The sequence below is a fragment of the Larkinella bovis genome (assembly GCF_042655385.1).
Classification (GTDB): Bacteria; Bacteroidota; Bacteroidia; order Cytophagales; family Spirosomataceae; genus Larkinella; species Larkinella bovis.
On the sequence record NZ_JBHSMA010000018.1, the window covers coordinates 1 to 57,671 of the forward strand.

The window sequence follows — 57,671 nt, forward strand, 5'->3', positions numbered from 1 at the left end:
TTTTAATCAATTACAACCCAATCTGCAGGCCGAACATCCAGGTGGTCGGTTTGGGGTAGTTGTGCCAGATCATCCCCTGCGAGAAGGCACTGTTGCCATCGCCCTGGTTGGTCGGCGTTACTTCCGGGTCGCCAATGATTTTGTCCTTGACCAGCAGGAAGAAGTTCTGCACCGTCGCATACGCCCGCAAGCGGTTCATTTTCAACTTGCTGGTCACAACGCTTGGGAACGTATAACCGAATAACAGATTCCGGCCCCGCAGAAACGAGCCGTCCTTGATCCAGTAGCTGTCCACGTTCAGGACGTAGCCCGCCCGGGTTTCACGGATTTCGGCAATCTGACTATTTTGATTCGTTGGCGTCCAGGCGTTCAGTACCGAGGTGTAGCTGTTGGCCAGCGCCTGCCGGTCTTCGCTGGTCGAAATATTCAGGTCCATCACGTCGTTGCCGTAGGAGAACTGCAATTCCAGGGTCAAATCGAAGTTTTTATACCGGACCGTGTTCGTGAAAGCCCCCCAGGCTTTCGGGCTGCCATTGCCAATGATGCTGCGGTCGGCGTCGGTGATGGCTTTGTCGCCGTTGACATCCAGGTATTTGATGTCCCCCGGCAGAATCGTCAAGCCGTTGCGGTAGCTCACAAACCGGGCGGCTTCTTCCCGCTCGGCTTCACTCCAGACTCCCAGCCGCGTCAGACCCCAGAACGAACCAACCGGTTCGCCGATGCGGATGATGTTGGTGGGGTTGGTAAAGTTAGGTCCCCCCACGTTGAAGATGTCCGAGGGCGTCGCCAGCGAAAGTACTTTATTTCGATTCAAAGAAACATTCAGGGTGCTGTTCCACTGAAAACCGCCCGCGTCGATGTTGACCGTGTTCAACCCAAATTCAAAGCCTTTGTTCTGCATCGAGCCCACGTTCCGGCGGATGGTACCATAACCGCTGGTGCGGGGTACGGGGGCATCCAGGAGCATGTCGGTGGTTTTGCGGTAGTAGTAATCGGCTTCCAGGTTAATGCGGCCTTTCAGTAAACCCAGTTCAACGCCAATGTCGGTCTGAGCGGTTTTTTCCCAGCGCAGATCCGGGTTGGCCAACCGGCTGATGCCTGTTCCTGCCACACGCGAATCACTGTAAATGGTGGCGTAGTTGGAGCTTAACAGCGACAGGGAACTGTAGGGCGGAATTTCGGAGTTACCCGTCATGCCGAAACTGGTGCGTAGCTTCAGGTTGGAAATGACCGAATTACCTTTCAGGAATTGCTCCTCCGACGCCCGCCAGGCCAAAGCTGCCGAGGGAAAGAAGGCAAATTTGTGGTTGTTCCCGAACTTGGAGGAACCATCGGCCCGGCCCGTCACCGTCAGCAAATATTTCTCCACAAAGCTGTAGTTGACCCGACCGAAGTAGGAGTTGAACGAGAACCGCGAAGCGCCTGAACTCACGCCCGGATTGGTCGCTCCGGCCCCCAGGTTATTGAAACCAAAGTAGTCGGTGGCGAAGTTGCTGACGCTGGCTCCGATGCTGAAGATGTTGGTTTCCTGCCAGGAAACCCCCAGCAGGGCATTGATCGAGTGCTTTTCGTTGAACTGCTTGTTGTAGGTCAAATAGTTCTCCAGCGACCAGAACGCTTCCTTGCGATTGGTCGTTGAGGCATTGCCGTTGCCCCCAATGTTCAGCGTCCGGGTCACCGAATAATTGGTTTCCTGGGTCTGGATGTTGGTTCCTAAAACCGTACGCATCTCCAGGCCCGGGGCGAAGGTGATGTTGGAATACAAGCTTCCCAGCGTCGTCTGCGTGTTCAGGATGTATCGGGTTCCCATCAGGCGATGGTAGGAACTCATCGTTCCTTCCGCGTATGGATAATCCCGGTTATTGGCGAACGTACCATCTTCGTAGCGCGTGGGCAGGAAGGGAAAATCCTCGACAATCTGACGCGCCACCGCGTCGTTGATGTCCACCAGATTCTCCGACTGATTGTTATAACTGAGCGTCCCGCCGATTTTCAGCCATTTCTTGACCTGATCATCGATGGTGAAGCGGCCCGAGTACCGTTTCATGTAGGAGGTCTTGAGCAACCCCTGGTCGTCGCGGTAGCCCAGGGAGATCGAGTACTGGGTGCGTTCGTTCCCCCCGCTGAAACCCAGCTGGTGGTTCTGCGACAACTTGTTCTGAGTGGTTTCCTTAAACCAGTCGGTATCGTACTTCGGGCTGCCATCCGGATTGAAAACGCGGGGGTCGGTCCGGCGGAGTTTGGGGTTCAGATACGCCCACTTGCCAGCCGACCAGCCAGCCGGATCGTACTTCTCCATGTTTTTCCAGGCCAGTTCTTCGACCGCCAGATACTGCCGGGCGTTCAGCACTTTCGGCGGATTCGGCCCGATGGCATTGATGCTGAAATCGACATTGTAGGTCACCTGGCCTTCACCGGATTTACCCCGTTTGGTGGTCACCAGAATGACGCCGTTGGCCCCGCGAGCCCCGTAAATAGCCGTCGAGGAGGCATCCTTGAGCACTTCCACCGAAACGATGTCGTTGGGGTTGATGTAGTCGATGGCCGAGGAGAACTGGTTCTGTCCTCCTTGCGGCAACATTACCCCGTCTACTACATACAGCGGGTTGTTCGAGGAGTTGATGGAGCTGAAACCCCGCACGCGGATGGTGCTTCGCCCTCCGGGGCGTCCCGAATTGGTGTTGACCTGCACACCGGGCATACGCCCCGAGAGGGCCTGTTGCAGCGAGGGAGCAGGGCGTTCCTTCAGTTCAGCTTCCTTGACGGTGCCGACGGCCCCGGTCAAATCGCTTTTTTTAGCGGTTCCGTAGCCGATGACCACGATTTCTTCCAGAACCTTATCGTCCGGTTTCAGCGAAACATTGACGGTTGTGGCCGCGCTGACACTTATTTCCTGCGACAGATACCCCACGAACGAAAAGACCAGGACGGCCCCACCGGCCGCTTCCGGCACCGAAAGTGAGTACGTACCCTCCGAACTCGTAACCGTCCCGCGTTGGGTGCCTTTGATGACCACGCTCACGCCCGGCAATCCTTCGCCACTTTCGCTCGTCACCCGCCCGCTGACCGTAAAATCAGCCCGTTCATCGGTTCCAATCACCGACGGAAGCACCGGAGCGCTTACACTGACCGGGTTACGTTGCGGCATCGGCCCGTCAACCGGTTCGGCTAACGAGGTGGTTGGCGGGGCGTTTTTAGCCGGATTTTTAATGATGTAATACGCCTGATTTCCCACCTTTTTGTAGACCAGATCGTGCGGTTTCAGCAGAGTTTCCAGTTGTTTTTCCAGCTTGCCGGCACGGAGTCGGGTAGAGGCCGGAACTGTCATCCCGCTCACGGTTGTCTCTTCGAACAAAATACTGACCTGGTGCTGACGGCTCAATTCTGTCAGGACGTCTTTCATGCGCTGGCCCGCCGTTGGTACAGCCCGGACCTCGGCCGGGGAGCGATCCTGTTGGTGGGCCAGGGCAAGAGGTTGCGCCCGGGTCAACTGATGACTCAGCACGACCAACGTAACCAATGCGGTTTTTTGTAAACATGGGATAACCATATTCCGTACGATTGTTAAGGATTAAGGGATTTAGGAAGTTGTAATTCAATATGTTGACTTTTCTTCATGACATTCAGCGTCAGAAGTTCAGACAAGATCTGAAGGAGGTCGTCGGCCTGCTCGGCCCGGTAATTTCCGGCAATGCGTCGCTGGGCCAGTTTGGTATCCGGCACCACAACTTTGACCCCGAACTGTTCCTGAATCTGGGTAGCGACCTCGGCCAGCGAGGTATTGTCGAAATAAAACCAGTGGTCTTTCCAGGCAACATACGGGCGGGCCTGGGCGGTGTGGGTCAGGCGGTATTGGCCGGAATTGGCAATGGTCACCACGTTGCCGGGCCGCATGTACAGTTGTTGGCCCTGCGGCAGATCCAGCTTCACCTTGCCTTTGCTGAGAAACACCCGTTTGCCCCGTTTCCGGGCGTAAACCACGAATTCCGTCCCCAGCACTTCGACCTGAAACCGGTCGGCCGTCCGGACGATAAAGCGCTGATCCGTCACCGTATGGGTCACTTTGAATTCGCCTTCGCCTTCGAGAAATACTTCGCGCGTATCGCTGCCAAACCCAAACCGGGGCACCCGCAGCACCGAATTCGCGTTCAGGGTTACTTCGGTTCCATCCGAAAGGTGGTAGGCTTTGGTTTGTCCAAAAGCCGTTCGGTACGTTGTATAGAGCAGTTGCGACCGCAACACGTACGCCATTGCCACACTCACCAGCAACACCGATGCTGCCACGCTCCAGCGAAGCCAGTGCACCGAAAAACCGGGTAAGATCACCGGTGCCGTTCGGGCGGGCCGTTCGGGCGTTTTTTTGTCCGTTAACACCCGCTGATACGTTTCCAGGGCCTGATCGACGTTGACGGCAAACTGCGGCCGCCCACTTTCCCATTCGTCCAGGTACTGGTAATACGTTTCCTGATTGGCGTCGTCGGCCAACCAGGCTTCGAGGGACTTTCGCTGGAAAGCCGTCGCTCTTCCCTCAAAAAAATCAAACAAAATTCTTTTTATCAGTACGGGTTCCATAGCCTATTCGATTCATACCCAGTCGGTATAGCGATCATTCCCAATCGTCAGAAAGCAGTAAAAAGCAGGCCCATTAACAGGCTAATAGACCAGAACCGCTTCAGCTCCTGCCGCAACTGACTCAGCGCCCGAATCATCAGTTTCTCGACGGCGCTCCGGCTGATCTGCATTTCCTGCGCAATCTCCGGGTACTTTTTCCCCTCCACCCGGCTCAGCAGAAAAGCGCGCTTGCACTGCGGAGGCAAGTCCTGAATGGACGCTTCGACTTTCTGGTGTAACTCGCTGAATTGCAGCACTTCGTCAGGCTTCATCGTGTTGGACACCTGCTGGGCTGCGTACGAATCCAGCGGATCGGACGGGTGCAGTTCCCACCGCAAATAATTATAGGCCCGGTTTCGAACGGTCTGGTAGAGATAAGCCCGGTACGAAGTGGTGATCCGCTCAAAAATCCGGTCCTGCCAGAAAGCCGTGTAGACTTCGGCCACGAGATCTTCGGCGACTTCCTTCGAATAGACAAACCGGGCTGCGTGGTTGACCAGGTTGGCGTAATACCGCCGAAACAGCAGTTCACAACCCCGCTGGGGCTCCTGAGCGAAGAGTTGCCGGAAAATCAGTTCATCGTCCGTCACTTTCCCTACAGCCTCCGACGAACGGTTTGTCGAAAACCAGGGCAGCCTCTCGTTGCTGTTTTCGCTATCGTTGAGCGGTATCTGTTGCATGCAAACCGGTCCTTAAGGGTGGTATTTAACAGAGACAAGTTTGTACTTTCTCACCTCACATTCGCAAAAAAAAATAATTTTCCGGCGGTATATCCGACCCGAGGCCAGTATATTCGTCCGCTCGATGGTCGTAAAACGTGCTTGTTGCACCACTTGCAAATACCCATGGAAGAAAACTGGCAGGAAAAAACGCTCGATATCCTGGAACACAAAAACTCGGAAGAGTCCGAATGGGCGGACAACCAGGAACAGCAGATTCATGCGCTCCGGCAAACACCCCTGTGCCAGTTCCGGACGGAAGACCTACGGCTGCTGATCGGCCGCGGCATTGCGCTGCCGTTCCTGATTCCGCTGGCCATCGAGCGGTTAAATAAAAACCCGTTTGCCGAAGGAGATTACTACCCCGGTGACCTTTTACAGAGTGTTCTGAATGTTGACCTGAGTTTTTGGTTGACAAATCGCCCACTTTGGCAGTATATTCACCAACTTATTATAAACAATTCGTTTGAACTGGAAGACCGGGGCATCAATACGGAACGGTTTCTCGAATTGTCGTAGTGGACTGGGGATTCCATTTCGTCTTTCACGACGACTGGGTACTGAAAATCACGAACTAAACAGGGACCCCGCCGGTCCGTCGGTCCTTCAAAAGCTAAACACCCGAAACCTTTTGCACTTATTAACCTTATGGCATCTCAATCTGTAAACCGACGTACGTTTTTAACCCAGGCTGCGGCCGCTACTGCCGTCGGACTGACTATTCCTACCATTAATTTCGGAGCGAAACCCAAAGCCGATGAGATGGTGATCGGCCACGGTTCGCACCGCTACCGGGTGGTACCGAACTGGGGAATTCTGGACGCCGGTAAAAATCCGGTGAACGATTGCCACGAAATGGTGGAAGATGCCAAAGGACGGCTGTTTCTGCTCACCAACGAAACCAAAAACAACGTCATCGTTTACGACAAATCCGGCAAACTGCTCGAAACCTGGGGCAATAGCTACCCCGGCGCCCACGGGCTGACCCTGTCGAACGAAGGGGGCGAACAATTTCTGTTCATCTGCGATAACAACCGGCACCAGGTGATCAAAACCGACCTGAAAGGCAAGGAGTTGATGGTCCTCGACTATCCCAAAGAAACCGGCAAATACGCTTATCCCACGCAGTTTACGCCCACCGAAACCGCAATCAACCCCGCCAACGGCGATATCTATGTGGCCGACGGGTACGGGTTGAATTACATCACGCAGTACGACAGCAAGGGGAAATACATCCGGCACTGGGGCGGAAAAGGGGAAGGCAACGATAAGTTCGACTGCTGCCACGGAATTCTGGTCGACACCCGCAACAAGGCCAACCCGACGCTGCTCATCACCGACCGGCGGCACAACTGCCTGAAGCGGTTTACGCTCGACGGCAAGTACCTGTCGACCATCGCGCTGCCCGGTTCGTACATCTGCCGCCCGGTTTTGCACGGCGACATGATTTACGGGGCGGTTTTCCGCAGCACGTCCGATTCGTACCCGAATTCGGGCTACATTCAGATTCTGGACAAAAACGACAAAGTGGTTTCGACACCGGGCGGTTCGGCTCCGGTTTACAAGGACGGCAAACTGGAAGCCCAGCGGAAAGACATGGCGTTTACGACCTTCCTGCATCCGCACGATGTCCACGTCGACAGCGATGAAAGCGTTTACGTGCCGCAGTGGGCCTCCCAAAAGACGTATCCGGTCAAGCTGCAACGCGTGAGTTAGGCTGTCCGACTTCAATAAAATAGACTTCACCGGGCCACTGTTCGTACCCGGCGAAGTATTGCCTGCGCATCCACTAGGGACTACCCGCGCCGACGTTTCTGCTTCATTGAACCCAGCGATTTTAATGACTTCTTTCATTCTTTTACAGGCCTCGACTCCTCCCCCCAACGAGTGGGCACTCTTTTTTGGACGGTTTCACCCGCTGATCGTTCACCTGCCGATCGGCTTTCTGCTGATTGCCGGTTTGCTCGAACTCGACCGGATTACCCGGCGACAACGGGTTAGTTCACACACGATTACGCTGATTCTGTTCTGGTCGGCGGTCAGCGCGACGATGGCCTGTCTTTTCGGCTACCTGCTCTCGCTGGGGGGCGGCTACGACGACAATACGCTGAGCAGTCACATGTGGGAAGGCATCGGCGTGGCGGTTTTTGCCTGGATTGCCTGGGCGGTCAAACACGAACGCATCGGTCCGAAAATCCGGCTCGGCCAGTTGTTTTACTTTCCGGCCCTGGGCATTGGGCTGCTGCTGCTGCTGGCGGCCGGGCACGACGGTGGTTCGCTCACCCACGGTTCCGACTTTCTGACCCAGTATACCCCCGAACCGTTTCGGTCGCTGGCGGGCATTCCGCCCCGCGAAGAAAGCGTGGAAGACATTCAACCCATTGCCGATGTCAATCAGGCGATGGTCTACCAGCAAATCGTGCACCCGATTCTGAAAACCCGGTGCGTCCAGTGTCATAACCCCGAAAAATCGAAAGGCGATTTGCGGCTGGATACGCCCGCGATGATTCAGAAAGGCAGTGAGGATGGTCCGATTATCGTGGCCGGAAAAGCCGATCAGAGCAAGATGATCAAGGTTTGTCTGTTGCCGGAAGAAGACGACCACCACATGCCGCCCAAAGGCAAGCCACAATTAACTGAAAATCAGCTTATGCTGCTGACGTGGTGGATCAATGAAGGGACTCCGTTCGATAAAAAAGTCGCCGAGCTCAAGGTTACGGACGCCGTAAAACCGGCCCTGGCTTCGCTCGGAACGGGCAGCGCCGGGGGCAGCCAACACGTCGCCAGTGGCCCCGCACCCGAATCGCCGGTCCTGACAATGAAACTGCCGGCGGCTGATCCGAAAGCGATTGAGGAGCTGCGGAAAGCCGGGCTATTGGTCTTGCCGCTATCGAAAGAACAGAACCAGCTGGAAGTCAGTGCCGTGAATGCCCGGACGTTCAACGATGCCAAAGCCACCGCCCTCCCAAAACTGAGTCAGCAGATTGTCTGGCTGAAACTCGGCGATACCGACGTAACCGACGCGACGCTGGCCCAGGTGGCCCAGTTGAAAAACCTCCAGAAACTACACCTGGAACAAACCAGCGTAACGGATGCGGGCCTGAAAAATCTGAAAAATCTGCCCTATCTCGAATACCTGAATCTGTACGGAACCGCCGTGACCGATGCGGGTATCAAAGAACTGGCGGGTCTGAAAAACCTGAAAACCGTCTACCTCTGGCAAACCAAAGTAACCGATGCCGGCGTGGCGGAACTGAAGAAGTCGTTACCGAATCTGGAAATCAACATGGGCCTGGGCGAAGGCTCGATTGCGCAATTCATAAAAGCCGATTCGGCCGCTACGGAATCCGAAAAAGCAAAGTAACGGACCGGGTTGTCAAAATAGTACACTTTTTAGCATCCAAATTGGTTTATTTCCAAAATAGTTTATATAATTTTGTAGATTGTTTGCATTTTTCTCTTAAACCCATTTCCTCGTATGTGTCATTTTAACGACATACGATTTCAACCGTTCCTGCTGCGTGCCGCTATCGGCCTGTTTTCGGTAGTGCTCTGGACTTCCTGTAGCAACAGCGTTGAAAAACCGGCTGAGCTGGTGGCGGTGGAAAGCAAATTGCCCGAAAAAGTCGATTACAATCTGCATGTAAAACCCATTCTGTCCGACCGCTGCTTTGCCTGTCATGGGCCGGACAAGGCCAAGCAGAAAGCCGGTTTGCGGCTGGATACGCCCGACGGTGCCTACGAAGCCTTGTCCAAAAGCGGCAAAACCGCTATCGTCCCCGGTAATCTGGCGAAAAGTGAGGCTTACCACCGGATTATTTCCAACGACCCGGAATACCGGATGCCGACCCCGGAATCCAACCTGGTGCTGACTACGGAAGAAAAAGCCCTGCTGGTCCGCTGGATCGAGCAGGGCGCGGAGTATAAACCGCACTGGTCGTTGATTGCGCCCCAGATGGCGGAGATTCCAACGGTTAAAAATACAGGCTGGCCTAAAAACGAGATTGACCATTTCGTTTTGAAAAAGCTCGAAGAAAAAGGACTGGCTCCCAATCCCGAAGCCGACAAAGCCACGTTGCTGCGCCGGGTGACGCTCGATCTGACGGGACTGCCGCCCACGGTGGCCGAAGTGGATGCCTTTCTGGCCGATAACTCGCCCAACGCCTACGAAAAAGTAGTAAACCGCCTGCTCAACAGCCCGCATTATGGCGAACGGCAGGCCGTTGAGTGGCTGGATGCCGCCCGCTACGCCGATACGCATGGTTACCAGGACGACGGTTTACGCACCATGTGGCCTTACCGCAATTGGGTGATCACGGCTTATAATAAAAACCTGCGGTTCGATAAATTCATCACCTGGCAACTGGCGGGTGATATGCTGCCCAACCCGACGCAAAACATGCTGCTGGCAACGGCCTTCAACCGGAACCACCAGCAAAGCCAGGAAGGCGGTATTGTGGACGAAGAATACCGGGTGGAATACGTCGCCGACCGGGTGAATACGTTTGGGAAAGCGATGTTGGGCATGACGGTTGAATGTGCCCGCTGTCATGATCACAAATACGACCCGATTAGTCAGAAGGATTATTACTCGTTATACGCCTTTTTCAATAACAACAACGAACGCGGCCAGATACCGTACAACGGCGAACCCGCCCCAACCCTTACCCTTACCTCGTCGGCAACGGAAGCCCAATTGAAATTTATCCGGGAGCAGTTAAAACCGTTACAACCGCGTCTGAACATCAATCGTCCGGAGTACCAGCAAGCTTTTGGACAATGGCTAACCCAGGCCGAGCGCAGTCCGAAATCATCCATCAACGAGGGGTTAGTGGCTCATTATACCTTCGATGAAGCCGATCGGCTGGACTTTAAAGCCTACGAACAGTCGGAAGAAAAGAAAATCAAAGACGCCGAACGGAAGAAAGAGAATGAGTTAAAGAAAAAAGAAGAAGAGCGCCGGAAAAAACTCGGACTGCCTGAACCCAAGAAAGTAATGGTTCCGAAAACCCGCGAAGAGCTCGAAAAAGATCCTCGCAACGCCTTCTGGAATCAGGTGAACGACACGCTCCCGGCGCGGCTGGCGGGCGATCCCGAAAGTATGCCGTACCAGATCAAAGGGCGCATTGGTATGGCGCGGTACCTGAAAGGCGACAGCAATATCGAACTGCCCCGCCCGGTCGGCTATTTTGAGCAAAATCAACCATTCACGGTTAGCGCCTGGTTCACTATTGCCAAACCGGATGTGGAAGGCATGTTGATGGGTAAGTCAAACGGCCCCTTCGACGGCAACCGGGGCTACGAAATTCTGCTGCAGAAAGACGGGCGGCTTAAAATGACCATCAGTCACGTCTGGCCCGACAACAGCCTGGATGTGGAAACCGTCGGAAAAGTCCGTTACCAACAATGGTTCCATCTGGCCATGACGTACGACGGATCAGGGCGGGCAGCCGGTATTAAGCTGTATCTGGATGGAAAACCGGCTCCGCTTCAAGTCGTTACCGACAACCTGCGCCACAGCATCGACCACGGTCAAAACGGCAAAAACTGGACGGGTTCGCCCTTCCTGATCGGCCGGGTTCACGATCACTACATCAAGGATTACGCCATCGACGAGTTACGGATTTACAACCGCAGCCTGACACCCCTGGAAATTCCCGCGCTGGCGAATCAATCGGACGCCCTGACCACGGCCTTGTACACCCCAGCCGCTAAACGCACGCCAGCCCAGCGGGCGGGCCTGTATACCTATTACGTCACCACCCACGATTCTGTTTATCGGAAGGCGTTTAAAGCAGCCCAGAAACTCCGGGAACAGGAACTGGCACTCTACAACAATTCCCATCAGGTGATGGTCATGAAGGAGCGGAAATATCCGCGAAAAACCTTCCTGCTGAAACGGGGCGCCTACGATGCGCCGGGCGAGGAGGTAAAACCCGAAACGCCCGCCCAACTGATGCCGTTCCCGGCTAACTATCCGAAAAACCGGCTGGGACTGGCCCAATGGCTGCTGCACCCCGATAACTCCTTATTTAGCCGGGTGATGGTCAACCGGTTCTGGCAACAGTATTTCGGCGAGGGGCTGGTCAAAAGCAGCGACGATTTTGGCAACCAGGGCAACCTGCCCTCCCACCCCGAACTGCTGGATTATCTGGCCGTTCGGTTCCGGGACGGTGCGGGCGCGTCGGGCATCTGGAATGCCAAAGCCCTGCACAAACTGATCGTTATGTCGGCTGTCTATCGCCAGTCGTCGCGGTCCGCCGATGTGAAAAAACTGGAAGCTGATCCGGACAATTCGCTGCTTTCTCGCGGTCCTAGTTACCGCATGTCGGCCGAGCAGGTCCGCGATATTGCCCTGGCCGCCAGCGGATTGTTAACCAAGAAAGTTGGCGGTCCGAGTGTTCACCCCTACCAGCCCGCTGGTATCTGGGAAGCACTGGCCACCCGAAACGCCATCAATTATGTGCAGAACCACGGTGACAGCCTGTACCGCCGGAGCCTGTACACGGTCTGGAAACGGTCGTCGCCCCCGCCAATGATGCTTAATTTCGATGCGTCCGAACGGCATACCTGCATCGTCAAACGACAGAAAACCAGTACACCCCTCCAGGCACTGGTGACGCTTAACGACCCGCAGTTTGTCGAAGCCGCCCGGGTGTTGGGGCAGAAAGCGTTGAAACAGGGTTTGCGTAATGATGAACTGATTGATTACGTGTTCAAAGCCGTGACCAGTCGCCCGGCGCGCCCGGCCGAAACGGGTTTGATGAAGCAATTGTACGCGGAAGAACTGACGGATTTTAAAAAGAACTCGAAGCGCGCTGCCGAACTGTTGAGTGTTGGTGAATATCCGGTTGATAAAGCGATTCCCGCCCCCGAATTGGCAGCCTGGACAGTCGTAACCAGCACGATCCTAAACGTTGACGAAGCGATTATCAAACGATAACCTCCGCTCAACTCGGCATTTCTCCGCTTAGCTCCGCGAAACAATATAAAACTATTTCGCAGAGTTGAGCAGAGAGAAAAGAGTTAAGCGGAGAGAAAACTGGAAAGTCATGAACAACCTGGAAGACGAAATACACGATCAGTTGAGCCGCCGGAATTTTCTGGGCCGGTCCAGCGTCGGGCTGGGGGCCATGGCACTCGCGTCGCTGCTCAATCCGGTCAAAGCCTTGGCGGGGAGCGAAGAAAACCGCGCGCCGGGCAAACCGCATTTTTCGCCCAAGGTGAAACGGGTGATTTACCTGTTCCAGAGCGGAGCCCCATCGCAACTGGATCTGTTCGATTACAAGCCGAAGCTGGAGACGATGTGGGGCCAGGATTTGCCCGAATCGGTCCGGAAAGGGCAGCGCCTGACGGGCATGACCGCCGGGCAGAGCCGGTTTCCACTGGCGGCTTCCAAATTTAAGTTTGCCCAACACGGCCAGAGCCGGATGTGGATCAGCGAACTGTTGCCGTACACGGCCCGGATTACGGACGACCTGTGCTTCATCCGGTCGATGCATACCGAAGCCATCAACCACGATCCGGCGGTGACCTTCTTCCAGACGGGTTCGCAACAGGCCGGTCGGCCCTCGTTCGGGTCCTGGGCCAGTTACGGCTTGGGCTCCGACAACCAGAATTTACCGGCCTTTGTGGTGCTGCTCTCAAAAGGCCGCGACGGCGATCAGCCACTGTACGCCAAGTTGTGGAGCAACGGTTTTCTGCCGTCGGTGCATCAGGGCGTCGTGTTCCGGTCCGGTCCCGACCCGGTTTACTACCTCAACAACCCGCCGGGCATCGACAAAACCAGCCGTCGGCGGATGCTGGATTATCTGGGCAAACTGCATCAGGAACAATTCAAACAGGTGCTCGATCCGGAAATTAACAACCGGATGGCGCAGTACGAAATGGCGTACCGAATGCAGACGTCGGTGCCCGAAACGCTCGACATTTCGAAAGAACCGGATTATATTTTCGACCTCTACGGCCCGGATTCGCGCAAACCGGGCACGTTTGCTGCCAATTGTTTGCTGGCCCGCAAACTCGTTGAAAAGGATGTCAAGTTTGTGCAGCTATACCATCAGGGCTGGGATCAGCACGGGAGTTTGCCCAGGGACATCCAAATTCAGACCAAGAGTGTCGATCAGGCATCGGCGGCTTTGATCATGGACCTGAAACAGCGTGGCCTGCTCGACGATACGCTGGTAATCTGGGGCGGGGAATTTGGCCGGACCAATTACTCGCAGGGCAAGCTATCGAAAGACAACTACGGTCGCGATCACCACCCGCGTTGCTTTACGGTCTGGATGGCGGGTGCCGGTGTCAAAAAAGGAATGATTTACGGCGAAACCGACGAGTTTGGCTATAACATTGCTAAAGATCCCGTCCATGTTCACGACTTCCAGGCCACAATTCTGCACCTGATGGGCGTCGATCACGAAAAGCTGGTTTTCAAACATCAGGGCCGTCGCTACCGGCTGACGGACGTGCACGGGAAAGTGGTCAAACCGTTGTTGGCATAAAGCTTTTACGTTGATCGGATTCAGTTAGCCCACGGTTTTCATCGTGGGCTTTTAGTTTGGATTCACCATTCCTGATTCGTCCTTCCTATCTTTGCACTACACTAACCTCGTAAATGAATGGCGGCTTTAGACGTTGTAAAGAACTACTACGATTGCTTTAATCAGAAAGATTGGGACGGAATGCTGGCGCTGGTGTCTGCCGACATCCGGCACGAACCCAACCAGGGCGAAGCGCGCATTGGCCTTGAAAAGTTCACGGCTTTTGTTCACCACATGGACGAATCGTACGACGAAAAACTGACGGACATGGTCTTTTTTACCGAACCCGCCGGTAACCGTGTTGCGGTCGAATTCGTTGTTAATGGGATTTATAAAAAAGCGGAAGACGGTTTGCCCCCGGCCACGCATCAGACGTATGTCGTCCCGGCGGCCGCTTTTCTGGAGGTCGCCAACGGTAAAATTACGCGCGTAACGACCTACTACAACCTGCCACTCTGGATTCAGGCCGTTTCCGCCTAAACCCGCGACTGATGCCATCACTTTCTTTCCTGACCAAAAGAGGGCGGGCGATCGAATCGGTATTTGACGGGCTCGCGGCTCTGCGCATAGCGGTTTTTCGTGACTATCCGTATCTCTACGAAGGGAGCATGGAGTACGAAAAAGCGTACCTTAAAACCTATGCGCAGTCGGAACGATCGTTTCTGTTTGCCGTTTACGACGGCCCGAAAATGGTTGGTGCAACGACCTGCATTCCGCTGGACGACGAAACCGCCGACATCCGTCAACCCTTCGAACAGGCGGGTTTTGATACCGATACGGTTTTCTATTTCGGGGAGAGCATTCTTCTGCCGCACTACCGGGGTATGGGTTTAGGGCACCGGTTTTTTGACGAACGGGAAGCGCATGCCCGCCGTTTTGGCACCTATAAAACCGCCTGTTTCTGTTCGGTAGAACGGGGCGAAAGCCATCCGGCCAAACCGTCGGACTACCGCCCGAATGACGCCTTCTGGATCAAGAGAGGGTATACAAAGGAACCGTCGCTGCGGAGTACAATGGAGTGGCCCGATGTGGGCGAATCAGCTTCGACGCCTAAGCCCATGGTGTACTGGATGCGAAAACTCTAGGTTGGGACCGCTAAACTTTCCCAAACCGGGTAACTTTTTTGGGCTTCTGCGGCTTTTATAGGGGAACTCCTCTGACAAACCATGAACTGGACAGATTTTTGGGACAACTTCGGCCAGCTTGGTACGGAAATTGACCGCTGGCTCCGGCATAACCGGAAAATTTCGGGCTGGCTGCTCCTGGCGATTGCTATTGGAGCCGGCTTATTGATCAACTTCATCGTGGCCCAAACTGTACGGTTTATTCTCCGCCGTCGCCATGTTGAAGTACTCGGTTTGTTGCGGCAGTACATTCGGAACGCCTTTTATTTCTTCGTTCCCTCCCTGTTTTTTCTGGTTATCACCAACATTCAGGAGCGCTCGTTTCAGCGGTTTCCGTACGCGTCCAGAACCGCCGAAATGGCCTTTGTCATTGCCACCACCTGGCTGATCGTTCAGTTATTGAAAGTGGTCGAGCGGCTCATTATTCGTCAGTACGACACGGCCAACGACATCAACCTGCACCTGCGGAAATTTGTGACCCAGATCCGGTTTGTGCGGCAGTTTGTCTCGATCATCATCATAGTCGTTGGTTTTTCCATTCTGTTGCTGTCGTTCAACGGCGGACGGAAAATCGGGCTGAGTTTTCTGACTTCGGCGGGAATTGCCTCGGTGGTAATTGGGTTTGCGGCCCAGCGCACCATTGCCAACCTGCTGGCCGGTATCCAGATCGCCTTTACGCAGCAAATCCGGGTCGATGATGCGGTGGTAGTCGAAAGTGAGTGGGGTCGGATTGAGGAAATCAACCTAACCAATGTGGTGGTGCGGCTCTGGGACCGTCGGCGGCTGATTCTACCCATTACGTATTTCATCGAAAAACCGTTCCAGAACTGGACCCGTTCCAACGCTTCGGTGCTGGGTACGGTGCTGCTGTACCTGGATTACAACGTACCCGTTGAACGGATTCGGGAGAAAGCCAAAGCCCTGGCCGAAGATAATCCGTTATGGGATCGGGAAGTATGCGCCGTGCAGGTGACCAATACGCAGCCGACCTGCATCGAAATCCGGGTGCTGACATCCGCCCGGAATGCGGGCGAGAGCTTTGATCTGCGGTGTTTTATGCGGGAAAATCTTATTGCGTTCATCCGCGATGAATACCCCGAAAGCCTGCCCAGAACCCGGTTTCAGTTTAGCGAAACCAACCCGTCAGCCTGAGTTCTTACAAACACTCAAGCAAGACAGACAGGTCTGGCCCGAAAATATTCACAAAAAAGAAAGCTTTAATTTTATTGGGTAAGAACCCAAAATATTTTTTAAAAGCGGCTGTGAAATGGGTGGCATGTTTATATCCTAACTGCCGCCCTACTTCCGCAATTTTCATATTCTCTTCCGCCAGCATTCGCTTTGCTTTTTCCATCCGGCAATTTTGCAGATACCCAAAAACCGTGATACCAAAAACCTGTTTAAAATATTTCTTTAAATTATATTCGTTGGTACCAACCTGTCTGGATAAATCTTTTAATGAGAAGGGTTTTTCCGGATTATTGGAGATAAGTTGTTGTACCTGCTGCATTTTTTCGACTTCCTCCTGCTTTAAATCCGGATAAAAAACCGCCGTTCGACTTTGTTCGTATTGATCCAACTGAATGGCGAGTAACTCAATTATTTTCGCTTCAATATATAGGCGTTTGCTGTAGCCACTGAGTCGGCAATGTAAAATATCATACAGTAAAAGACTGATTTTAGGCGTAATCGGGAGGTTTTGCTTACTGAGTCGGGACGGGATTTTCTGCGCTGCATTTTTCTGAAAGCCCGGAAAGACGGAGACAGAATCCGGAAAATAGCGAAAGAATAAAGCGGGTGATAAGTTAATCGAAAGTGATTCGATGTGCGTATCCGGCTTTAATTCTACCCACATAGGTTCATCCGGAAGTACTATCGTATTATATTCCTGATTTGAAAACTGGAATGTCTGGCAATTGCCTGATTCAAATTTATACGAACTATGGGCCCGAATCGAAAAAAGCATCTGAATATAGGGTTTTGCATTCTCAAACCGGGTTTTTATTCGTTTGCTTGATTCTACATTTCCATACCAGATATGAATGTCTTCTGAAATAAATTCATAACTCGTTCCCGTAGTTTCCTCGCGCTGACAGCAATCACGCTTTTCCACAATTATACCCTTGTATTCTCCTAAAAAAGCAATGTCGTAATACACGGTAGCCGGTTCTTTTATACCGAGCAGCCCGATGTTTTTAAATCCTCCTCTTTGCGTCATCGATTCTCCCTGATCCGTCTTTTCGCTTTTCATTCCGTTTTTACCTTTGCAGCCACAAAGTTAAATTAGATTGGGTCTAAATAAAATTAACCCTCTCTAATTCCAGATAAAAATTACGCCTGCTATGATTAAAGCACTCTCTACGTTCTTCCTTCTTATCTTTCTGGCCTTTAAAACGTTTGCACAACCTGCCAGTGAAGTGGGTCATCCGGTGAGCGGCAAGGTAATTGATGAAAAAACAGGCGTTCCGTTGCCGGGGACCACCATCACCATCAAGGGAACGTCTCAGGGGACAACCGCCGATCAAAAAGGTGATTTTTTGATCCGGGTCAAGCCGGGACACGTGCTTGTTTTCTCCTTCATCAGCTACGAAGCACAGGAAATAACCGTCACCGGGAACACACAAACGCTGACCATTGCCCTGAAAGAGGGCTTTAACCAACTGTCTGAAGTAGTTGTTACCGGCGCTTTGGGCATCAAACGGGCCGCCCGCGAATTCGGTGGTGGCGCGCAGGTGATCAGCAACGAAAACCTGAATCAAGGGAAAACCGTCAATCCGTTGTTCGGTCTGACCAGCAAGGTTGCGGGCCTCCGGATTAATATGTACGACAGCAAGGTCGATCCGCAGATTCAGATTACGATGCGGGGCAGCCGCTCACTCAACCGGGCAAAAAACGCCCCGATTTACGTGGTAGACGGTATTCCGATGCCGGAGATTACCCGCCTGAATCCCAATGATATCGAGAACATTACGGTTTTGAAGGGTGCCAACGCTGCGGCTTTGTATGGCTCGGAGGGGGTGAATGGCGCGATCATGATCACCACCAAAAGCGGCACCCGTGGCCGTGGCACCGTCAAGTTCAGCAATACCACCACTTTTTCGCAGGTATTCCTGTTACCACCGGCCCAGACGACATTCGGACAGGGTGTCAACGGGGTTTACGACCCCACACAGGCCGAATCCTGGGGCCCCGCGTTTGACGGAAGTATGAAGGATTTCGGACCGGTTCTGCCGGATGGGTCACGGCATCAGGTTCGGTATGCCGCCCCCGCGCGCGACAACCGGCTAGACCTGTTTCAAACCGGTGTAAATGTTCAGAATGATATTTCGTTTTCGGGCGGTGATGAAAAAAACACGTATTTCATCTCCGTTCAGGACGTGGCCATCAAGGGGATCATTCCGAAAGATAAGAGCCGCCGAACGGGGGCCCGCTTCAATGGAACCCGCAAATTTGGCAAACTCAATACCTCGTACAACGTCAATTACATTTATTTCAAGAAAAACACGACGCCCGACGGTCCCTGGATTACGGCTTATTCCTTGCCTGCTAATTTCGAATTCAAGTCGATGAAAAACTGGCAGGATCCCGCTTCATACGCCAATCCCAACTACTTTTTTACGGATTTACAGAAAAATCCGTATCACCAGATTGACAACACCCGCGACCTCAGTGAGCAACAGACCATCAACGGAAAAGTTGAACTTGATTATCAGGTAACCCCCTGGTTCAACGCGATGTACCGCATCGGAGTGTTCAGCACCTCCACGCAGACCCGCAGCACCACCGGCAAATTTGAAGCAGCCGGTCGCCGGAACGTCAACGGCAGCGTGACCGACGGCAGTAACAACTTCCAGCGGCTCAACGGCGACCTGATCCTCAACTTCAACAAGCAATTCGGTCTATTCAGCACCCGCCTGATTCTGGGGCAGAACGTCCGCTCCGACTATACAAAAACCGCTACTGTTTCGGCCAGCAATTTGCTGCTCCCCGACCTGTTCAACCCCGGCACCCGGATTGGCGAGTTAACGGGCAGTTCCAGCATCACGCAATACCGTTCCCTGGCAGGTTACGGAGAGTTTACCGGTGGTTACAACAACTACCTGTTCCTAACGCTAACGGGCCGCAACGAATGGGTTTCGGTTCTGAGCAAGGAAAACCGGTCGTATTTCTACCCCGGCGTCAGTGCCTCTTTCGTGTTCAACGAAGCTATTGAAGCCTTGAAATCCAGCCACTTTCTCTCATTTGGAAAAGTATTTGCTTCCTGGAACAAAACCGGCAACGTAACGCTGGAGCCGTATTCACTCAACAATCCGTATAGCCAGATCAGCGGTTTTCCGTTTGGCAACCTGGTTGGCTTCACCCCGGGTGCAAAGTATCCAAACCCCAACATTCAGCCGGAATTTGTTACCTCCTACGAAGCCGGAGTTCAGTTAAGTTTCCTGAATAACCGGCTGAATGTTGAAGGCAGTTACGTTTTCTCGGATTCCAAAGGGCAGATTTTTAACGCCACAACCTCGCGGGCAACGGGTTACAGCAGCGCCGTTGTGAACGCCGGTCGGCTCACCAACAACATAGTGGAGTTGAGCGTCAACGGTGATGTCGTCCGCAACCCGGGGCTGAAATGGAACCTCGGTTTCAATTTTACGCACATCAATAACCAGGTAAAGGAGTTGTACGAAGGTTTGCAATCGTTCAACATCTTCCGCCAGTCATACGCCAATCTCGGCCAGCAGTATCCGAGTCTGCAGGTGAGCGATTACCAGCGTGATCCGCAGGGCCGGGTAATCATCAATCCCACGACGGGCGAACCGCTAGTGGCTGCCAACCCCGTTCACCTAGGGACGATGGTGCCCCCTTACCAGATGGGTTTCAATACGACGTTGCAGTTCAAGGGGTTCAGCGTCGGGGCGCAGTTTGACTGGCGAATGGGGGGCTGGTTGTATTCCGAGATCGTGCCCCGGATGTACACCGCCGGAACGGACCCGCGTACGACCGAGTTTGACCGTCAGCCGTTTATCTTCCCGAACTCCGTGATTCAGAATGCCGACGGAACGTTTACGCCGAACACCACCGTGTTATCGAAAGGCGACAAAGCCTTCTGGACCAAGCAGGGGGAAGTGCAGATCAATACGGCGGCCAAATCTGATTATTTCAAACTGCGGGAATTGAATATTTCCTATACACTTCCGGCGGCACTGCTCAGCAAGCAGAAAGTCTTTCGCGAAGCCAGCGTCGGCCTTATCGGAACAAACCTGTTCATTATTCGCCACAAAGACAACCAGTACGGCGATCCGGAATACCTCTACAACAGCACGGACGGCTACCTGAGCTTCCGGCAGGTTCCGCCCTATCGGACATACGGTTTCAATGTGAATTTAACTTTTTGAAGATGGCCATGATGAAGATAGTTAAAACCACCCTGGTAGCTACGCTGGCGGTTTCGCTTAGTGCATGCAGCGAGTTTCTGGAAGTCAATAACAACCCCAATGCGCCGGTAAACGAAAACCTGGCGTTAAGTGCCAAACTCCCGGCGGCTTTGGTCAGCACTGTCAACCAGGAAACCGGCCAGTTGAACCAGATCGGGGCGTTCTGGGGAGGTTACTGGGGTACCACCAGCGAAGGGGTCAACCTGTTCATCGATCTGAAATCGTACAACGGACCCGCCATTCGCCACCAGCGCGACGGGATTCCGGTTTGGGAAACCGGGTACACCACGCTACTCTATTACCAGTTGATAAAAGAACAGGCGCAAACCGAAGGCGCGTTATTTTACGCCGGCATCGCCAAAATCATGCAGGGCTGGCATTTTATGCGCCTGGTCGACGTCTACAACAACCTGCCATTTGACGATGCCTTGCAGGGGACGCGTCACCCAACTCCGCGCTATGAGAGCGGCAAAACCGTGTACGAAAAATCGATCAACCTCATCAGTGCGGGTATCGATGACCTCAAAAAGGCCCCGGCAGGGGTTGGCCCCGGCACCGATGATATTCTGTTCAAAGGCAACAAAGGGTTATGGATCAAATTTGCCAATACGCTAAAACTCCGCGCCCTGCTTCGTCAGAGTGAAGCCAATAACCAACCCTATATCACGGCAGAAATCCAGAAAATCCAGTCGGAAGGCAGCGGCTTTCTGGGTGTGGGCGAAAACGCGTTCATCCAGCCGGGTTACCTGAATACGGCGACGAAACTGAATCCGTTCTGGGAAAGTAATTACCGGACGGTACAGGGAGCCAGCACCGGCAATCACCAGGATCTGCGTCCGACGGTTTTTGTGGTGCAACAATACAAACTCCGCAACGACCCGCGGCTGGAAACGCTTTACACCACCGTCGGTACCGACTATAAAGGCGTTCTGTTTGGAAACCCCAACGCCGAATCCCAATACAACCGGGCCAACACCTCGGCCTTCAAGGGGCCCCAGGAAAACGGGGGTCGTCCGGCCGCTTTGTTCAAAACCGCTACCCAGCCTTCGGTGCTGCTGGGTTCGTTCGAAAGTCTGTTTTTGCAGGCTGAAGCCGCCCAGCGCGGCTGGATTCCGGGTTCGGCCAAAACGTTTTACGAGCAGGGCATTCAGGAATCGTTCAAATACATGGAAGTGGCGGCCAGCGCCTTTCCGGCTTACAACGCCCGGCCTCTGGTGAACTTCGATCAGGCTGCCCATAAAATTGAAGCCATTATCACGCAGAAATGGCTGGCATTGAACAGTATCAGCAGCCTGGAAGCCTGGAATGATTACCGCCGACTGGGGATTCCCGCCATTCCGAACTCGCTGGATGCGCCTTCGCCTACGGCCCGCCCGCTGCGGTTGATGTACCCGGAATCGGAACGCCAAACCAACAATGACGAAGCGTCCCAACAAGGCAGCGACGACATCATCAAAGATAAAATCTGGTGGACTCCCTAATAACTTCCCCAAAAACAGGCCCTGAATGGGTCAGGGCCTGTTTTTGGGTTTCTTCCTTGTTCGTTATCGAGCAAGCCGCCTGAAAAGATTTGGTACCTTGCTGGAATTAAAAAGGGCGCCGTCGACGCCCTTTTTAATTCTACAATGATGATTTGTTAAACCGCGATGGTTTTACCCGGAACGGCAACGGGATAGAAGCCATTTTCCAGGGGCAGCAGCTTCGGTTTGGCATCCCAGGCCAGTTTTTCGGGGAACAGATCGATGTTCGAGTTCAGGGCTTCGTCCCATTTCACCATTTTACCCGAATACGTCGCCATCCGGCCCATGATGGCCGTCAGCGTACTTTTTGCACCGTTTTCGGCATCCTGGAATTTGTACTCGCCTTTGGCAATGGCCGCAAACAGTTCATCGTGTTCAATCTGATACGGATCGCCGTCGCCTTTACCGTTGTGCGTGTAAATCGAATTGCCTTTGTAGTCTTTCAGGATGCTTTGTCGTCCGAAGGAATCGACCCGGCCTTTCGTACCGACAAATTGCTCATCTACTTTGCTATAGGTTCCTTCGTAGTGGCGGCATTGGCTGTTGATCAGCGTTCCGTCTTCGTACACAAAATCCACGATGTGGTGGTCGAAAATTTCGCCGTATTCCTTCCCCGTCCGCACCTGACGACCGCCCGTGCCCTGCGCCGAAACCGGATAACCGCGTTTCACCCAGTTGGCCACGTCGATGTTGTGAATGTGCTGCTCATTGATGTGATCCCCGCAGAGCCAGTTGAAGTAATACCAGTTCCGCATCTGGTGCTCCATTTCGGTCTGGTTCGGTTGACGCGGTTTTACCCAAACGCCGCCGCTCACCCAATAGACCGATCCGCCGATGATATCGCCCAGCGCGCCGTCGTGGATGCGCTTGATCATTTCCCGGTAGTTGGGCTGATAATGACGTTGCAAACCAACGACAACATTGAGTTTTTTCTTTTTGGCTTCTTCCGCAGCCGCCAGCACCCGACGAACCCCCGGCGCATCGGTAGCCACCGGTTTTTCCATAAAGACGTGCTTGTTTTGCTTGACCGCTTCTTCAAACATCATCGGCCGGAAACCGGGAGGAGTCGCCAGAATCACGACATCCGCCAGAGGAATGGCTTTTTGATACGCATCGAAACCGACAAACTTGCGTTCTTCCGGCACATCGACCCGCTTGGCCAGCTCCGGATTTTGATGTAAGGTTTTATACGCGTCATCCAACCGATCCCGGAACGCATCGGCAATGGCCACAATTTTAACATTCTGTTTACTCTTCAGGGCCTGAAGAGCAGCACCTTTTCCCCGGCCACCGCAACCAATGAGCGCCACTTTGATGGTATCATCGGCCGAGCTATTGAAACCATAGGAAGATGCAAAAGAAGGCAGGGTCGTCAACAGGGCGCCACCCGTGAGCAAGCCGGATTGTTTCAGAAAGTTCCGGCGATTTGATTCGTTTGACATAAGGAAAAAGGTTTAGAAATATGATAAATAGCGTCTATTAACAGCAATTCAATGCGTAACTGATAATCAATACTCTTCTATCAAAGGCGGATTATAATAGGCCTTAATTTCTTCATCCGACGGTTTTTTGGCGGGCCGAACGACCCGGAAACCGACAAACGATGCACTCGTCAGCCACCACTCACTTTTAGGCGCCTGGGGGTCAAGCATTTTCCAGGAAGCAACGGAGGGAACGCGGGCCGCCGAGCGGAGCACCGCCGGGTCATCATCCCAGGAACCGCCCCGCACGGCATTTGGATATAACTCGGTCACTTTGGCGTAGGGTTCTTTCACTTCTCCCTTCGCCTTTTTGGCGTAATAATCCGGATAATACTGATCCAGTGTCCACTCCATCACGTTACCGTGCATGTCGTGCAGGCCCCACGGATTCGGTTTCTTCTGCCCAACCTGCTTGTACGAACCGTCGCTGTTGCCGTTGTACCAGGCATATTCGCCCAGTTTTTTGACATCGGCCCCGAATGAATACGGCGTTGTCGTCCCGGCGCGGCAGGCATATTCCCACTCCGCTTCGGTGGGCAGACGGTAGAAAATACCGGTTTTGGCGTACAACCAGGCACAGAAATGAATGGCCGAATACTGCGTCATATTGATGGCGGGATAACCGGCCCGGCCCATGCCGAACGACATATCCACGTAGGGCGGACTGGGGCGCGTGGCGGCATCGGTCTTGGCCAGATCGAAACCGGGCGTCCGGTTGGCCATCTCCTTTTCCATATTCTTGAAGGCGAACAGATCAAACAGATCCCAGGTTACTTCCATTTTCCCCATCCAGAATGGCTCGATGGTCACCTTATGCTGCGGACCTTCGTCGGTTTTGCGACCTTTTTCGTTGGCCGGGCTGCCCATCGTGAACGTTCCGCCCGGAATAGCCACCATGTCGTACACCAGCGTGCTACCGGGGATGGGCTGGGTATAAGATTTTTTCACATCGTCGGTCACCTGGGCCCGACCACTCGTTGAAAGCACACACGCAATACCAATCAGAGCAATAAATTTTCGCATGAATGGGGTTAATGGATTAAGCATGTAATCGATAAAGAAAATTTGCCCGGAAAGTTACCAATTTTCGTCCGAAAATTCTAGGCAATGGGGTCCGATGCCGGGGCCGGACCGGAATGTTTTCGTGACGAACGGGGCCGGAAGGCCTCGGCGATCCGGTTTGGGATGTGTATCTTTGCGGTACAATGAATTATTTATCAGCAGAAAATCTCGCTAAATCCTTCGGTGACAAGTGGCTGTTCCGGAACGTGACGTTCGGCATGAGCCGGGGGGATAAAGTAGCCATCGTCGGTGCCAACGGGACCGGCAAATCCACCCTTTTGTCGATTCTGTCCGGCCAAATGCCCCCCGACGAAGGCATCGTCAGCATCCGCAAAGACATCTCCGTCGGTTTTCTGGACCAGCAGCCGGAACTGGATAACAGCCTGTCGGTCATCGAAGTCGTGCTGACGGGCGACAACCCGGCGCTGACGGCCATCCGGCAGTACGAAAAAGCCCTGCTCTCCGACAACCCGGATGCCCTCGACCGCGCCATGCAGCAAATGGATACCTTGCAGGCCTGGGATTATGAAACGCAGATGAAGCAGATTCTGGGGCAATTGGGCATTCACGACGTGGCGCAGCCGGTTTCGACGCTCTCGGGCGGACAGCGGAAGCGGGTGGCCATGGCGCAGGTGCTGATCGAAAACCCGGATTTGCTGATCATGGACGAACCGACCAACCACCTCGACCTGGAAACCATCGAGTGGCTGGAGAATTACCTGTCGACCAACAACAGCACGCTCCTGCTCGTTTCCCACGACCGGTATTTTCTGGACCGGGTTTGCAACCAGATTGTCGAACTCGATCAGCAGACCCTGTTCAGTTACAAAGGCAATTACGCGTATTTTCTGGAGAAGAAAGCCGAGCGGCAGGCGGTTTTTGCCGCCGAAGTCGATAAAGCCAAAAACCTCTTCCGGCGTGAGCTGGACTGGATGCGCCGGCAACCCAAAGCACGGGGCACCAAGGCCCAATACCGCGTCGATGCCTTCGAAGAAGTGAAGGATAAAGCCCACCAGCGACTGAACAACGACCAACTGGAGCTGAACATCCGGACGCAGCGGCTGGGCAGCAAGATTATCGAACTCGAAAATGTGAGCAAACGGTTTGGCGACAACGTGCTGCTCGACCATTTCACGTACACCTTCCGGCGGAACGACCGCATCGGCGTGATCGGCAAAAACGGCATGGGCAAAACCACGCTGCTGAACATGATTACCGGCGAATTACGGCCCGATTCGGGAAAAGTTGTCACGGGCGGAACCGTCAAGATCGGGTACTACACCCAGTCGGATCTGGTTATTCCGGACAACCAGCGGGTGATCGACGTGGTGCAGGAAGTGGCCGAAGTCATCAAACTGGGAACGGGTGAAACCGTTACTATTTCGCAGTTTTTGCAGCATTTTCTGTTCGACCGGGCCAAGCAGTACGATTATGTGCACAAACTTTCGGGGGGCGAAAAACGGCGGTTGCAGTTGCTGCTCGTACTGGTGCAGAATCCAAACTTCCTGATTCTGGATGAACCCACGAACGACCTGGACATTACGACCCTGAACGTACTGGAAGAATTTCTGCTGAATTTTCCGGGTTGTATACTGCTGGTGTCGCACGACCGTTATTTCATGGACCGGCTGGTCGATCATACGTTCGTTTTCGAAGGAAACGGCAAAGTGGCCGATTTTCCGGGCAATTATACCGACTACCGGGAGCGCAAGGCCAGTCAGCCCGCCGACCGCAAACCGGCGGAAAAACCGAAGGCAATATCCCCTGCTTCTGTACCGGAAAGCAAACCCGTTTCGGGTACCGAAACCAAACGGAAGCTTTCCTTCAAGGAACAGCGGGAATATGAAGCCCTGGAAAAAGAAATTGAGGAACTTGAACAACGGAAAAGCCGTTTATTGGATCAGTTGAACAGTGGAGACGGCAACCACGAAGATCTTACGGCGTGGGCCCGCGAAATTGAACAGATCGACCAGCAGATTTCCGAAAAATCCGACCGCTGGCTGGAGCTGGCGGACTATATTTAATTGTGAAAGAGCGAAAGAGTGAAAGAGCGAAAAGCTCCGCAGGATATAGCCATTAGGCAGAGCTTTTCGCTCTTTCACTCTTTCGCTCTTCACTCTTTCGTACACCATGAACCAAATCGCCGACTTTTTCCAATACTTACTCAATTCCGAGGAAATCATTCGGACAGGCGGTTTGGTATTGATTACCCTGATTATTTTTGTCGAGAACGGGATTTTCTTCGGTTTTTTCCTGCCGGGCGACTACCTGCTGTTTCTGTCGGGCGTTTTTGCCGGCACCCGGATTCTGGACGTTCCGATCCTGTTGCTCATCGGCTGTATATTTGGGGCTGCCGTGGTGGGTTCACTGACCGGATATTTAACGGGTCGGTATTTTGGCGACCGACTGCAAAACCGCCCGGATTCGCTCTTTTTCAAACAGAAATACATCGAAACCACCCGCGAGTACTTTCTGAAGTACGGCAGCCGGACGCTGATTGTGGCCCGGTTTTTACCGGTTGTCCGCACGTTTGCCCCCCTGCTGTCCGGTTTGATCCGGATGAACTTTCAGTACTTTATGCTCTATAACGTCGTCGGTGGCGCAATTTGGGTCGTGTCGCTGGTGGGGGGCGGTTATTACTTCGGAGAAAAATTCCCGTGGATCGTCGATTACGTCCATTATATTATCATTTTCTTCCTGGCTGTCACAACTTTTACGGTTATTCGGGGCTACATCAACGCCCGGAACGACATGAAAAAAGAGAAGCAAAAAGAGACGGAGGAAATCGACGACTAACCGGGTTCGTTACTGAAGATTTGCTGCGGCCTTCGTCCGCGCCACACACGCTTCATCGGCACATTCGCCGTAAAAAACGAGCGAATGCGATTCAACCTGAAACTGCAAGGTATCGCCGACCGTCGTTTTGATCAGTTGCAAACGGGGGTCACAGAACTCAATTACCCGGTGGCAATTGACACAAATCAAGTGAGCGTGCTGCTGGCGGCCCAGAGCTTTCTCAAACCGGCTTTTCGTGTTATCCTCGTCCCCGAACTGGTTTTTACGGACCAACCCGCAATCGACCAATACGTCCAGCGTATTATAAACGGTGGCCCGGCTGACGGCAAACGCCCGATGATGCATCGCCTGGTATAAGTCTTCCGCATCAAAATGATCGTCGCGCGAATAAACTTCTTCCAGAATGGCAAACCGCTCCGACGACCGGCGCAGGCCTTTTTTCAGCAGGTATTCTTCGAGCCTTGTGCGGGCTTCGGTTGTCAATGACGTTGAATTCAGCATAATAGTAATGATGTGATTGCTTCTGACATCACACATCAAGTCACTTATGGGGGAAAGCGGCTGAAGAGTGGTGAATTAGTCGTATATATTTAGACTAATTTCAAACAAAAATACAAACAAAAACATTCCGTACAATAAGTTAAGGAGGATTTCCCGGAAATTGCAGTCAGACCAGGGCCATCTATCCGGAGAAAAAGTCCTTACCGAATGACGTCAACGATCGTTGACGTCATCCCCGCCGATACGGTTCTGGCAATCGGTTACTGGTACCAGCTGGCGTACAGAACGTAGTTGTTGGCCGTCCGCATGAATACTTCGCCCAGCTCGGGCGTTACGTTTTTCAGAAACCGGGCCGGATTTCCGGCATAGATGGTGCCCGGTGGGACCACGGTATTTTGCGTAACGATGGCTCCGGCGGCAATAATCGAACCAGTTCCGATCACCGCACCGTCCATCACAATGGCTCCCATCCCGATCAGCACTTTGTCTTCAATCGTGCAGCCGTGAACAATGGCGTTGTGCGCAATGGACACGTAACTGCCAATGGTGGTTTTGAATTTCTGGTACGTACAATGGATCACGGCACCGTCCTGCACATTGCAGAAATCGCCCATGGTTATCGAATTGACATCACCCCGCACCACGGCATTGAACCAGACGGTGCAGTGGTTTCCCATCATCACCTCCCCGACCACCGTTGCGTTATCAGCAAACCAGCATTCCTGCCCCATCTGCGGGGAAATGCCGCGTACGGACTTTATAAGCGCCATCTTGGTTAAGTTCTATTTTGTCAGTTAATTAACGGCAAACTTTTGGGCGAAATAGCGGTTTTTTCGAATAAAAAGCCACTTTTAAGCCATTGACTATAAAAAGTCACAGAAAAACAATCAATTCGTACCTTTGTGAGCCAGATTATTCTCTCTGCATGAACTGTAGCCGAACACCATTTCATCTGTTGATCCACTGTGAGTCTTCGTTTTTGCTGTTCCGGCAACGCTCTCTGCTGCCCTTTCTGGTGTTGCTCCTTACCGTTACCGCCAGCTTTGCGCAGCAGCCAACGCGGGCCGATCAGTTAAGCGATGAGCAGATCATTCAATTTTACCAACGCGCCCAGGCCAGCGGACTAACCGAGATGCAAATCGAACAGGCGGCTATGTCGCAGGGCTATACGTTGTCCGACATCGCCAAAATGCGGCAGCGCATGGCTAAAATCCGGCAGCAGGCAAACCGCCCCGGGCAATTTCCCGTCGATACCCTCATAAACCGGGCCCAGCAGGGCACGCTTTCGCAACGATCTTACCAATTCAATGACAGCCTGAGCCTGCTGCGACGCGATACCGTCCGGCGGCCGTCTATTTTCGGAGCCGCTTTGTTTAAAGGCACCACCTTAACTTTCGAACCGGATCTGCGAATCGCGACGCCCCGGAACTATGTTGTCGGTCCCGACGATGAGCTGGTGGTCGAAATTTACGGCAATTCGACGGAGAGCTTCCGGCTGCGCGTGAGTCCCGAAGGGTCGGTCCGGATGCTGAATCTGGCCCCCATTTTCGTCAGCGGCCTGACCATCGAACAAGCTGAGCAACGCATCGTCGGACGGCTGCGGCAGGCTTTCCAGGGCCTGAACCGGCCCGGCAGCGGCACCTACGCGTCCGTCACCCTGGGCAATATCCGCAGCATCCGTGTGACGCTGGTAGGCGAAGTGGTGATGCCCGGCACCTACACCATTTCGTCGCTGGCGACGGCGTTCAATGCGCTGTATCTGGCGGGCGGTCCGAATCCCGAAACCGGTTCATTCCGGGACATTCAGGTGATTCGCAACAACCGTGTGATCCGGATCATCGATCTGTACGACTATTTGCTGCGGGCCGATAAAAAAGACGACATCCGGCTGCTGGATCAGGACGTGATCCGGGTCAGTGATTACGGCGTTCGGGTCGAGGTGGTCGGGCAGGTCAAACGCCCCGCGATTTACGAGGTAAAAACCGGTGAAACCCTGAAAAACATCCTGAGTTTCGCGGGTGGTTTCACCGATCGGGCGTATACGTTTTCGCTCACTTTACGCCGAAACACGCCCCGTGAACTCCGTATTTCCACCCTTACGCAGGATCAGGTAGCCACGTTCGTGCCGCAATCGGGCGACCGGTACACCATCGGCGAAATCCTGAACCGGTACGAAAACCGGGTCCAGGTATCGGGCGCGGTGATGCGCCCGGGCGATTACGCGCTCGGTGACGAAATCACTTCCGTGCGCTCGCTGCTCAACCGGGCCGAAGGACTCCGCAACGACGCGTTTCTGAACCGGGCGGTTTTGTACCGGGAACGCGAGAATACGGACCTGGAAGCGATTCCGTTCGATGTAGGTCGACTGATGCGAAACGAGACGGAAGACATTCCGCTGGTTCGGCAGGATAGTGTGCACATTTACTCCGTTCGGGATCTGCGCGAACCGTATTACATCAGTATCGAGGGCGCGGTCAACAAACCGGATACGATTCCGTACGTGACCAACCTGTCCGTAGCGGACCTGATTGCGCGGGCGGGCGGTTTTCAGGAAGGCGCTACCCCCACCCGCATCGAAGTAGCCCGGCGGATTCGGGAAGACACGAGTAAAACGACCGGCCGCGAAACCGTGCGGATTTTCCAGTTTTCGATCGATCGCGAACTGCACCTGCAACCGGCCGATGCCCGGTTTTTGCTCAAACCATTCGATGTGGTCTACGTCCGGACATCACCCCGCTACGAGCTTCAGCAGAATGTGGCGGTTTTCGGGGAAGTCATGCACCCGGGCCACTACGCCATTGAATCGCGGTCGGAGCGGATTTCGGATGTGCTCCGGCGCGTCGGGGGCCTCAAACCCGAAGCCTTTCTGCCCGGGGCCCGGTTTTCCCGCCGGGGAACCGTCATTGCGACGGACTTAGGCGCTATCCTGGAGAACCCGGGCGTGTCGGGTAATCTGCTGCTGGAAGTCGGCGATTCGCTGATTATTCCGAAGCGACCCGAAACCGTCACCATTCAGGGAGCCGTTCTGAACCCGGCCACGGTCAGCTACACGCCCGGCTTCGAATTCAAGGATTACGTGACGCAGGCTGGCGGCTACACGGACAATGCCCGCTACAAACGATCGTATGTGGTGTATGCCAACGGATTGAAAGATCGCACCAAACGGTTTTTATTTTTCCGAAAATACCCCAAAGTAGAACCGGGATCGCAGGTTATTGTGCCGTTTGGCCCGTTGACCGACGACCGTCGGCTGACACCGGGTGAACGAATCGGGCTAATTTCCGTCATCGGCACAATGACCGTTACCCTAACCACCGTTATTATTAACCTGGTTCGATTATTTTAAGCACCTCCGCGCATTGTTTGTACGTCGCCCATGGCAGTAACCCCGCAAAAAACCTCCGCAGATTCCGAAATGGATGACGACCTCATTCAGATCCGGCCGGGTGACCTCTGGAAGTTCTTCCAGCGCAGCCGCAACGCCGTACTGCTATTTGCCATGCTGGGCGCTGTAATCGGTCTCTATTACGCTTTTTCGAAACCGGACGACTATAAAGCGGCCGTGACCGTTATGCCGGAAGTATCGGCGGGCAGTGCGGGCGGGGCCGGAGGAGGACTCGGGTCGCTGGCTGGGTTGGCCGGGATTAGCCTCGACAATGCGGCCGGAGATGTCATTCGGCCCGACCTCTACCCCAACGTGCTCGAAAGCATTCCGTTCGCGCTGGACATCCTGAAACAACAGGTGTATTCCCAAACGTACCGGACCACCATGCCGTTGCAGACGTACCTGCAACGACACGGCCGCGAAACCGCTCTCCAGCGCCTGACCGGTCAGACCGACAGCAACCCGCCCGATCCGGCAAAACCGGCGACGGTGAACCTGCCTGACCCGAAAAATTACAGCAAAGCGTTGCAGATCACGCCCGAACAGGAAGGGCTGGCCAACGCCCTGATCAACCGGATCCAGACCACGTATGAGCGCCGGACCGGAATCGTCACGATCGAAGTCACCCTGCCCGATCCGGTGGTGGCCGCCACCGTGGCGCGGCTGTCGCTCGAGTACCTGACCAATTACATCACCAGTTACCGGACGCAGAAAGTCCGGAATCAGGAGCGGTTTCTCAGCGAACAGGTCGAGCAGGCCCGGCGACGCTACCAGGCCAGTGAGTACGAACTGGAAAGCTACCGCGACCGCAACCGGAGTCTGTACAGCGGACTGGCCCGGATTGCGGAGCAGCGGCTTCAGGCCGAGTTTTTGCTGTCCCAGAATGTGTACAACGATTTATCCCGGCAACTGGAGCAGGCCAAAATCAAGGTGCAGGACGAAACGCCGGTCTTTAAAATGCTGGAACCACCCCGCATTCCGTTGCGGGCGAGTGGTCCGAAGCGAATGATGTTGATTTTCGCGGCCACAGCCGCCGGTATCCTCGCCGGGTTGGGCTGGACCCTGGTAAAAACCATACTGGCAACCCGACAGTAAGAGACAAAAACAGGTTGCGTAACCTGGATTTACGGTCGTCGTTGGTGACGAACAGGAGGTACCGTAAACCATAAACGAATGAATTAGCTTATGAAAAAAGCGCTGATTTGTGGAGTTTCCGGACAGGATGGTGCTTATCTGGCCCATTTGCTGCTTCAGAAAGGCTACGAGGTATACGGTGGCTCACGCGACGCCCAGATGTCTTCCTTCCAGAACCTGAACCGGCTGAACATTCGGTCGCTGGTGTCGCTGGTGTCGGTTAATATCAACGATTTTCGCAGCGTCCTGCAAACGTTGTTAAAGATTCGGCCCGATGAAGTGTATAACCTGGCCGGGCAGAGTTCGGTCGGTTTATCGTTCGAACAGCCCGTCGAAACCCTGGAGAGCATCAGCATCGGAACGCTGAATTTGCTGGAAGCAATCCGGTTCAGCGAATTACCCATCCGGTTATACAACGCCGGTTCGAGCGAATCGTTCGGCGACACGGGCAATCTGGCCGCCGACGAGAGCACGCCGTTCCGCCCACGGAGTCCGTACGGCGTTGCCAAGGCTGCGGCTTTCTGGCAGGTCGCCAATTACCGCGAAGCGTACCACCTGTTTGCCAGCACGGGTATTTTGTTCAACCACGAATCGCCCCTGCGGCCCGAGCGGTTTGTCACCCGGAAAATCGTCGCAGCCGCCTGCCGGATTGCACAAGGCAGCACGGAGAAACTGACCCTCGGCAACATCGATATCGCCCGCGACTGGGGCTGGGCACCCGATTACGTGGAAGCCATGTGGCTGATGCTCCAGCAACCGAAACCGGATGATTTCGTCATCGCCACCGGCCACACCCGCAAACTGAAGGATTTTATCCGGATTGTTTTCGAACAGGTGAAGCTGAACTGGGAAGAACACGTGCAGATCGACTCCTCGTTTTTCCGGCCGACCGACCTGGCCGAAGGCAACGCCAATCCGGCCAAAGCCTACTGGCAATTCGGCTGGAAAGCCAAACACAAGATGGAAGATGTCGCACGGCTGATGGTCGACGCCCAGCTCACCGGGACGATCCCCCTCACCGACTCCTGAATAATGACCAGAATTCATGCTTGAACTCACCACCCGAAAGCTAAGTACAACGACACGCAAAGCGTTTGCCAATGCCGGATGGGTTTTCTTCGACCGCATCTTCCGCATGGCAACCGCCCTGCTGGTCGGTGTCTGGTCGGCGCGGTATTTAGGGCCTTCGCAGTTTGGTTTGCTCAATTTTGCGGGGGTTTTCCCTACCGTGCTGGCTTCGGTAGCCGGTTTGGGACTGGCCAGTATTCTCATTACCGAACTCGTTCGCAACAAGGACTATACGGAACCCCAGTTGTTGGGAACGGCTTTTTTCCTCCGGCTCATTGCGGGCACCGTTTCTTTTCTGGGCATTGCCATTCTGGCGCACGTGCTGTACGACGACCAGCCGGTTTTACAGGCCATGATTCTGTTCACCAGTTCCGCGCTGGTGTGTCAGAGCGTCGATGTGATCGATCTGTATTTTCAGTCGCGGGTCAAATCCCGGCTGTCGGTGACAGCCAAGACCATCGCCTTCGTTTTGTCAACGGCGCTTCGGGTGTATTTTCTGGTCAATCAATACAGCTTGCTGGCGTTTTCCTCCGTTGTTTTTGTGGAAGCTACCCTGTCGGCCGGGATCCTGGTTCTGATTTATAACCGGGAAGAGGGCCAGCACATTCGGCACTGGCGTTTCAGCCGGACGCTGGCGCTCCGGCTGCTGCAACTGGCCTGGCCCATTATGATTTCCGACTTTTTCATTTTCCTCTACATGCGCTCCGACCAGTATTTGCTGAAAGAACTGGCCGACGACCTCGAACTGGGGAAATACACGGCCGCGCTGCGGCTTTCGGAAGTCTGGTATTTCATCGCAACGGCGATTTCCTCCTCTTTTTATCCGAACCTGGTCAAATTAAAAACCGAGAACGAAGAGGCTTTTCTACGGGCTTTCCAGAAACTGCTGAGTTTGCTGACCTTCATCAGCCTGGCAATCGGGCTTTTTATTTCCATCGCAGCTCCTTACCTCATCCAGCTTCTGTACGGCCAGCAGTACACCGGCGTCGATCGGATTCTGGTCATTCACATCTGGTCGGCGGTTTTCGTGTTCATCGGCGTGGGCAGCACCTACTGGTTCATTGTTCAGAACCAGCAACGGCTGCTGCTGCTCAAAACCGTAGCCGGAGCCGTGTTGAACATCGCGCTGAACCTGGTACTTGTTCCTGATTACGGGGCCGTTGGCTCCTCCGTAGCCACGTTGCTGGCCTACATGGTATCCGCTTACCTGATCAACTTTTTCATCCCAAAGGCCCGCCCTCTCTTTTTCATTCAATCGGTGGCCATTCGCAACATTTTTCAGTTCAATTTCTTCCGCAGCCTGCTGAAACAGGCTGAATAAATTTTACGCAGTATGGTATCCAACTTAAAAGCGCTCTTCGAAAGCTATCCTTTTCTCACGGCGATCCGGTACGGTCTTGCGACGTTTGCGCGTCGGTTTTTCGATCCGGCGGTCCGCCTAAGCTACTCTCAGGTGGGCGAAGACCGGCTTCTGATGGTGTTACTGGGCGAACCCAAGACCGGTTTTTACGTCGAAGTGGGCAGCAACGATCCCGTCAATTTTTCCAACACCTTTTCTTTTTACCGGATGGGCTGGCGAGGCATTACCATTGATGCCAACGAAGCGCTGGTGGAAAAACATAAAAAGCTCCGAAAACGGGATATTCCGGTGTATGCCGCTGTTTCGGACGTGGAGGAAGAGGTCGTTTTTACGGAATATTCCCTGCACGAGCTGAGCACCATTAACCCAATAATGAAGGAGAGACGGCTGGCAAACTCGGCGCAGGTGATCGGCGAAAAGAAACTCCGAACCGTGACGTTGACAACCATTTTGGATCAATACCTGTCTCCTGGTATAACCATTGATTTTCTTTCCATTGACGTGGAAGGACATGATTTCAACGTGCTTCGTTCCCTGGATCTTTCGCGCTACCGTCCGAGATTGATTGTGATCGAAATGCATAACTTTCAGATGAAATCGTATAGCAATGACGTTATATACCAGTACCTGACCAGCCACGGCTATGTTTTTATCGGATATGCCGTTTGGAACGGTTATTTTGCCGATCAGGACTACCTGACTTCCAAGTCACAATGAATCAACAAATTGGTGTACTGATGCAGTTTGACGTCCCTATTCTGTTTGTCCTTTTTAACCGACCTGACCTTGCCCGTCAGGTGCTTCACCAGATTCGCCAGGTACAACCCCGGGAACTCTTTGTTTCCATCGACGGACCACGTCCCAACCATCCGACCGATGCGGAACGAGTGGCTGAATGCCAGGCTTTATTAGACGAAATTGATTGGCCCTGTTCGGTGCATCGCCTGGTTCAGCACCAGAATCTGGGCTGTAAAAAAGCCGTCAGCACCGCCATCACCTGGTTTTTCCAGCAGGTCGAAATGGGGATTATTCTGGAAGACGACTGCCTGCCGGACCCCAGTTTCTTTACGTTCTGCCGCGAAAACCTCCACTACCACCGCCACAACGCCACCCTTATGCACATTGCCGGGGTTAATTTCCAGCGCGGTCAGTGGCACGGCGACGGTTCGTATTTTTATACCAAAATCTGCCACGTCTGGGGCTGGGCCAGCTGGCGCCGGGCCTGGGAGAAGTACGACGTAGCGATGAATTCGTACCCGGTTTTTCGTGAGCAAAACCGCATTGCCGACCTGTTTACCGATCCGAAAGTCCAGCAGTACTGGATTGAAGCCTTCGATAGCGTGCTGGCGGGCCATGTCAATAGCTGGGCGTATCCGTGGGTATACACGATCTGGATCAATAACGGCCTGTGCATTTGCCCCAACCGGAACCTGGTCACCAACATTGGGTTCGGGGGGGAAGCCACCCACACCCGCGACAACCGCGAATCCCTCGCCAACCTGCCGCTGCAACCGCTAGACGAAATCAACCATCCGGCCTTTATCATCGAAAATGTGCTGGCGACCGAATACTCCAGCAACCATTATTTTAAAAAACCGGGTTGGGTAACCATTAAAACGGAAAGTCTGAAAAGGCGGCTGGGTCTGAAAAATTAGTCGTACTTTTGGCTATTTCCCCGAGTGTCAGGCTCCTGAAATTTACGTATGACCTGCCATATTTGCGATACCCCATCGAACGAGTCTTTCCTGGTGAAAGTATTGTTCAAATATGATGTGACCTATTACCGGTGCCGCGAATGCGGTTTTATTCAGACCGAAACGCCCTACTGGCTGCCGGAAGCGTACGAATCCGCCATCACCTCGCTGGATCTCGGCCTGGTTTCCCGAAACTTGCTCTGGGCTCCCACGGTCGAAGCCATCATCCGGAAGTGGTTCCGGCCCGAAGGCCCTTTTCTGGACTATGGCGGAGGCTATGGCCTCTTTGTCCGGATCATGCGCGACCGGGGGTTTCCTTTCATCCGGCAGGATCAGTACTGCGAAAACCTCTTTGCGAAACACTTCGACATCACCGATCAGCCGGAAAACCAGACGTACGAGCTGGTGACGGCGTTTGAGGTATTCGAACACCTGCCCGATCCCGTCGGAACAATCGAACAGATGCTACAGGCCGGCAAAAGCATTCTCTTTTCGACCAAACTCCTGCCCGACCCGAATGTAACGCCCGAAACCTGGTGGTATTTCATTCCGGAAACCGGCCAGCACGTGTCGCTCTATAGCCTGGACTCGCTGCGTCGGCTGGCCCAACGATTCCGGCTGCAACTGTACAGCGACGGGCGGGATCTGCACCTGATGACCGCCAAAGACATTGACCCCACCTGGTTCCGCTGGTTCACCGATCCGCGAAAAGTCCGCCTGTTCAACCGGTTTCACGGTTACCCGACGCCTTCGTTATTGGATTCCGACTTTCAAAAAGTATATGATTCCCTGAAGAAGCAGCCCTTGACGGACGCTATTTGAAAGCCATATGTTTATTTCGTACCTTGATTGCCAAAATTAGCAATGGTAAAAATTACTTAGGCCATCTCTGTGTCTACTCAATCCGACATTCCGGTTTTATTCATTTTATTTAACCGGCCTGATCACGCCCGCCAGGTGCTTGACCAAATCCGCCAGGCACAGCCTTTGGAGCTTTATGTTGCCATTGACGGCCCCCGCCCCAACCACCCGACGGATGCCGAAAAAGTCGCGCAGTGTGTGGCGTTACTCGACGAAATTGACTGGCCCTGTCAGGTACACCGGTTGATTCAATCCTGTAACCTCGGCTGCAAAAAAGGCGTCAGCACCGCCATTACCTGGTTTTTCGAGCAGGTCGAAATGGGGATTATTCTGGAGGACGATTGCCTGCCCGATCCGACTTTCTTCACATTTTGCCGCGAAAACCTCTACTACCACCAGCACAACCCGAGCGTTATGCACATTGCCGGGGTCAATTTTCAGGGGGGGCAATGGCACGGCGACGGCTCCTATTTTTATTCGAAGATGTGCCATATCTGGGGCTGGGCCAGCTGGCGCCGGGCCTGGCAGAAATACGATGTCGAAATGGCTACTTACCCGACGTTCCGGGAGTTCAACCTGATCAACACGCTGTTTGCCGATCCGAAGGTGCAGGAATACTGGCAGGACGCGTTCGATGGTGTGTATACGGGGCACATCGATACCTGGGATTATCAGTGGTGCTACGCGATCTGGGTCAACTACGGCCTGTGCATCTGCCCCAACCAGAATCTGATTTCCAACATCGGTTTTGGCCAGGAAGCCACGCACACCAAAGAAGATACCGAATCGACCGCCAATCGGCCGTTGCAGCCACTGGTCGAGGTTATTCACCCCCGGTTTCTGATCGAGAACCGCGAGGCTACCGACTATACGTTGCGTAAGTTTTTCCGAAAACCGAATGGGATTCGGAAAAAAATGGAGAATATTACCAACAAATCGGGTTTAAAAACGGTGAAAACAACCTTCAAAAAGCACCTGCTTCCCTGAAGGCATTGGCTTGCATGAGGATTTTCTATGACCATCAAACGTTTTCTGAACAAAATTACGGCGGCATTTCCCGGTATTTTTGCGAATTAATCACCCGCATTCCCCCATCTGACAGTCAGCACTCTGCGCATTTATCGCTGCTTTTTTCCAATAATGTCCATTTACGGGAATACGGTTTGCCCGCGCGGCCATTTTTTCCGACCTGGCCGGTTCACCGGGTGCAACCCCGTTTGTACGCCATAAACCGGGCCTGGTCGATCTGGGAGATGCGAAAGCGGTCTTTCGATCTCTACCACGCGACGTATTACGACCCTTATTTTTTCCGCTACCTCCGCCGGCAACCCGTCGTGGTAACGGTCCACGACCTGATTCACGAGCGATTGTCCGAGCGGTTTTCCGATCTGGCTACCGACCAGCGCATGCTCCCCTGGAAGCGGGAAATCATCAGCCGCGCCAGTGCCATAATCGCCATTTCCGAACATACCCGGCAGGATTTGATCGATGTGTATCAGCTTCCACCGGATCGGATTCGGGTTATTTACCACGGGACTTCCCTAACCGCCGATCCCCTGCAACCGGAACCATCTCCCCATCCGCCGTACCTGCTGTTTGTGGGCAACCGGGGGCACTATAAAAATTTTTCAGCGTTCATTCGGGCGGCCGCACCGGTTCTCCGGTCGCACCAGCTTCGGGTCATTTGCGCGGGAGGGGGCGCATTCAAACCGGATGAATTGCTACTGCTGCGGGAATTAAACCTCCGTTCGCTGGTGGAACAACAACCGATCGACGATCTGAAACTCCGGCAGTTATACCGGCAGGCCGTGGCGTTTGTGTTTCCGTCGCTCTACGAAGGGTTTGGATTACCGGTTTTGGAAGCCTTTGCCGGTAACTGTCCGTGTCTGCTCAGCAACCGGAGTTCACTGCCCGAAGTGGCCGGTTCGGCAGCGCTCTACTTTGATCCCGAAAACCCGGATTCCATGCGGGAAGCCGTCGAAAAAATCGTGAACGATCCGGATTTTCGGCAGCAGCTCATTCAGCGGGGGCGGCAGCAATTGCAGGGCTTTTCCTGGGAAAAAACCGTGCAACAAACCTTGACGTTGTATCAGGATCTCTTGTAACGGCCATGAACACCCACCGACCGCTTGTCAGCATCATTACGGTTTGTTATAACGCGGCCCGTCAGATCGAAGCCTCCATCCGGAGCGTCGTCGAACAGGATCATACCCTTTTCGAGTACATCCTCATCGACGGCCAAAGCAGCGACGGGACCGTTGACATGATTCGCCAGTACGAATCACAAATTAAATATTGGATCAGCGAACCCGACAAGGGCATTTACGACGCCATGAACAAAGGCATCGATGCCGCCAACGGCCAGTGGCTGTTCTTTCTGGGCAGCGACGATTTCCTCAAACCCCACATTTTGACGGCTTTTGCCGCCATGGCCGACGAGCAGTATGACCTGATTTACGGGGATGTCGAGCTGAGCAACGGCCGGACGTTCCATTCCTTTGTGGGCACTAAAACGCTTTTTTACAACACGGTTCACCACCAGGGCGCGTTTTACAACCGGCGGGTTTTTACCCATTTCCGGTACGATACCGGGTTACGGATTATGTCGGATTACGAGCTGAATTTCCGGCTGTATGCGCACAAAAACCGCCTGCTCCGGTTTCCGCAGGTCGTGGCGCATTGCTCGGCCGAAGGCGTCAGTAGTTTATTCTGGCGCCCTCTGACCGAAATTCGGCAGATCCAGCGCAAATGCAGCCCCAATCGCTGGACGGCTTATACCCTGAACACCCTCATCAGCGTTTACTATTACGGTATTTACCTGAAACTCCTGCTCAAAAAACACGTTTTGGGCCGGCCGGTTCCATCCGATGTATAGCACCATGACAACGACCACTGCCTGGGTTGATGTGATCATTCTGAATTACAAAGGCTGGCCCGATACGATCGAATGCCTGGAAAGCGTGCTGGCGCTCGACTACCCGAACCGCCGGATGATCGTCGTCGATAACTGTTCCGGTGACGATTCCGTACCGAAAATCCGGGACTGGGCCCTGCAAAAAGCGGTTCCGCATGCGGTGCTGGATGAAAAGGAGATCGGGGCGCAAGTGCATCCTTCGGAACCGCTCGTCCTCATTCGGGCGGAGCGCAACGAGGGCTACAGCGCGGGCAATAACCTCGGCATCCGGTTTTCGCTGGTCCAGGCAAAAGCGGATTTTGTCTGGTTACTGAACAACGATACGACTGTCCGGGCGGATAGTCTGCGTTGGCTGGTCGAGCGGGCCGGACAACCGGGCGCGGAAAAAATCGGGATGCTGGGTTCCAAAATTTTATTTTACCACCAGCCCGGGATAGTCCAGTATCTGGGCGGTTCTACCTATCGGCCGTTTACCGGCAAAGCGTATCCGATTGGCCGGGGTCTGGCGGCTGCGGACCCGGCGACGCAGCAACTGCCCGCCGACCGGCCCCTGGATTTTGTGGCCGGAGCCGCTTTGTTTGCCAGCACCCGGTTTATTCGCGATGTGGGTGAACTGAACGAAGCTTATTTCCTGTATTTTGAAGAAATTGACTGGAGCACGCGGGGGCGTCGGCAGGGCTGGTCGGTTTCCTACGAACCCCGCTCCATTGTCTATCACAAGGAAGGGGCTACCATCGGGGCCTCGCCCGAAAGCCGCTCCTACCGTGCGAAATTTGCCGATTATTACTATCATCGCAATAAATTTCTGTTCACGCGCCACTACCTGGGCTGGCCAGCGTTTGGCAGTATCTACCTGTTAACCGTACTGAGCCTGTTCAAAAGTATCCTGAACACCCGCTGGGTGTACGCCCGGCTTTTTATCCGGGTATTAACGGGCCAAACGCCCCGCCGATACCCTTTCCCGGACTGATCGATGACGCTATCGGTAAAAAAAATACTCCTGATTGCCCTGCTGATCGGCCTGTTCGGAACCGTAACGAATCTGATTTTCATCAGCCCGCTGCCGTCCTTGCTGTCGATGGCGGTTTTACCGTTTCTGCTGCTTCGGTATCAAACCTTTGCGGTTCCGAAATACCTGTTCTGGCTTTATCTCTATTTTATCTATTCGTTCGCGGGCATTTTGCTGTACTACCCGGCCTCCTTCCTGCATTTCGGTTTTTACCGGTACGACGGCAACTTTATCATCTCCTACACCCCCCTGCTCCTGATTCCGTTTTTTTCGTATAACCTCAACGCCGACCGGCTTTTCAAGCGGTTTTTGATTTTTGCGACCATCGTCAACGGCATCGCCTTCGGTCTAAACCTGGTGATGACCAACTTTGCCGCCATCCTCGACTGGAATAACCCGGCTACGTTTTTCCACGGTTTTTTCAAAAGCACCAACGGCGCGGGCGGCTTCATCAGCATTGTGCTCTCGCTCAACATCATCTGTTACCTGAAAGAACGCAAGCGCCGGTGGCTCTACCTGATCGGTATTAATACGCTTTTTTTAGTTTCCACCACCTCACGCGGCTCCATGCTGGGCCTGATTGCCGGTTTTGCGTTCTTTTACTTCGATCGATCCAACCGGACTTACCTGATCAAATTAGCACTCCTGGCGATCATTCTGGTGCAGGCGGTGATTCTGTATTTTACGTACCCGATTTACCAGACCTATGTTCGGGATGCCGACCCCAGCCTGGGGGGCGCCAACACCTACATTTCCCCGCTCTACGGCGAAGTCACCACTAAATCGGCCAATCTGCTCATCCGGGTCATGGAAACCTGGCCACGGGCGGTCGACAACTTCAGCCATTCGCCCCTGATCGGAGCCGGTTTTGGAGCCGTCAATGACATTCCGTTCCGATACGGCGGGATTCCGTATGTCATCAGCCTGAACGGGCAGCCCCAAAAGGTGTTCAACGACGCCCACGCGCACCATTCCTACCTCCATCTGCTAGGCGAGCAGGGACTGATCGGCCTCGGTATTTTCCTCATGTTCTGGTACGCCGTCTATCGTTTTCTGCGGAAAGAACCCGCCGGCATCGTCCGGGATTTTCTGCTGGTATCGTTTTTCAACCTGTCCATCATGAGTTTTACGGAGCACAGAATAACTTCTCCTTCCAATGCGCTGCCTTTTGTGATAGCTTTGTGCCTGTATATTCTGAAACGCAATTACCTCCGAAAACAGAATCCGTCGGCTCCGGTTGTTCAGACCGCCTGAAGCATCGCCGGACTTATTTGCATGCGTAAGCCCATCGTCATCAACGCCCGTTTTCTCACCCAGCCCATTACCGGTACCCAGCGGGTTGGGATTGAACTCAGTAAACGACTCAAAAAACTGCTCCCGGAAGCATCGTTCGTCACGCCGTACGACATTCGTCATCAGGCCATTGCCGACGAGCTGGAAGCCGAGGTCGTCGGCCCGGCCCGGGGTTATCTGTGGGAACAGGTTTCGCTACCCGGGTACCTGCGCCAGTTAGGCGATCCGTTGCTGGTCAATCTATGCAATACGGCTCCACTCTGGTACCCGAATAAAATCGCGACGGTTCTGGATCTTTCGTTTCACGTCAATCCGGCGTGGTTCAGCAAAAAATTCTCGATGCTCTATAATTTCACGTCGCCCCGCGTTTCCCGAACGGCCCGTAAAGTTCTGACTATCAGCGAATATTCCCTCAACGACATTATCCGGTTTTACCACATTCCCCGGTCAAAGCTGGAAATCATTTACCCCAGCATTTCGGATCTTTTCCGGTATCCGCCCGCGCTGAAAGGCGAAAACCCGTACGGCAAGTACATTCTGGCGGTTTCGTCGCTCGATCCGCGCAAGAATTTCAAGGGGCTGATTCAGGCCTTTCAGGAAGCAGCATTGCCCGATACCAAACTGGTCATTGTCGGGGCGGCCCACAAGGTTTTTGCCGACACGGGTCTGAAAGAAATGATTCAGAATGATCCATCCATTATTTTTACCGGCTACCTTAGCGACGAACAACTCGTGAACCTGTACCAGCACGCGCTGTTTTTCGCCTATCCGTCGTTTTTCGAAGGCTTTGGCATTCCTCCGCTCGAAGCGATGGCGTGTGGCTGCCCCACGCTGGTATCGGACACAACGAGCCTGCCCGAAGTCTGCGGGGATGCCAGTGTGTACGTCGATCCGTACGACATCGCCAGCATCCGCGAGGGATTGATCCGGCTCTACCGGGACGAAGCCTTGCGAAAAACGCTGGTTGAAAAAGGGCGCGCCCGGGTCGAGCATTTTAGCTGGGACGAATCCGCCCGCAAACTCGCGGACCTGATTATTGAATTGGACACAAGACGCTAGCAAGAGAGGAAAGCGTTCTATCGGCCTACTTGTCTGGTCTGTTGTCTTTAATCTAACGTCTCCTGTCTGAAAATGCTTGATAAAAAGATTGCCCTTGTCCACGAATGGTTAGTGACCTTCGCCGGTTCCGAAAGCGTGGTCGAGCAAATGCTGGCGCTGTATCCCCAGAGCGATCTTTTCACCCTGGTCGATTTCCTGCCCGATGCGCAGCGACCACTGGTTCAGCACAAAACCGCCACTACAAGCTTTATTCAGAACCTTCCCTGGGCGAAAAAAAAGTACCGTTCGTACCTGCCGCTGATGCCGCTGGCCGTCGAACAGTTCGACCTCAGTGCCTACGATGTGATCCTGTCGAGTAGCCATGCCGTAGCGAAAGGCGTGCTGACCGGCCCGAATCAGCTGCACATTTGTTATTGCCACTCCCCCATGCGCTACGCCTGGGATTTGTACCACCAGTACCTGAACGAAAGCGGCCTGAAAACCGGCCTGAGCGGTCTCATTGCCAAAATGATTCTGCACTACATCCGGCTCTGGGATTACCAGTCGGCGCAGCGCGTCGATTATTTTGTGGCCAATTCCCGGTACATTGCCCGGCGCATCCGGAAGGTCTACGGTCGCGAAGCTGATGTCATTTACCCACCCGTCGACACCCGGCAGTTTGCCCTGGGGCAACAAAAGGAAAACTATTACCTGACAGCTTCGCGGATGGTCCCGTACAAAAAAATCAATTTAATTGTGGAGGCCTTTACAACCATGCCCCATAAAAAGTTGGTCGTAGTAGGAGATGGTCCGGATTACGAAAAAATCAAACGGTTGGCGACTCCGAACATCGAACTGGTCGGTTACCAATCCAATGAGGCACTCGTTTTGTATATGCAACAAGCAAAAGCGTTTATTTTTGCAGCCGAAGAAGATTTTGGCATTACCCCCGTGGAAGCCCAGGCTTGCGGGACCCCCGTGCTGGCCTTCGGGAAGGGCGGGGCGCTGGAGTCGGTAATTGATCAGAAAACCGGGTTGTTTTTCGACCGCCAGCAAGTGGATTCGCTCCGGGACTGCGTGCAGCGGTTCGAAAAAACCGCCGACCAGTTTGACCCGGTGGTCATTCATCAGCACGCGCAGCAATTTAGTGTTGAAAATTTCCGGCGGACGTTTAACCAGTATGTGTCCGGCAAAGTCACTGAATGGTTTACAAACCGCTAAACAACTTTAACTATCTGACTTTTAAGTAGAACTATGAAAAGAACATGATTTTCTTCGAGTCCTCTCGATAATTTTTGCCCGATTTTTCAATAATTTCTTTTCGAATATCGTACAAATAAAGTGAACTTGGAGTTAAGGAGTGGAAAATGGGCATGCCGTTCGCTCTTTATAATAAGTGTCTTTCATTTGTTTCGAATTCAGTGCAGGAGCGGTTTGGTTGTTTCTCTGTCCGTCAAGCGGCAACCGTTCCAAACGAATAGCTTATGAAACACCGGTTTTCTTTTTTACTGCGGCCTTTCAGCGCAACCCTGGACATTATCCTGCTGGATATTTGTTTTGCGCTCGCCTACCGGCTAAAATTTGGTACAACCGAGTCGTTATTCGAAGTACCCTACCTCACGCTTTTCTGGTTCATCAATGCCGCGTGGATTCTGATTCTGCTGATCAACAAACCGTATAATTATTCCCGTCTGACGTTTACGATCCAGAATCTGCTGGTGGGTCTTGTGAAGCTGGTCGGGCTGCACATTGCGCTCGTTTCGGTTTTCTGGGTATTTACCAAAGGCGGTTTTTCCTATTCGCGGGAACATTTGCTGCTGACGTACGTGCTCTTTCTCTGCGCCGGTTCGCTCTGGCGCTCGGCGGTTTTGATTCTGCTCAAGGTGTACCGGGCGATGGGCTACAACACCCGGCGGTTTGTGGTCGTGGGCTACGGGCCACTTTCCCGCAGCATCCAGACGTTCTACCAGATGTACCCCGAAATCGGGTTTAAGTTTTACGGGTATTTCGACAAAATGACGTCCGAAAACGCTTCAGCGCTACGCGGGGACTACAGCTACCTGAAAGAATACATCATCCGGAACGAAATCGACTGCGTGTATTGCTGCCTGCCGTACATCGAAACGGAGCAACTGCGCGAAATCATGAGTTTTTCGGAAGAAGCCAAGTACCAGGTAAAACTGATTGTCGACTTCAAGGGCTTCCTGACCAAAGGCGTTACCGTCGAATACCATGACGTTCAGCCGGTTATCAGCCTTTCCACGCATTATCTCGATGATTTGCAGGTCAATGTGTTCAAGCGGGCTTTCGATATTGGTTTCTCGTTGGCGGTTCTGGGCCTGGGGGCTCCGTTTTTTATCCTGATTGCGCTCGTCACGAAACTGACGTCGAAAGGCCCGGTTTTTTATTCGCAGGAACGCATCGGCAAGTGGGGGCGTCCTTTCCGGATTTATAAGTTCCGCAGCATGTATCCCGACGCCGAACGGAGTGGCCCGGCGCTTTCGTCGGGCGATAACGACGACCGGATTACGCCCTGGGGGCAGTTCATGCGGAAAACCCGTCTTGACGAGTTTCCGCAGTTTTACAACGTGCTGCGGGGTGAAATGTCGGTGGTGGGGCCGCGCCCGGAACGGCAGTTTTTTATCAACCAGATTCTCGAAAAAACACCGGAATACAAGTACTTACTGATGGTCAGGCCCGGCATTACGTCCATTGGCCAGATCAAGTTCGGTTATGCCGAAAACGTTGAAGAGATGGTGCAACGACTGTGGTACGATCTCGAATACCTGCAACGTGTCTCGTTTTCCACCGACGTCTGGCTCATTGTCCAGACGGTCCGGGTAATGATGCAGGGAAGAGGCAAATAACCATTTTTGTCCATACCGTACAACATGACTATAAAAGCCGGCTTGGTCTTTGCCTTGTCCGCGTGCTTTATCTATCCGGGTGTTGCTCAACGTGCTTATTTTCCCAAAACAACCCGGTACGATCTGCAGGTGGGCACTTACGTTTCGACGGGGGGTCGAACGCCGTTCTGGCTCCGGGCCAACCAGTACGGGATTGTTCCGGCCACCACGCCCGCCGGCACGCTGCGTTTCGGCCTTTCGTCCGATTACGGAAAACCGGTGCAGGATAGCGGGATCATCCACCAGAAAAAGATCGACTGGGGCTACGGGGTTGAGGTCGTTGGCAATGTAGCCCACAATCCGAAGATCCTGCTGCCGGAAGCCTATGTAAAGGCTCGCTACGGCGGCATCGAGTTTTACGCCGGCCGACGCCGGATGGTGTACGGGATCACGGATACCACCCTCACATCCGGTTCGTTTGCCTGGTCGGGCAACGCCCTGCCCCTGCCCGTGATTCAGCTTGGCACCCACGGTTTTGTCCCGATTCCGCTCACCAATCATTTTCTGGCCATTAATGCTTTTTACAACCACGGCTGGTTTGGAAATAACGGCCGGATTGTCCGGAACTCGTACCTGCATCAGAAGGCCCTGTACGGGCGGCTCGGGAAACCGGGTTCCAGATTGAAACTCTACGCCGGGATCAATCACCAGGTGCAGTGGGGCGGTTATTCCGACCAGATATCGCCGGATTTCACCGTTAACGGGCATTTGCCCACCGGTTTTCGCAATTACTGGTTTGTTGTGACCTCCCACCGTAACCCGAATAAAATTGACACCACCCTGCCCACTTTCGAAGAAAACCGGGTTGGTAACCACCTCGGTACGGTTGATCTGGCACTGGAAGCCAACCTGGGGTCGCTCAGTTTGTTGCTGTATCGCCAGAGCATCTACGACGACGGTTCGCTCTTCTACCTGACCAACATCCGCGATGGGTTACAGGGTTTGCGGCTGAAAAACCAGCGCAGCGAACGAGCCTTTTTTTCGATCAGCGAGTTTTTAGCCGAATTTTTGTACACCAAAAACCAGGGTGGACCTAACTTCCTGATTTTTGATCCCTCGCGCCGGGGCCGCGACAATTATTTCAACCATTCGCAATACCTGGACGGCTGGATTTACAACGGGCGAACCATTGGCTCGCCGTTCATGACACCGGGCACGGACATTCGGGCAAGGCTGCCCAACGGCGCCATCGCCAACAACCGCGTCAGTCTGCTGCATTTTGGAATGTCGGGCCGGCTTGGCCGCGTTGAGTGGCTGGGAAAGCTGTCGCTGAGCGACAACATCGGTACGTACGGCGAACCCTTTCCGAAAATCCGCAACCAATGGTCGACGCTGTTCAGCCTGACGGCACCGGTCCAGATGGGCGGGATGGGCGAATTCCTGCTCAATGCCGCGTTCGCCAATGATTACGGTGGCCTTTACACGGACTCGGTCGGTGGGTATCTCGGCATTCGGAAAGTCATCACATCGCGGTAAGGCGGTTTTTCAATTCTTGACCCGCTCCTGCTCGCTCCCCGCGCCGTTGGTTGTGCGTTTCTGTTTTCCGGACGCGCCTTTGCTGAAACTGTATGTGAACGAAGCCGTCAGCGCCCGCGTGTCGAAAACGTTGTGGTATCGGGCCGTCGCATTCGGAATGTTCAGAATAGTACCCCGCGGGCGCAATGACCAGAACAGATCCCGGGTCGTCAGTCGAACGGTGCCTTTGTTGTTCAGCACTTTTTTCTGAACACCCGTATTGACGACAAACAGCGACGCCTTATCAAACTGCCCGCTCTGGCTGCGGGTCGTATAAAAACCGCTTAATTCGGCGCTCCAGCCGTTTTTAAAGAGAAACTGGCTGTTCGGCCCCAGGTAGCCATACACCGATCCCGTACGGGTTCCGGCGTTTCCCGGAAGCCCTTCAAATTGGTTTTTCATAATTTCGGCGTACAGGTTACACGTCCACCAGTTCCCGGCTTTCAGGGTGGTATTGACCGAAATACCACCGTACCGCAGCCGACCGATGTTGCCTGTCCGACTGATAAAAACCGCAGCCTGCTGTTCAATGATTTCGTTGTGCATCCCGGTGGTTATGTTGTAGAGCAGCGACAGATTGAATCGCTTGTTGTGGTTAAACGTCAGTTCGAACCGGTTACCAAACTCAGGATGCAGAAATGGGTTTCCGGCAAAATACGTGAACTTGTCCAGCAGAAAAACAAACGGATTCAGGTCCTGATAAAACGGTCGCCCGATGCGCCGTCCGTACGAGAATGTCAGTCGGTTTTGGCTGCTATCCAGTTGATACGACAGATAGAGCGTCGGGAACAGATTGGTATAATTCCGTTTAAACGACGAATCCGGTTTGGCCGCATTGCCCAACTGGTGGCCTTGGGTACGCGTATTTTCCAGCCGCAACCCGGTTTGCAGCGAAAATCGGCCCCGTTCTTTGATATAATTCAGATAAGCTGCATTGATGTTTTCGGTATACCGAAACCGGTTGGTTTTGTCCCAATCCGGTCTTTCAGCCGAAACCGTTTGGATAAAATAATTGGCCGCATTGTCGGTCGAAACATAACTGCTCTTGACTCCCCCCGACAGGCTGGCCTTACCTTCCAGCGGATGGTTATAGTCCGACCGGACCGAATAAATTGCAATATCAGAGGGCAGGTCCGCCCGCAGATTTTCCCGATTTTTAACCACCTGATTGGCTTCCAGAAATGTATTCTGGAACGTTTGCTGCGTCGAAATACGATATTGCACATAATCCAGATCAATCGTCAGAGAGCGGCCTGTGCTGTCGTACTGGTGTGTAAAATTCAGATTGATGCCATTCTGATGAAAGCGCCTTCGCTGCGAATTGGCGGCCTCAATCAACGAATCCGGTTGCCCCATCAGATTTAGCAACGCACTGCTGACTGGCCGTTGCTCGCGGTTAAGCGTAAATGAACCCGTATAGACCAGACCCAGCGTGGTTTTCGGACTGGAATAAAAATCGACGCCCGCTTTCAGGGTAGGGGTGCGGTTGCGCGGATAAAAATAGGATGTCTGGGAAAAAATCGTGTTCAGTTGGTTTGTTTCGCCGAAATACCGCCGTTCAATCGTGAGTTTCCGCCAGCCGTCGTAGTGATTAAAACCGCCATTGAGAAAGAAATTGAAGTGGTTTTTACGGTAATTTAGCGTAATGGTTTCGTTGTGTCGCCAGTAAATCGACTTCCCGACATCAGCCGAAATGCTCCCGTTAAAACCCGCGATTTTCGATTTCTTCGTTTTAATGTTGATCACCCCGGCGTTTCCGGCGGCATCGTACCGCGCGGGCGGGTTAGTCATCAGTTCTATTTGCTCGACAGAACCTGAGGGCAACGACTTCAGATAAGCCGCCAGATCAGCCGCCGACAGGTAGGTGGGTCGGTTATCGATCAGAACCAGCACCCCGCTCTGACCTTTCAAACTGATGATTCCGTTTTGGTCCACCGTGACACCCGGCGCTTTCTGCAATACTTCCAGTACGTTCGTACCAGCATTGGACAGGAGCGCGTCTACGTTTACAACCGTTCGGTCGAGTTTAAACTCGACAAAATCTTTCTGCGTTTTCACCACGACTTCCTTCAGTTGAAGGGCTGAGCTGCGGAGCTGAATTGACGCCAGTGTTCGAACCGGCTCAGTCGCCGTCAGTTCAAGAATGACGCTCCGATACGGCTCAAACCCCAGCGCGCTGGCAGTCAGGAAGTAGGAACCGGTTTTAAGATTTGTGAAACGAAAACTCCCATCGGCTTCGGTCAGGTCGACTTTTACCAGACTAGAATCCGCAGCCCGTACGAGCGAAACGCCTACCCCTTCCACCGGTTTTTGATCCGGAGTGGTTATTCGCCCGTTTAGCTGGATAATGGACTGGGCCAACCCTACCGATTGGGCAATAATGATCCATAGGGTAACCAATACCCGAATTTTGGCAGCCATAAAAAGTGTAATTGAAGTTTATTAGCGAGTAAAACCGTTCAATAGGCAACAGGAATCCAGCCTGCCGAGCGTACGTTTAGCGGAAGATGGAAACAAGAATTGTCAGATTTTTAGCGCGTACTCCGGTAGGTAAAATCGACGATATCGCCCGGTTTTTTGACAAATTTTGAAATGATGCGCTGATGCACTTCTTCCGGTTGTTTAACCCCGTTCACGATCAGAAAATCGTTCGTGATATGGAATGACAGGTTGTCGCGGGATGGGCTCAAACCGGCGTCCACGACCGCGTCAATCAATTGCTCAGCAACAGATGATTTCTCTGGATTCGGTTTCGGGTTCGCTAAGGCCAGCGGTTTGGGCGAATAAGTCGGTTGGCTGAGCGTCAGTTTCGGTCTTTCGTACTGTGCAGGCAACGAATCCCGTAGGGCCACCAACGACTCCTGAAGCGCACTCAAATCGCCTAATGAAGCCCGAATCAAATCCGGTTGCGACTCATCCAACACGGCCCGTTGCCGGCTGCTATCGGTTAGCACAGTGTTGCCAGGATGCGCCGGATCAGCTTCTTTTCCTGATTCGCCCTTGATGACGTTCGACGGTACTTTTTCTGGCGTCTTGTTATATTGGGCGTTGATGGACGGGGTTGTCTGTTCTATTCCATTGCCCGGTTTTTCTGGCTGCTGCTTTTCAGCCTGATTTGAAGAAGGCGGTTTCGAGATCGGTTGAGCGTACAGCAGGCTAACTGTAAAAATCAGCACCAACGACAACGCCAGAATCAGCTTCTCTGCTAAATTCAGGGCCGTATTTTGTTTCAATACCAGCCGTTCCACCCGCTGAATCAGCCCCTTTTTACCGGCAAACGCCAGGCTATACGTCGGTGCTTCCAGCTGGTATTCGCGGAATGACAGCAAAGCCTGGATGTAGTCTCGCTTGTTATCCGCCTGCGAAACCACCCGTTCGTCGCAGCAAGCTTCGCGTTCGGCCCGGATCAGAGCTGAGAGCCATAACAGGGCCGGATTAAAGAAAAACAGGAGTTCCAGCAGGTACTGCCATAGGTTAACTACGAAATCCAACCGTTTGATATGTGCCAGTTCATGTAGAAGCATCAGTTCAATCTGGGCGGCTGGAATGGTCACAAGGGCCCCCAACGGAAGGAGAATAATCGGTTTCAACTGCCCCAGCACCATCGGCGCGTTGACCAAACCGGACTGCACCACCCGGATCGTCTGGTGAATTCCTACCTTTTCAGCCAGTGACCGCACCCGGTCTTCCCACTCGAGGCCGATCGGAAATGTCTGGTATCGGCGCAGGTAATTAAGTTGATACAGGTTTATCCCAAATTGAACGCTTTTGATCAATAGAATCAGTAACCAGACCAGTACAATGCTGGACAAATGCTGATTGAAAAAAGCCAAACCGGTATCGACATACGAAACTATCGTTTCTGGCTGGGATGAAACTCGTTGACCGGCCAACGACGAACCATCGGGAAGGTTCAGAATTTCGGTCACTGGCCTGGCCGAACCGAATTCCAACTGAAGGGAAAAGGTAACTCCAACGCTGATTGTAAACAGGGCTAGTAAGCCCATAAACAGATTGTAACGCAGATCCGGTTTTGCCCTCCGGGTCAGCAGCAATACCAGACCGGCCACAATCGCTACAAAAAAGCCCTGCCAAAGCGAATGCAGCAACGTAAAACCGACTGCCTTGACCACCGTTTGGTCGAGAAGCTGGTTAAGGGAAAAGTTCATGAGTATGAGTTGTTAAGCGGTTTCATCAATCCTCGTCCAACTTATCCAGTAAAGCCCGAATAGCCTTAAGTTCGTCGCGGGAGGCCTTCTTAGTGTCCAGGAGTTGCAAAACCAGGTTGCCCGCCGAGCCGTCATAAAGATGATTGACGAAACGATCCAGCAAATGCTTCTTGGTCTTCTGCTCCTCTTCTGCAACGGCGTAGACGTGTTTCATGCTGCTGTCGTCGCGAGTGAGTAGCCCTTTCTCCACCATCAACTGCATCTGTTTCAAGGTGGTTGTATAATTTACTTCCTTGAACGCATTCAGTTGTTCGTGTACGAAGCGGACGGTGGAAGGCCCGTGTTTCCACAACACGGTCAGCACGTCCAGTTCGGCTTTGGTTGGCTCGGTTTTTTCCGATGGGTTCTGGTTTTCCGATTTCATGATTCAAAGATACGATAAAAATCGTACGATCAAAATGGTAGCTTGATTATTTTTCCGTAAAAGTAAAAACGGGTTGCACTGTCGCCAGTACAACCCGTTTCCGAGGTGCAAGAATAGGAGCTCAATAGTGCCGGTCGCCGGGTTCGCGTTTCCCCAGCATGACGGCACCGACCATCGCCACCAGCAACAGCACCGAGGCCAGTTCGAACGGCAACAGATAATCTTTGTAGAGAACCATCCCCAGACTCTCGACCAGACCCACTTCTGCGCTGTAGGTCGATGGATTGTAGGTGGCCATCGAAGCCGCGCGGAAAACCGCCACCATCACCACCAGCAAAACCCCACCGACGACCACGGCCGCCAGCTTGGTAAGGGTCGTTTTGGATTCTTCGTCTTCCTTTTTCAGGTTCAGGAACATGATGACGAACAGAAACAATACCATGATCGCTCCGGCGTAGACAATGATATTAACAGCTGCCAGAAACTGGGCGTTCAGCAGAATGTAATGCCCCGACAGGGTAAAGAATGTCATGATCAGCGCCAGAACGCTGTGAATGGGGTTACGGGCCGTTACCACGAACGACGCGCTCAGCAGCGTAATGGCCGTTAGTACGTAAAATAATATCTCAGTAGGCTTCATTTTTTAGCGTTTAAGGTCTAAGGTTTAAGGTTTAACGTTGTTTAGCCTTACACGTTAAACCTCAACCATTAAACGAAAATTAGGTGGCAGATCGCGAATAGGACGGTTCGGTGGGCGTTGCCTGGACCTCCGGGTTGGTCCGGATGTAACGATCGTCCAGTTGCTCGACCAGTTTATCCTTTCCGTAAATGACCTGATCGCGTTCGGTGAAAATGGGAACCAGCCGGTCGTGGCGCAGGTAAACCGCCTGTTTCGGGCAGGCTTCCTCGCACAGGCCGCAGAAGATACACCGCAGCATATTGATTTCGTAAACCGCTGCGTATTTCTCTTCCCGGTACAGATTTTCTTCGCCCTTCTTCCGCTCGGCGGCTACCATCGAAATGGCTTCCGCCGGACAGGCCACGGCACACAGACCACAGGCCGTACAACGTTCCCGGCCTTCTTCGTCGCGTTTCAGGACGTGGTGGCCGCGAAAAACCGGCCCCAGATACCGTTTCACCTCCGGATAGGGTATCGTAACCTTCTTCCCGAAAAAGTGCTTTATCGTGATCGCCAGCCCCTGCGCGATAGCCGGAAGGTACATCTTCTCGGCCAGCGTCATCTGCTTGTTGCTGACTTCTTTAGATCGATTTGTAAGTTGCATAGTGAGTTGTAAGCATTATCAGGATCGCTGGGGCTGGGCCACTGGCTTCGGTGCCCGCGCCGACGACATCAGCGCCAGCACAACCGCCACCACGATAATTACCCAGCTGGCGTATTTAATATCGAACAGCAAACCCAGACCCGTTATGAACACATTCAGGACCGACAGCGGAATGAAGCTTTTCCAGCCTAAATTCATCAACTGATCGTAGCGGAAACGCGGCAATGTCCAGCGCACCCACATGAAGAAGAAGATGAAAAAGAAGATCTTGCCAAACAGCACGACTGTTCCGATCAGCGTCGCCAGGTTATGACCGGTTGCCGCCCCCAGCGAACCCGTCAGCGTTTCGCGCACCCAGTCCATGCCGGGGTAGTTAAAACCGCCAAAATACAGGGATGCAATAATCGCCGACGACACAAACATGTTGATATATTCGGCAAACAGGTAGAAGCCCAGCTTCATGGAGCTATACTCGGTATGGTACCCGCCAACCAGCTCGGTTTCGCATTCCGGCAAATCGAACGGCGTCCGGTTACACTCGGCAAACGCGCAGGTCAGAAAGATGATAAAACCCAGCGGCTGATTGAATACGTTCCAGGCAAAACCGTGCTGCGCTTCGACAATCGCCCGGATCGAGAGCGAACCCGTCATCATCAGGATGGCGATGATCGACAAGCCAAACGCGATTTCGTAGCTGATGTTTTGCGAAGCCGCCCGAATGGCGCCCAGCAGCGAAAACTTGTTATTCGACGCCCAGCCGCCCACCATCAGCCCGTAAACCCCGAGGGAAACGACCCCGAAAATGTACAGAATCCCGATATTGATTTCGATGCCCTGCACCGGAATCGTCAGATCATCGTAGCGGATGCTTTCGCCGAACGGAATGACCGCACTCGACATCAGCGCCGTCAGAATCGCCAGACAGGGGCCGAGGATAAACAGCCATTTATTGGCCTGTGACGGGATAAAATCTTCTTTGAAGAACATTTTACCGGCATCGGCCAGTGGTTGCAGAATACCACCCGGTCCTGCGCGGTTGGGTCCAAAACGGTCCTGGATAAAACCGGCTACTTTCCGTTCTGCCCAGGTGGAATACATGGCAATCAGCAGGGTCACGCCGAAAACGACGAGAATGATGATGGCTTTTATGATGAGTTCGGTCAGATTCATTTTTTAGCTATAAGAAGTGAGAGGTTAGACCAGGAATTATTAAGCCTTACTTCCCTTGTCTGTTCTCTCTGGTCTAAATTCAGGGTTCGGGATCGTTAGCGTGGGGCAGAACCGGTGCAAACCGCTCGGGGGGCAGTTGCTGAATACCCAACTGCGCTGTATCCCGCTCCTCATGCACATCGGTATAGGTCGCAGCCGCCAGCTTTTTCTGAAAATCTGGTTTCACCAGATCACGCCGGTATTTGTTGGCCGAAATAACCGAACTGCGCGAAACTTTCGTCGGTCCTTCGATCACCCAGTCGCTGGTCTGCTTCTTGTCGAACCGGCAGGTGTTGCAGATGAACTCCGTTACTTCATTCCATTCGTTCTTCCGCGCCGTCACCCGGATCACTTCCTCGCCCCGGTACCAGAGCGTCACGTTGCCGGAACAGGTCGGGCAGTCGCGGTGGGCATCGACCGGCTTCGTAAACCAGACCCGGTTTTTAAACCGGAACGTCTTGTCGGTCAGGGCGCCCACCGGGCAAACGTCGATCACGTTCCCGGAAAAGTCGTTGTCGACGGCTTTTTCGATATAGGTGCCGATTTCGGCGGCATCGCCCCGGCCCAATACGCCATGCACGCGTTTCTGCGTAATCTGGTCGGCTGTATACACGCAACGGTAGCACAAAATGCAGCGCGTCATGTGCAACTGGATATACGGACCAATATCTTGTTTTTCAAACGTCCGGCGTTCTTCCTCGTAGCGGGTGGTTGCCATGCCGTGGTTGAACGCGAAGTTCTGCAAATCGCACTCGCCGGCCTGGTCGCAAACCGGGCAATCGAGCGGGTGATTGATCAGCAGAAATTCCACAATCGATTTGCGAGTCGAAAGCACCTGCTCGTTGGTCGAGTTCTCCACGACCATACCATCCTGCACCGGCGTAATGCACGAAGCAACCAGCTTGGGCATCGGACGCGGATCTTTGGCCGAACCAGCCGCTACCCGCACCAGACAGGCCCGGCATTTGCCACCACTGCCTTTCAGCGGTTGGTAGTAGCACATGGCCGGAGGAGCCACATCGCCACCAATTTTCCGGGCCGCCTGCAAAATGGTTGTTCCGGGTTCCACTTCGACTTCAACGCCGTCGATGGTGACTTTAAATAACTGAGGTTGTGTATTTTCCATTTAGCTATCGCATTTTTACACCAGCGCCATCTCGCCTTTAAAAACCGCACCCGGTTTCGTCGCTTCGGAAGGGTTGGTAATGTGCCATTCGAACTCGTCGCGGAAGTGGCGGATCGCACTCGCTACCGGCCAGGCCGCGGCATCGCCCAACGGACAAATGGTGTTTCCTTCAATTTTCTTGGCCACATCGACCAGCAGATCAATATCCCGCTGATTGCCGTGACCGTATTCGATCCGGTGCAGAACCCGTTCCATCCAGCCGGTTCCTTCGCGGCACGGACTACATTGGCCGCAGGATTCGTGGTGGTAGAACCGGGCGAAATTCCAGGTGTTGCGCACGATGCAGGCCGTTTCGTCAAAGACAATAAAACCGCCCGATCCCAGCATGGTGCCGGTCTGAAAACCGCCATCCGATAGCGATTCGTAGGTCATTAAACGCGGGTCACCATTGGCCAGTTTCAGAATCAGGTTGGCCGGCAGGATGGGAACCGATGAACCCCCGGCTACGACGGCTTTCAGGTGATGCCCGTCGCGAATACCGCCACACCACTCGTCGGAGTAAATAAACTCTTCGACCGGTACGCCCAGCTCGATTTCGTAAACACCCGGTTTTTTGATGTGCCCCGAGGCCGAAATCAGCTTCGTACCGGCACTTCGGCCTACGCCGATGGCGGCATAGGCATCCCCGCCATTGTTGATAATCCAGGAGGTCGTTGCAATCGACTCGACGTTGTTAACCACTGTCGGGCACTGATAAAGCCCTTTGACGGCCGGGAAAGGCGGTTTATTCCGCGGGTTGCCCCGCTTGCCTTCCAGCGATTCGAGCAGGGCGGTTTCTTCCCCGCAAATGTAGGCTCCTCCGCCGGGCTGCACCACCAGTTCGAGGTCGTAGCCCGACCCCAGAATATTTTTTCCCAAAAAACCGGCGGCTTTCGCTTCGGCAATCGCTTTTTCGAGAATATGAATGACGTACATCAACTCGCCCCGCACGTAGATGAACGACTTGTTGGCCCCCAGGGCGTAGCTGGAAATAATCATTCCTTCCACCAGCAGGTGCGGAATGTGTTTCATGAGGTAATGGTCCTTGAACGTACCGGGTTCTGATTCGTCGGCATTGCAGACCAGATACCGGGGTACCCCTTCCGGTTTGGCCAGAAAGCTCCATTTCATGCCCATCGGGAAGCCCGCGCCCCCGCGCCCCCGGACGCCGGATTTCTTCACTTCTTCTACCACGGATTCCGGTGTCATGGTCTTGATGGCCTTTTCCACCGCCGTATAACCGCCCTGTTTCCGGTAAACGTCGTAGGTTTCAATACCGGGGACGTTAATATGTTCGAGCAGAATTTTTTTGCCCATAGCTATAGTTCAAAACGGGTTTTCACCCTCATCGTGAGTCACAAAATTATCACTTCCAATCTTTGCCTCCCGTCATGATGTCTTCCTCAGCGAGGTTGGTCGGGTTGGCGTAAATAGTAATTCCGTTATGCAATTGTTCAATTGACT

At 53.5% G+C, this 57,671-nt stretch carries 45 protein-coding genes (1 of these 45 running past the window's edge); 28 read left to right on the top strand and 17 right to left on the bottom strand.

From position 1 onward, the window contains the following. Nucleotides 1-10: 10 nt before the first annotated feature. The 3 genes from ACFPMF_RS26880 to ACFPMF_RS26890 form a co-directional block, all read right to left on the bottom strand. A complete protein-coding gene (locus ACFPMF_RS26880) occupies nt 11-3,148 on the bottom strand; it encodes a SusC/RagA family TonB-linked outer membrane protein (RefSeq protein WP_379851200.1) in 3,138 nt (1,045 codons plus the stop codon). 416 nt (nt 3,149-3,564) lie between these two features. Beyond that, entirely contained in the window at nt 3,565-4,545 is a 981-nt protein-coding gene (locus tag ACFPMF_RS26885; protein ID WP_379851045.1) for a FecR family protein, read from the bottom strand. A gap of 74 nt (nt 4,546-4,619) precedes the next feature. Next, nucleotides 4,620-5,291, bottom strand: coding sequence for an RNA polymerase sigma-70 factor (locus tag ACFPMF_RS26890; protein WP_379851047.1), 672 nt, complete (start codon nt 5,289-5,291; stop codon nt 4,620-4,622). A gap of 165 nt (nt 5,292-5,456) precedes the next feature. On the opposite strand from ACFPMF_RS26890, the gene ACFPMF_RS26895 reads away from it, so the two are divergent. The 8 genes from ACFPMF_RS26895 (at nt 5,457) to ACFPMF_RS26930 (ending at nt 16,146) form a co-directional block, all read left to right on the top strand. Beyond that, complete coding sequence (locus tag ACFPMF_RS26895; protein ID WP_379851049.1) at nt 5,457-5,849, top strand: contact-dependent growth inhibition system immunity protein; 393 nt, start codon at nt 5,457-5,459, stop codon at nt 5,847-5,849. Between the two features lie 129 nt (nt 5,850-5,978). Beyond that, nucleotides 5,979-7,046, top strand: a complete 1,068-nt coding sequence (locus ACFPMF_RS26900; RefSeq protein WP_379851051.1) for a 6-bladed beta-propeller — start codon at nt 5,979-5,981, stop codon at nt 7,044-7,046. A gap of 124 nt (nt 7,047-7,170) precedes the next feature. Further along, complete coding sequence (locus tag ACFPMF_RS26905) at nt 7,171-8,694, top strand: c-type cytochrome domain-containing protein (RefSeq protein WP_379851053.1); 1,524 nt, start codon at nt 7,171-7,173, stop codon at nt 8,692-8,694. A gap of 114 nt (nt 8,695-8,808) precedes the next feature. Next, the gene (locus ACFPMF_RS26910) at nt 8,809-12,273 is read left to right on the top strand and encodes a DUF1553 domain-containing protein (protein ID WP_379851055.1); all 3,465 of its coding nucleotides are present in this window, start codon (nt 8,809-8,811) and stop codon (nt 12,271-12,273) included. Between the two features lie 109 nt (nt 12,274-12,382). Then, complete coding sequence (locus tag ACFPMF_RS26915; protein ID WP_379851057.1) at nt 12,383-13,831, top strand: DUF1501 domain-containing protein; 1,449 nt, start codon at nt 12,383-12,385, stop codon at nt 13,829-13,831. 117 nt (nt 13,832-13,948) lie between these two features. Further along, nucleotides 13,949-14,350: a ketosteroid isomerase-related protein gene (locus tag ACFPMF_RS26920; RefSeq protein WP_379851059.1), complete on the top strand. Its 402-nt coding sequence runs from the start codon at nt 13,949-13,951 to the stop codon at nt 14,348-14,350. An 11-nt stretch (nt 14,351-14,361) separates the two neighbouring features. After that, entirely contained in the window at nt 14,362-14,955 is a 594-nt protein-coding gene (locus tag ACFPMF_RS26925) for a GNAT family N-acetyltransferase (protein ID WP_379851061.1), read from the top strand. Between the two features lie 81 nt (nt 14,956-15,036). Beyond that, a complete protein-coding gene (locus ACFPMF_RS26930) occupies nt 15,037-16,146 on the top strand; it encodes a mechanosensitive ion channel family protein (RefSeq protein WP_379851063.1) in 1,110 nt (369 codons plus the stop codon). 4 nt (nt 16,147-16,150) lie between these two features. On the opposite strand, the gene ACFPMF_RS26935 is transcribed toward ACFPMF_RS26930, so the two are convergent. Continuing rightward, complete coding sequence (locus tag ACFPMF_RS26935; protein WP_379851065.1) at nt 16,151-17,245, bottom strand: helix-turn-helix transcriptional regulator; 1,095 nt, start codon at nt 17,243-17,245, stop codon at nt 16,151-16,153. Nucleotides 17,246-17,336: 91 nt separating this feature from the next. Here ACFPMF_RS26935 and ACFPMF_RS26940 point away from each other — a divergent pair, with 91 nt between their 5' ends. Further along, nucleotides 17,337-20,381 carry a SusC/RagA family TonB-linked outer membrane protein gene (locus tag ACFPMF_RS26940; protein ID WP_379851067.1) on the top strand — a complete coding sequence of 1,015 codons (3,045 nt, stop codon included), beginning with the start codon at nt 17,337-17,339 and terminating at the stop codon, nt 20,379-20,381. A gap of 8 nt (nt 20,382-20,389) precedes the next feature. Then, nucleotides 20,390-21,901 (top strand): SusD/RagB family nutrient-binding outer membrane lipoprotein, encoded by a 1,512-nt coding sequence (locus tag ACFPMF_RS26945; protein ID WP_379851070.1) that lies wholly within the window; start codon nt 20,390-20,392, stop codon nt 21,899-21,901. A gap of 155 nt (nt 21,902-22,056) precedes the next feature. On the opposite strand, the gene ACFPMF_RS26950 is transcribed toward ACFPMF_RS26945, so the two are convergent. Continuing rightward, nucleotides 22,057-23,382: a Gfo/Idh/MocA family oxidoreductase gene (locus tag ACFPMF_RS26950; protein ID WP_379851072.1), complete on the bottom strand. Its 1,326-nt coding sequence runs from the start codon at nt 23,380-23,382 to the stop codon at nt 22,057-22,059. 66 nt (nt 23,383-23,448) lie between these two features. After that, complete coding sequence (locus tag ACFPMF_RS26955) at nt 23,449-24,444, bottom strand: formylglycine-generating enzyme family protein (RefSeq protein ID WP_379851074.1); 996 nt, start codon at nt 24,442-24,444, stop codon at nt 23,449-23,451. Nucleotides 24,445-24,626: 182 nt separating this feature from the next. On the opposite strand from ACFPMF_RS26955, the gene ACFPMF_RS26960 reads away from it, so the two are divergent. Together ACFPMF_RS26960 and ACFPMF_RS26965 are read left to right on the top strand one after the other, a co-directional pair. Continuing rightward, nucleotides 24,627-26,507 (top strand): ABC-F family ATP-binding cassette domain-containing protein, encoded by a 1,881-nt coding sequence (locus tag ACFPMF_RS26960; RefSeq protein ID WP_379851076.1) that lies wholly within the window; start codon nt 24,627-24,629, stop codon nt 26,505-26,507. Nucleotides 26,508-26,613: 106 nt separating this feature from the next. Next, nucleotides 26,614-27,279 carry a DedA family protein gene (locus ACFPMF_RS26965; protein WP_379851078.1) on the top strand — a complete coding sequence of 222 codons (666 nt, stop codon included), beginning with the start codon at nt 26,614-26,616 and terminating at the stop codon, nt 27,277-27,279. 9 nt (nt 27,280-27,288) lie between these two features. Here ACFPMF_RS26965 and ACFPMF_RS26970 read toward each other — a convergent pair whose 3' ends face one another. Beyond that, complete coding sequence (locus ACFPMF_RS26970) at nt 27,289-27,780, bottom strand: Fur family transcriptional regulator (protein WP_379851080.1); 492 nt, start codon at nt 27,778-27,780, stop codon at nt 27,289-27,291. A gap of 260 nt (nt 27,781-28,040) precedes the next feature. Next, nucleotides 28,041-28,550: a gamma carbonic anhydrase family protein gene (locus tag ACFPMF_RS26975; RefSeq protein ID WP_379851082.1), complete on the bottom strand. Its 510-nt coding sequence runs from the start codon at nt 28,548-28,550 to the stop codon at nt 28,041-28,043. Between the two features lie 155 nt (nt 28,551-28,705). Between ACFPMF_RS26975 and ACFPMF_RS26980 the strand changes: the two genes are divergently transcribed. The 16 genes from ACFPMF_RS26980 to ACFPMF_RS27055 all read left to right on the top strand — a co-directional run bounded on the left by ACFPMF_RS26980 (nt 28,706) and on the right by ACFPMF_RS27055 (nt 47,918). Then, nucleotides 28,706-31,126 (top strand): SLBB domain-containing protein, encoded by a 2,421-nt coding sequence (locus ACFPMF_RS26980; RefSeq protein WP_379851084.1) that lies wholly within the window; start codon nt 28,706-28,708, stop codon nt 31,124-31,126. Nucleotides 31,127-31,195: 69 nt separating this feature from the next. Further along, nucleotides 31,196-32,260, top strand: coding sequence for a lipopolysaccharide biosynthesis protein (locus ACFPMF_RS26985; protein WP_379851086.1), 1,065 nt, complete (start codon nt 31,196-31,198; stop codon nt 32,258-32,260). Between the two features lie 90 nt (nt 32,261-32,350). Next, nucleotides 32,351-33,328, top strand: a complete 978-nt coding sequence (locus ACFPMF_RS26990) for a GDP-mannose 4,6-dehydratase (protein ID WP_379851088.1) — start codon at nt 32,351-32,353, stop codon at nt 33,326-33,328. A gap of 16 nt (nt 33,329-33,344) precedes the next feature. After that, on the top strand, nt 33,345-34,688 hold the full coding sequence (locus ACFPMF_RS26995; protein ID WP_379851090.1) for a flippase: 1,344 nt from the start codon (nt 33,345-33,347) through the stop codon (nt 34,686-34,688). A gap of 12 nt (nt 34,689-34,700) precedes the next feature. Next, nucleotides 34,701-35,444: an FkbM family methyltransferase gene (locus tag ACFPMF_RS27000; RefSeq protein ID WP_379851092.1), complete on the top strand. Its 744-nt coding sequence runs from the start codon at nt 34,701-34,703 to the stop codon at nt 35,442-35,444. Next, entirely contained in the window at nt 35,441-36,382 is a 942-nt protein-coding gene (locus tag ACFPMF_RS27005; protein ID WP_379851094.1) for a nucleotide-diphospho-sugar transferase, read from the top strand. The genes ACFPMF_RS27000 and ACFPMF_RS27005 overlap by 4 nt, the downstream gene beginning before the upstream one ends. Before the next feature lie 48 nt (nt 36,383-36,430). After that, on the top strand, nt 36,431-37,243 hold the full coding sequence (locus tag ACFPMF_RS27010; protein ID WP_379851096.1) for a class I SAM-dependent methyltransferase: 813 nt from the start codon (nt 36,431-36,433) through the stop codon (nt 37,241-37,243). Nucleotides 37,244-37,312: 69 nt separating this feature from the next. Continuing rightward, complete coding sequence (locus ACFPMF_RS27015) at nt 37,313-38,269, top strand: glycosyltransferase family 2 protein (RefSeq protein ID WP_379851098.1); 957 nt, start codon at nt 37,313-37,315, stop codon at nt 38,267-38,269. Between the two features lie 14 nt (nt 38,270-38,283). Next, nucleotides 38,284-39,387 carry a glycosyltransferase family 4 protein gene (locus ACFPMF_RS27020; protein ID WP_379851100.1) on the top strand — a complete coding sequence of 368 codons (1,104 nt, stop codon included), beginning with the start codon at nt 38,284-38,286 and terminating at the stop codon, nt 39,385-39,387. 5 nt (nt 39,388-39,392) lie between these two features. Next, nucleotides 39,393-40,157 (top strand): glycosyltransferase family 2 protein, encoded by a 765-nt coding sequence (locus ACFPMF_RS27025; RefSeq protein ID WP_379851102.1) that lies wholly within the window; start codon nt 39,393-39,395, stop codon nt 40,155-40,157. A gap of 4 nt (nt 40,158-40,161) precedes the next feature. After that, complete coding sequence (locus ACFPMF_RS27030) at nt 40,162-41,166, top strand: glycosyltransferase family 2 protein (RefSeq protein WP_379851104.1); 1,005 nt, start codon at nt 40,162-40,164, stop codon at nt 41,164-41,166. Between the two features lie 3 nt (nt 41,167-41,169). After that, nucleotides 41,170-42,459 (top strand): O-antigen ligase family protein, encoded by a 1,290-nt coding sequence (locus ACFPMF_RS27035; RefSeq protein ID WP_379851106.1) that lies wholly within the window; start codon nt 41,170-41,172, stop codon nt 42,457-42,459. A gap of 21 nt (nt 42,460-42,480) precedes the next feature. Continuing rightward, the gene (locus ACFPMF_RS27040) at nt 42,481-43,557 is read left to right on the top strand and encodes a glycosyltransferase family 4 protein (RefSeq protein WP_379851108.1); all 1,077 of its coding nucleotides are present in this window, start codon (nt 42,481-42,483) and stop codon (nt 43,555-43,557) included. A 72-nt stretch (nt 43,558-43,629) separates the two neighbouring features. Next, nucleotides 43,630-44,757, top strand: a complete 1,128-nt coding sequence (locus tag ACFPMF_RS27045) for a glycosyltransferase family 4 protein (RefSeq protein WP_379851110.1) — start codon at nt 43,630-43,632, stop codon at nt 44,755-44,757. A gap of 263 nt (nt 44,758-45,020) precedes the next feature. Then, nucleotides 45,021-46,403, top strand: a complete 1,383-nt coding sequence (locus ACFPMF_RS27050; protein ID WP_379851112.1) for an exopolysaccharide biosynthesis polyprenyl glycosylphosphotransferase — start codon at nt 45,021-45,023, stop codon at nt 46,401-46,403. Nucleotides 46,404-46,427: 24 nt separating this feature from the next. Further along, entirely contained in the window at nt 46,428-47,918 is a 1,491-nt protein-coding gene (locus ACFPMF_RS27055) for a capsule assembly Wzi family protein (RefSeq protein WP_379851115.1), read from the top strand. A gap of 9 nt (nt 47,919-47,927) precedes the next feature. On the opposite strand, the gene ACFPMF_RS27060 is transcribed toward ACFPMF_RS27055, so the two are convergent. The 9 genes from ACFPMF_RS27060 to ACFPMF_RS27100 form a co-directional block, all read right to left on the bottom strand. After that, a complete protein-coding gene (locus ACFPMF_RS27060; protein WP_379851117.1) occupies nt 47,928-50,378 on the bottom strand; it encodes an outer membrane beta-barrel protein in 2,451 nt (816 codons plus the stop codon). 110 nt (nt 50,379-50,488) lie between these two features. After that, a complete protein-coding gene (locus ACFPMF_RS27065; protein ID WP_379851119.1) occupies nt 50,489-52,126 on the bottom strand; it encodes a M56 family metallopeptidase in 1,638 nt (545 codons plus the stop codon). 25 nt (nt 52,127-52,151) lie between these two features. Further along, a complete protein-coding gene (locus ACFPMF_RS27070; RefSeq protein WP_379851121.1) occupies nt 52,152-52,550 on the bottom strand; it encodes a BlaI/MecI/CopY family transcriptional regulator in 399 nt (132 codons plus the stop codon). A gap of 121 nt (nt 52,551-52,671) precedes the next feature. Further along, nucleotides 52,672-53,190, bottom strand: coding sequence for an NADH-quinone oxidoreductase subunit J family protein (locus tag ACFPMF_RS27075; RefSeq protein WP_379851123.1), 519 nt, complete (start codon nt 53,188-53,190; stop codon nt 52,672-52,674). Between the two features lie 79 nt (nt 53,191-53,269). Beyond that, on the bottom strand, nt 53,270-53,833 hold the full coding sequence (locus tag ACFPMF_RS27080) for a NuoI/complex I 23 kDa subunit family protein (protein WP_379851125.1): 564 nt from the start codon (nt 53,831-53,833) through the stop codon (nt 53,270-53,272). An 18-nt stretch (nt 53,834-53,851) separates the two neighbouring features. Beyond that, nucleotides 53,852-55,003 (bottom strand): NADH-quinone oxidoreductase subunit NuoH, encoded by a 1,152-nt coding sequence (gene nuoH, locus ACFPMF_RS27085; protein WP_379851127.1) that lies wholly within the window; start codon nt 55,001-55,003, stop codon nt 53,852-53,854. 79 nt (nt 55,004-55,082) lie between these two features. Next, nucleotides 55,083-56,168 (bottom strand): NADH-quinone oxidoreductase subunit G, encoded by a 1,086-nt coding sequence (locus ACFPMF_RS27090; protein ID WP_379851129.1) that lies wholly within the window; start codon nt 56,166-56,168, stop codon nt 55,083-55,085. 15 nt (nt 56,169-56,183) lie between these two features. Beyond that, the gene (gene nuoF, locus ACFPMF_RS27095; protein ID WP_379851131.1) at nt 56,184-57,524 is read right to left on the bottom strand and encodes an NADH-quinone oxidoreductase subunit NuoF; all 1,341 of its coding nucleotides are present in this window, start codon (nt 57,522-57,524) and stop codon (nt 56,184-56,186) included. 49 nt (nt 57,525-57,573) lie between these two features. Continuing rightward, a protein-coding gene (locus ACFPMF_RS27100; protein WP_379851133.1) for a phytanoyl-CoA dioxygenase family protein crosses the window boundary here: on the bottom strand, nt 57,574-57,671 show its 3' portion. It continues 934 nt past the right edge of the window; only the last 98 of its 1,032 coding nucleotides appear in the window; its start codon lies beyond the right edge, outside the window; the stop codon is at nt 57,574-57,576.

Coding starts and splice junctions, on each gene's coding strand:
- ACFPMF_RS26995 (WP_379851090.1), top strand. CDS start 33,345: ATGCTTGAACTCACCACCCGAAAGCTAAGTACAACGACACGCAAAGCG.
- ACFPMF_RS26960 (WP_379851076.1), top strand. CDS start 24,627: ATGAATTATTTATCAGCAGAAAATCTCGCTAAATCCTTCGGTGACAAG.
- ACFPMF_RS26965 (WP_379851078.1), top strand. CDS start 26,614: ATGAACCAAATCGCCGACTTTTTCCAATACTTACTCAATTCCGAGGAA.
- ACFPMF_RS27065 (WP_379851119.1), bottom strand. CDS start 52,126: ATGAACTTTTCCCTTAACCAGCTTCTCGACCAAACGGTGGTCAAGGCA.
- ACFPMF_RS27030 (WP_379851104.1), top strand. CDS start 40,162: ATGACAACGACCACTGCCTGGGTTGATGTGATCATTCTGAATTACAAA.
- ACFPMF_RS27075 (WP_379851123.1), bottom strand. CDS start 53,190: ATGAAGCCTACTGAGATATTATTTTACGTACTAACGGCCATTACGCTG.
- ACFPMF_RS27035 (WP_379851106.1), top strand. CDS start 41,170: ATGACGCTATCGGTAAAAAAAATACTCCTGATTGCCCTGCTGATCGGC.
- ACFPMF_RS27080 (WP_379851125.1), bottom strand. CDS start 53,833: ATGCAACTTACAAATCGATCTAAAGAAGTCAGCAACAAGCAGATGACG.
- ACFPMF_RS26920 (WP_379851059.1), top strand. CDS start 13,949: ATGGCGGCTTTAGACGTTGTAAAGAACTACTACGATTGCTTTAATCAG.
- ACFPMF_RS27020 (WP_379851100.1), top strand. CDS start 38,284: ATGAGGATTTTCTATGACCATCAAACGTTTTCTGAACAAAATTACGGC.
- ACFPMF_RS27005 (WP_379851094.1), top strand. CDS start 35,441: ATGAATCAACAAATTGGTGTACTGATGCAGTTTGACGTCCCTATTCTG.
- ACFPMF_RS26890 (WP_379851047.1), bottom strand. CDS start 5,291: ATGCAACAGATACCGCTCAACGATAGCGAAAACAGCAACGAGAGGCTG.
- ACFPMF_RS26940 (WP_379851067.1), top strand. CDS start 17,337: ATGATTAAAGCACTCTCTACGTTCTTCCTTCTTATCTTTCTGGCCTTT.
- ACFPMF_RS26900 (WP_379851051.1), top strand. CDS start 5,979: ATGGCATCTCAATCTGTAAACCGACGTACGTTTTTAACCCAGGCTGCG.
- ACFPMF_RS26905 (WP_379851053.1), top strand. CDS start 7,171: ATGACTTCTTTCATTCTTTTACAGGCCTCGACTCCTCCCCCCAACGAG.
- ACFPMF_RS27010 (WP_379851096.1), top strand. CDS start 36,431: ATGACCTGCCATATTTGCGATACCCCATCGAACGAGTCTTTCCTGGTG.
- nuoH (WP_379851127.1), bottom strand. CDS start 55,003: ATGAATCTGACCGAACTCATCATAAAAGCCATCATCATTCTCGTCGTT.
- ACFPMF_RS27055 (WP_379851115.1), top strand. CDS start 46,428: ATGACTATAAAAGCCGGCTTGGTCTTTGCCTTGTCCGCGTGCTTTATC.
- ACFPMF_RS26925 (WP_379851061.1), top strand. CDS start 14,362: ATGCCATCACTTTCTTTCCTGACCAAAAGAGGGCGGGCGATCGAATCG.
- ACFPMF_RS27060 (WP_379851117.1), bottom strand. CDS start 50,378: ATGGCTGCCAAAATTCGGGTATTGGTTACCCTATGGATCATTATTGCC.
- nuoF (WP_379851131.1), bottom strand. CDS start 57,524: ATGGGCAAAAAAATTCTGCTCGAACATATTAACGTCCCCGGTATTGAA.
- ACFPMF_RS26950 (WP_379851072.1), bottom strand. CDS start 23,382: ATGTCAAACGAATCAAATCGCCGGAACTTTCTGAAACAATCCGGCTTG.
- ACFPMF_RS27040 (WP_379851108.1), top strand. CDS start 42,481: ATGCGTAAGCCCATCGTCATCAACGCCCGTTTTCTCACCCAGCCCATT.
- ACFPMF_RS26975 (WP_379851082.1), bottom strand. CDS start 28,550: ATGGCGCTTATAAAGTCCGTACGCGGCATTTCCCCGCAGATGGGGCAG.
- ACFPMF_RS26880 (WP_379851200.1), bottom strand. CDS start 3,148: ATGCCGCAACGTAACCCGGTCAGTGTAAGCGCTCCGGTGCTTCCGTCG.
- ACFPMF_RS27025 (WP_379851102.1), top strand. CDS start 39,393: ATGAACACCCACCGACCGCTTGTCAGCATCATTACGGTTTGTTATAAC.
- ACFPMF_RS26955 (WP_379851074.1), bottom strand. CDS start 24,444: ATGCGAAAATTTATTGCTCTGATTGGTATTGCGTGTGTGCTTTCAACG.
- ACFPMF_RS27070 (WP_379851121.1), bottom strand. CDS start 52,550: ATGAAATCGGAAAACCAGAACCCATCGGAAAAAACCGAGCCAACCAAA.
- ACFPMF_RS26970 (WP_379851080.1), bottom strand. CDS start 27,780: ATGCTGAATTCAACGTCATTGACAACCGAAGCCCGCACAAGGCTCGAA.
- ACFPMF_RS27000 (WP_379851092.1), top strand. CDS start 34,701: ATGGTATCCAACTTAAAAGCGCTCTTCGAAAGCTATCCTTTTCTCACG.
- ACFPMF_RS26980 (WP_379851084.1), top strand. CDS start 28,706: ATGAACTGTAGCCGAACACCATTTCATCTGTTGATCCACTGTGAGTCT.
- ACFPMF_RS26930 (WP_379851063.1), top strand. CDS start 15,037: ATGAACTGGACAGATTTTTGGGACAACTTCGGCCAGCTTGGTACGGAA.
- ACFPMF_RS26895 (WP_379851049.1), top strand. CDS start 5,457: ATGGAAGAAAACTGGCAGGAAAAAACGCTCGATATCCTGGAACACAAA.
- ACFPMF_RS26935 (WP_379851065.1), bottom strand. CDS start 17,245: ATGAAAAGCGAAAAGACGGATCAGGGAGAATCGATGACGCAAAGAGGA.
- ACFPMF_RS26910 (WP_379851055.1), top strand. CDS start 8,809: ATGTGTCATTTTAACGACATACGATTTCAACCGTTCCTGCTGCGTGCC.
- ACFPMF_RS27045 (WP_379851110.1), top strand. CDS start 43,630: ATGCTTGATAAAAAGATTGCCCTTGTCCACGAATGGTTAGTGACCTTC.
- ACFPMF_RS26945 (WP_379851070.1), top strand. CDS start 20,390: ATGATGAAGATAGTTAAAACCACCCTGGTAGCTACGCTGGCGGTTTCG.
- ACFPMF_RS26985 (WP_379851086.1), top strand. CDS start 31,196: ATGGATGACGACCTCATTCAGATCCGGCCGGGTGACCTCTGGAAGTTC.
- ACFPMF_RS27050 (WP_379851112.1), top strand. CDS start 45,021: ATGAAACACCGGTTTTCTTTTTTACTGCGGCCTTTCAGCGCAACCCTG.
- ACFPMF_RS26915 (WP_379851057.1), top strand. CDS start 12,383: ATGAACAACCTGGAAGACGAAATACACGATCAGTTGAGCCGCCGGAAT.
- ACFPMF_RS27090 (WP_379851129.1), bottom strand. CDS start 56,168: ATGGAAAATACACAACCTCAGTTATTTAAAGTCACCATCGACGGCGTT.
- ACFPMF_RS26990 (WP_379851088.1), top strand. CDS start 32,351: ATGAAAAAAGCGCTGATTTGTGGAGTTTCCGGACAGGATGGTGCTTAT.